This window comes from Paenibacillus marchantiae (assembly GCF_028771845.1).
In the GTDB taxonomy this organism is placed as follows: Bacteria; Bacillota; Bacilli; order Paenibacillales; family Paenibacillaceae; genus Paenibacillus; species Paenibacillus marchantiae.
In genome coordinates this window covers 5881483-5939153 of sequence record NZ_CP118270.1, presented here as the reverse complement: position 1 = coordinate 5939153, position 57671 = coordinate 5881483, and the positions used below count along the sequence as shown (strand labels likewise).

Genomic DNA, 57671 nt, shown 5'->3' with positions numbered 1-57671 from the left:
TTTGTGGCACTTCGTGAGGGGTATGAGCCGACACCGGAGCTGAAGGAAGAGATCTATCGATTTGTAAAAGAGGGCTTGTCTGCTCACGCCGCTCCGCGTGAGATTGAGTTCAAGGATAAACTGCCCAAGACCCGCTCCGGCAAGATTATGCGCCGCGTGTTGAAAGCTTGGGAGTTGGATCTGCCCACAGGCGATCTATCGACCATTGAAGACTAAAGCATAAATCAGCGGATACAACGTGTCTGCCTGTCTCATGATTCCAATACAAAGCCTGATCCGTGTCTCATTGTGGATCAGGCTTTTACTTTTGGATATCAATGAATAACAAAACCCCATCCTCATGATGCGAGAATGGGGTTGAGAGGGGAATTATGATACCTCTGTATTACGGTTGGAAATGCACAGCTCCGGACGGCTCGGATTCGCCTATGCTGTTGCTGGCAGATACCTTGAACCATCCACTGGTGGATGCAGGTACTCCGTAGTCCATGGAGGTCCCTGAAGTTGTGCCAATTTTGGTGTAAGGGGCTGACCCTGTCTCACTAAAATATACAGCATAACTTTGAACACCATCTGATTCCGGATTGGAGGCCCACTGAATGCGCAGTCCTTGGGAGAGCGCCGACACGCTCACTTGGCCCGGTGTAGCCGGAGCCGTAGTTGCGGCGTTCTCATTCTGAGAGTCTTCCGGTGTAACGACTGTTCCCGGAACATTAATCGGTTCATTTATTTCTTCATCTGCAGGAGGCTCCACCGTTCCCGCACTGCTAACTGCTGCGCTAGGAGCAGACTCACGACCAGCTACATCCACTGCTGTCACGTAGAACGCAAAGTTTCCACCTTGTGCATATGCAGTAAATGATCTGGACTCACCTGTCAGGACAACCTGCCCCTGATTCTGGAATCCGGCGCCATTTACTGAGCGATACAGGCGATAGCCAACCACATCACTTTCCGGTGTTGCGTTAAATGTAATCACGGCGTTCCCGTTGGCAACGGAAATTCTCACATTGCCTGGTGCATCTGGTGCTTTGCCGTTATCCGTTCTTGGATCGATCTGTGTCGGCATGTCTGCATCGGCATCTTCCGGCAGGTAATATGCAAGTGATTCGTGACGACTCATGCGTGAGAATGCACTTTGCAGTTCCTTGATGAGATCAGAGATCGGTTTCTTGCGCTTGACGACGGTTTTCTCTTTCGTCATATCTCCAGGTGTTTCATCACGCGGAATGTAGTTGACACCATTGTAAGTGATATATTTGGCTTTTGCGACACCATCATCGCTATCCTTCGGCACAAATTTGCTATTGAAAATATCAGTGACAAATCGGTCAGTCAGAGATGTTGGCAATTTGCCGCTATAAGCCGATACAGTTCGTGTCTCGATCCCGGATGGTTTCTTGAACGAATCGGTTACGAACATCTCTTTGTCTGTAGCGATGACTTGATTCATGATTTGCGTCCACAGCTGCTGTGCACGTTTCTTCTGTGATCTTGTCTCCAGCGTGTTTATCGGCTGTTTGTATCCAACCCATACACCCAATGTGACATCCGGCGTATAGCCTTCAAACCAGACATCCGCATAGTTTTGGGTTGAACCCGTTTTGCCTACAATAGGCACACTCTTGGAGTACTTGTAATTTTCACGAACTTTATCCGCTGTACCTTCCGTAATAACGGTGCGAAGCATATCTGTCATCAGGTATGCCGTCTGTTCTGAGAAAGCTTGAACAGGTTCTGCATCGTGTTTATATACGATATTCCCTTTTGAGTCTACGATTTTGCTAATCATATAGGAATCATTGTACACGCCATTGTTGGCAATGGCTCCATAGGCATTGGTAAGCTCTTCAACGGTAACACCGTACTGAAGTCCTCCAAGAACACCAGTCTGAGCTTGGTAATCTGCCGGCTGGATAGTGGTAATCCCCAGCTTCTTGGCAAAAGCCCATGATTTGTCGATACCAACTTCTTCGTTGAATAGCTTAAGCGCAGGCACGTTTAGCGAGTAGTTGAGTGCTCTACGGGCAGTCACAAGTCCCTGGTAGCGATTGTTGGCATTTTTCGGGATATGGAATCCGGTCTGGCCGTCTTTCAGAATTATCGGTGAATCGTCAATAATGGAAGCCGGTTGAACAAGTCCTTCATCCAGTGCAGGCAGATAAGCGGCAATAGGTTTCATAGTTGAACCTGGCTGACGCACCATCTGAGTTGCATAGTTCATCTGCTCATCCTGGAAATTACGACCTTCAATCATGCCGAGAATGGCTCCTGTTTTGTGATTGATCAACATGGCAGCAGTCTGTTCTTTTCCCTTCACGGGATCGTCAGCAGCGAAATTACTGTCATCTTCGGCAATGGTACGCATTGTTTTGTAGATACTTTTGTTGATCGTCGTGTAGATACGATATCCGCCTGTACGCAATTGCTGCTGAGCTTCTTCCACCAGAGCACTGCTTTCTTTTTGCGGTGTATCGGTATCCGTATCCTTGGCTGTATCCGCATTGGCATCCGTGCCTTCAGCCTTATCCGAATTCAGTTGCTTCATTAAAATCTGTGCAGCTTGTCGCTCTGTTTCCATCATAAGGTATGGATAAGTATTGTAAGCTTTGATGGTTTTGGGTGCGAGTGAACTCTTGATGTCAAAAGCAAGAGCTTCGTCATACTCGGACTGATTAATTTTGCCCAGTTCCAGCATACGGCGCAAGACCAGATGCTGACGATTGATTGCACGCTCAAAATTGTCCTCAACAAAGTCGCCTTTTCCATTAAAGGCAGAGTAAGAGGAGGGGAGCTGAGGCAATCCGGCAAGATAAGCAGCCTGAGCTGTGTTTATTTTGCTCAAATCATTAATATTGAACAGTCCTTTGGCAGCTGCCTTGACTCCATATACATTATATCCACTGGAGCCGTTACCAAAAGGAACCTTGTTCAGATACGCTGTCATAATTTCGTCTTTGGTCAGGAAACGTTCGAGTCGGAGCGAAAGTAATATTTCTTTCACTTTCCGGTCTTCGGTACGATCCAGATTGAGGAATACACGCCGGGCCAATTGTTGAGTCAGTGTGCTACCGCCTGTTTGAACAGATTCTTTCAGCACTTTCTGTTTCACGGCACGGAGCGTTCCGCTCATGTCTACACCTTTATGTTCGTAAAAATGATTGTCTTCAATCGAAATGACTGCATCAATAACGTTCTGTGGGATCTGGTCAAAGGTGACCGGACGCCTGTCTTCTTCTGTTCGTAATTGACCGATCGGGCTGCCGTCGGCAAAGTAAGCAAAGCCTGTGATGGAGTTTTCGCTGACTTTTTGTTCAATCAGCGCCCGTGAACGGACGGGTTCGTCTTTCACAATGGAACTGACGTATCCCATTAGAGCACCGCCTACAAATAGTACCCCCATGAATCCAAGGACAACCATCCATTTGACGAAACTACCCAGTCTGCGGGCAAAACTGCGCTTGCGGGCAGGCTGTTCCTCGGGCTTTTTCTTATTAACATCAACCATTCAGTGTCTTCCTCCTTTTAACAGCACTTATTATAGCATAAAAAGGCTGGTTTGCATGCCTGAGAAATACAAGCAATGGTCGAAAATTGCCATTCTTTCTTGGATTATGATATATATCATGCGGAATTGAATTACATATCATGAGAAGTCATGGAGAATTTCAATAAAACGTGGAAGTATTGAGCGTCCGAGTGTGGATGAAAATAGATGACTATGTATAGGAAAGAGGCCATATCCTTGTATTAGGTGCAGGTACGACCTCTTTTTTTACTTTTTGTTTCTCTCGAAATAAAAAAAACAGCTGCCGAGAAAATCTCGGACAGCTGTTTGGTGTGAAGCTTAATGAAATTCCAACGATTAACGGTTGTAGAACTCGACGATTTGTTTTTCGTCGATGTCTTGGGACAATTCCGAACGCTCAGGCAAACGGATAAATTTACCTTCCAGAGCAGTATCGTTGAATTCTACGTATGCCGGAAGATGCGAACGGTTTTCCAAAGCTTCCTTAATGGAAGAAAGACCGCGGCTTCTTTCACGCAGGCTGATAACGTCGCCAGTGCTTACTTGGTAAGAAGCGATGTCAACTTTTTTGCCGTTTACAGTTACGTGACCGTGGGATACCAACTGACGCGAACCAGCGCGGGAGTTAGCGAATCCAAGGCGGTATACGAGGTTATCAAGGCGGCTCTCAAGCAAGAACATGAAGTTTTCACCTGCGATACCTTGCATTTTTTGCGCTTTAGCAAAGAGAGTGCGGAATTGCTTCTCGCCCAAACCGTACATGTGACGCAATTTTTGTTTTTCTTGCAATTGCATACCGTAGTTGCTGATTTTTCTCCGTTGGTTAGCTCCGTGCTGACCTGGAGGGAAAGGACGTTTCAATTCTTTGCCTGTTCCGCTCAGGGAAATGCCGAGGCGACGGCTCAATTTAAATTTAGGACCAGTGTAACGTGCCATGTTTAAAGTAGCTCCTTTTTAGTTAAAGTTCATATAGGGCTCTGTTTGCGCTCCAATTTGTTGATGCGGGCTAAGCCACGCATAGAACGATCAGGAAAGTTCAGCCGCTGTCCTGAAAGCAACAAAAAGAATGAGGGTGACACAACCGGTAATGCCCAAATTTAAAGACCCATTAGTAGTCTTCATCAACAATTTATTTTACAGTTTACTAGAACCAAAGTCAAGCCTGTGATAAAAGCAAAAAAACGTCTAAATTTGTCGATAGGTCCTTAGGCCCAAAATAATGGGACAATTTTCTGAAATATGGATGCAAAAATGCTTTAAAGAGAGTAAAATAGATTGTATCTTAACTTTAAATGATCTTGTACATTAAGGTTATCGCATAGAATTTGCAGGTTTGCGATAACGTCTGCAGATTAATGCATCCGAGTGGATGCAAAAACGGTGCAAAGGAGCGCCTGACATGTTAGAACATCTAAGAAGTAAACCAGCCAGCTTGAATTCGCGAAGTTCGGGCGATTCCGCATCTTCTGCCGCTCCTCACGAAGCGCATGTATTCTGGATGCAAAAAATGGACATCACACCTTTTGATTTTTCATATTTGGGAAGCCTGCTGCAACAAGCATACACCGACTGGCATATCCAACGGCGGCCGCACTCCGACAGATCATCGATAATATACAACGTATGGAATACAGAAGGGATCTGTATGGGGCAAGGAAATGAAGGGGCTCCATTGCTCGATGTACATTCGACTGTGATGCAATGCCTTGAAACGGGACAGGCCCAGTCGTTACGTGGAACCACTGAAAGTGGAGAGTACCATCTAATGGCTGAACCTCTTTTCTCCAGAACAAATAAGGATATGTTTGCTGTCTTCACTGCTGTAACCTACGAGCAAAATCGAGATGACACGTCTGAAGCCGTTGTTCGATCGGAGGCATTGCATTATCGTACCTGCTTTTACCGAAGATTTGAATACATATTTATGACGGATCTATTACATGCTCATGAACAAACGGCTCGTGAAGAGCACCGAAGGTCAATTCTGTTCCAAATCGTTCAACGGATGCATGACAAAATGGATGTGGATGCCATATTGGATGAAGTCTTTGACAGCATTGACTACTTATATCCAACGACTCGTATGACATTGTATATGTCGCAGGATCAGAGCAGCCTCAACCCACGTATCAAACCGTTGCTTGTTCATGAACGTGGAGAAGACATCTGTGTACAATCGTTTATGGAAGGCAAGCTCATTGTTGTTCGATCGGATGAAGGTGAACATCGCATACTGGAGGTTGGTCTTCCTCTAAAAGGTAAACAAGGGATCTATGGTGTATTTCATATTGAGATGAATGAGGAGTTAATGGAAGATTCCGATCTCCAACTCATTACGATGATGGCGGATACAGCAGGAACTGCCTTTGAAAATGCCAAACTGCACGAGCAATCGAATATGTTGATCCAGGAACTTCGTCTAATCAACGATCTGACACAACGTTTGAACAAAAGCCTGCAGCTCATGGAGATCTATCAATTCTCTGAACAGGAGTTGAAGGATATTTTTCAGGCTGAATCATGTTGTATTCTTCAACTGAATGACAGTACGGATCACTTCGAAGTGATGTCATCCAATGTGAGTGAGTTAGGTCGCAAATCGTTTCCAATGGATTATGGAATCGCTGGTTTGCTGTATCAAACCGAAGAACCGCTCATCCTATCCAATTATGCGAAATACGATAGAGTGTCATCGGTCTTCATGGATCTTACCGGCTCAATGTCATTGATTGCTTCACCCGTTCGGGTGAATGGTGAAGTGAAGGGTGCCATTTTGCTGGGACATCCCAAAAAGCAGTATTTTTCGTACGACAATTACCGCCTGCTGCAGATGTTGTCCATTCATATTGGACTTGCTCTCTCCAATGCAACGCTTCACGCCGAGGTACGACGTTTGGCTAACCTGGATATGCTGACAGGACTGTATGTGAGGCATTACCTGGATAGTGTGATCCATGAACGTCAGGCTCATGAATTCTGTGGTTCACTGGTTGTTGTGGATATTGACCAGTTTAAGCAGGTGAATGACACGTTTGGGCACCAAACAGGTGATCAGGTATTGAAACAGGTAAGCGACATTGTAACAAGTTCCGTCCGGCCTGAGGACATCTGCGCCAGATGGGGCGGGGAAGAGCTGGCCATCTATATGCCTCAGATTGGTGCTCGTCAGGCACTGGAATATGCGGAAATCATTCGCACCAGGGTTGCTGAAGAAACAAGGCCTTCCGTGACCGTATCCAGCGGTATTGCCGAATGGAACTGGATGGATGAGAAGGTTAGTGTGGAATCGTTATTTTACCGAGCTGATATGGCATTGTACGATGCGAAGCATGGTGGTCGAAATCGGATCGTCATGGAAGAACAGGAAGTTACACGTTAAGAGAGGACTATTCCGATTGCGGAGTCGTCCTCTCTTTATTTTTTTGAAGAGGCGATGCCAAAGGAAGGAAGTATAAGCAAATAAGGGAGGGGCAGGCTATGGAGAAAGTTTGATGGAAAGGTGGAATAGAACATGTTGAACCGTCGGTATATACGTGGGCTATTGTTGATTCTGAGCATTGTTGTGTTGTGTGCTCCTGGTTGTGGATTGTTAGAGCGAGATCGAACTCCTGAGGAGTTATTTTCACTTGCTTTATCCGGAATAGCAGGTAAAGAAAAGCTGAGTTTTGATGGGGAAGCAGGATTGCGACGCGAAAGCAACGGGCTGTTCGAAAATCAGTTTAAATTTGAGGGCAAGCTGGAGGATCATGACCGCTTGACCTTGCAAACGAGGCTGCCTGGAGCTGTGACTGCTGCCGGAACAGGAGTAAAAGGAGTAAATGCCGCCGCTGTTAACAATAACGGACAACCGAGTGGATTCAGTGCATCTTTTGAACGCAAACAAGGACAGTGGATGGCTTTAACTGCCCAACATGAGCCCCTGCGCGGATCGCTGTCCCGTTTTAATCCCATCGCTCAAATGGAAAGTATCGATCGGTTGAACAAAACGATAAAGTCCGAGTACGGTTCAGGTCGTCGAACGAAAATACTGCGAATTGAACTCGCACCAAAAGACGCCAAAACGTGGGCACTCGCGCAGCTTAACGACGAGATGAATGCGATTCGGGCAGAGTATATGCACAAGGCAACTGCGGTTAAGGGAGGCAGTCAGGAGAAGCTTGAGAAGGATTTGAACAAAGTGTGGGAACAAGGGGAAACATCGATGCAAGAGATGATGAAGCAGGCCGAGGTACAGACGGTGTATCATCTAACCGTAGATCGGAAAACTAGCTTGCCCTTGCGACTTTCTTCGGAAAGCCAGGTGAGCTATAAGGACATGAACAGCAAAAGGAATAAAGAAGCTCTTGTCACAGATGTAAACTTCAGGGCTTATGAATAGATAAGTTGTGGGGCTGCCTGCTGACGAGATCGTTGTAGCGTGCTACAATAGTATCGTAATTTACCGTTGTTCAATTCAGGGAATGGCGGATGACAGGAGGAGTTTACACGATGAAGGACCCAAGAATTCAGAAGCTCGCAGCCAATCTGGTGGGCTACTCTGTAGATGTACAGCCCGGCGAGAATGTGCTGGTTGAGATGATCGGCACGGAACGTGATCTGATTAATGCAATTATTGAAGAAGTAGGCAAAAAAGGCGGTAACGTCTTTGTACAGCTGACTGACAAAACAGTACAGCGTGCCATGCTCAAAAATGCGACAGAAGAAATGATGAAAACCTGGGCAGAGATCGATCTGAACCGGATGAAACAAATGGATTGTTACATTGGTATCCGTGCAGGGGAGAATGTGAACGATCTGTCCGATGTACCGGAAGAGAAAATGAAAATGTACAATTCACTGTATTCCCATCCGGTACATAGCGAGCAACGGGTAAAACATACAAAATGGGTTGTGCTTCGTTACCCGAATGCAAGTATGGCACAGCTGGCGAATACAAGCACAGAAGCGTTTGAAGATTTCTACTTCGACGTATGTAACCTGGATTACGCTAAAATGGACAAAGCACAGGATTCATTGGCTAATCTGATGAAACGCACGGACAAAGTGCGTATCACTGGACCGGGAACAGACCTGAGCTTCTCCATTAAAGATATCGGTGCAGAGAAATGTTCTGGCCAAAAAAATATTCCGGATGGCGAAGTGTACAGTGCCCCTGTACGTAATTCAGTGAACGGAACGATTAGTTATAACGCGCCAACGCTGTATAACGGCATTACTTTTGAAAATATTAAATTCACCTTCAAAGACGGTAAAATCGTTGAAGCAACAAGCAACGATACAGACCGCATCAATGAAATTCTGAATTCAGATGATGGCGCTCGTCATATCGGAGAATTCGCAATTGGATTTAATCCACATATCCTGCACCCAATGAAGGACATTCTGTTTGATGAAAAAATTGCAGGCAGCTTGCACTTTACGCCAGGCCAGGCATATGAAGAAACAGATAACGGAAACCGTTCCTCCATTCACTGGGATCTGGTGTTGATCCAGCGTCCAGACTACGGTGGTGGCGAAATTTATTTTGATGATGTATTGATCCGTAAAGACGGGATTTTCGTTATTCCTGAGCTGGAATGCCTCAATCCGGATCGTCTGAAATAGGAACAGTATTTTGCTGTTGCTAGGAAAGCGGATTCACGGTATCATGTAGTGGTAATTAATAGATGATACCAAAAGTGAAAAGACGGAGGGATTCCTATGTCGAGTAATAACGCAGCGGTAGTGGAAATTGCTCAAACAGCGAGCAAGTTTACTTCTTCAATCGTGCTTCATTCAGAGAACAAGTATATCGATGTGAAAAGTATTCTCGGACTGTTTACAACGCTGATCAGCACGCACAGCTATGAACTGCACGTTCATGGCCCGGATGCAGCTGAAGCCAAAGCAGCTATGTCAGAAGTATTTGCCAAACATGGACTGAATGTAAGTATCGCATCCGAGTAATGGCACTAAGAAGCATCTCTGCCTATTATGGCAGAGGTGCTTTTTTTTGCATGAGATAATTCAGGTGTACGGCAAGACCTCCGTAAAATAGGGGGATTAGGCAGGAATAAAGCTCTCCATAATCTATGGTTATTTTGGTCAGGTTCTTGTATTAGCTCCTGATTTCGTCTAATATTAGAGGTAGAACGTCTTTACGCGATTTTTGGGACATAGGGGGGAAAAATGCATGACTTCATCTGATCTGCAGGACCAGTTGCACTTGAAAGCGATCAGTCTTCTTCAAGAAGATGCAGATAAAATACAGAAGCTTATTGAAGTACAGATGGAGAATCTGGCTACCCGCTACTGCCCTCTCTATGAGGAAGTATTGGATACACAGATGTATGGGTTCTCCAAGGAAGTCGATTTTGCTGTTCGTGCAGGGCTTCTTCCAGAAGGTGCTGGTAAGCAGCTGGTAAGCGCGCTTGAGCGGAATCTGGCGATTCTATATGAAGCTTTGAACAAGAAGAATGAGCAATAGCCTGCAATAGCGTGGGTCAGAATAGAAGGCATGCAGGTGTTTGCATGCTTTTTTTGTGCGCCTGAATTGAAACAGCTCGTCTGATGTGGTTTAGGCGAGGGAGAAAAGAAAAAACAGCCTGGAAATGCGATTTCCAGGCTGCCTTTTACGCGCTAATTTTTTGTCTATTATTTAGGATGATGGGAGTACTGTTATACCAGGAAGAACGATACACCCAAAATAACATACACAACCATTAGGAGTAGACCTTCGTACCAGTTCGTTGAACCGTCCTGGGTGATGGACTTGGCGATAAATACGGCTACGCCAATGGCGACCAGCTCAATCGTTGTAAACACAATGTCCATCGTTCTGCCTGTGAAGTAGCTGACAAAAACGAGCACAGGAGCTACAAAGAGTGCGATTTGTAAACTGCTGCCGACTGCGATCTCAACTGCGGCACCGATTTTGTTTTTCATGGCAAGCATAATGGCTGCACTATGTTCCGCGGCGTTACCGATAATGGCAACGAGGAACGCACCGACGAACAGTTCGCTGAGTCCAAATTGTTCAGTAAACACCTCAAGGGTGCCAACGAGCCATTCACTGACGAAGGCAACCATGACGGTTGCAAGAACAAGATAGAGAATTGATTTTTTCTTAGACCACTCGGGTGCATGTTCATGCGGCAACTCTTCATCTTCATCCACAGTGACATCTGCGAGATAGTTCTTGTGCGTAACCATGGAGAACACCAACCACGCTATGTAGGCAAGGATCAGCAAACCTGCGACAATGAGACTGAGTGTGTTCGTATCCTTCTGTGTGATGGAATGGGTATTCAGGAAGACGGCTGGAATAAACAGGGCAATGATGGCTACAATCATCAGGGAGCCGTTTAGACCGGCAAGGGATACGTTATAATTCTGAATTTTGAACTTGAGTCCTCCGGCAAAGATACTTAGACCAAGCACCAGCAGCAGGTTACCGATAATGGAGCCTGTCAAACTGGCCTTAACCATGTCGAACAATCCTTCTTTGACGAGGAAAATGGCGATAATCAATTCGGCGGCATTGCCGAATGTAGCATTCAAAAATCCGCCTAACCGCTGTCCGGCATAGTGGGCTACATTTTCGGTGGCTTTGCCTAAAAAACCGGCCACAAAAATAACCGAAATGGCTGAAATGACGAATTGCAGAATCGAATCCCATTTCAAGTAGTGGGCGACGGCGCTGAGTGCAAAGGTGGCAATCAGCAAAATGGATGAAATTCGGTTTCTCACAACAAACACCTCGGTAACATATTATTTTGTTTTAAACGATATGACTAAATACTTATGAGATTATTTTCATATTTCAATATAACCAAATCATGGTAGGTTGTAAACGCATCTTTTTGAGTTTAATTTGCTTTTTGGGGTCGAAAGGATTTAAAATACGAGTAACGAAGTGAAGGAGGATGTGGCATGGCAGAACAACTTCAACTAGAGGGCGGAAACATCCGGATTGCCGATGACGTAGTGGCGAAAATTGCCGGAATGGCTGCGATGGAGACACCCGGAATTGCCGCAATGTCTGGAGGATTGTCAGAGGGCTGGGCCAAGCGCCTGAGCGGTAAAAACGTACAGAAAGGCGTGGGCGTGGAGGTCGGCCAGCTGGAAGCAGCCATTGATCTGCGCATCATCGTCCTGTACGAGACACCGATTCATGAAGTTTCCCGCATGCTCCAGCAGAATGTAAGAGAAGCGGTAGAGACCATGACCGGGTTACGTGTTGTTGAAGTCAATGTAAAGGTAGAAGGCGTATCTTTCAGAGGCGACGATCTGTAAACTTGAGCAATCCGTGATGGAAGAACAACGGTATATTGACCTGGTTCTTCATCTAGATAAACAACACCAAAAAGACTTCGCATCGAATTCGATGCGAAGTCTTTTTCTGTTTTCAATACATTTTGTTCCAAAACCATTCGTATGACGTTTCCTTCCCATTACCGAATTCGGCGAATGGATTCACGTGAACGAAGTGCGGGAGAAGTACGTGATGTCTGAACCGTCACCGACTTCGTTTTCTCTTCCTTGATGACGTCCAAATTATTGGTACGTGAGATGCTGAGCAGGATACCCATAGCCACCATCATCACAAAGAGTGAGGTACCGCCATAACTGATGAACGGAAGGGTAACCCCTGTCACCGGAATGGTCTGGGTCACGCCCCCAATGTTGATAAAGGCCTGGATCGCAATTAATCCCATAATACCAATACCGACCAGTGTCCCAAATGGATCGGGACAGCGAAGGGAGACGATAATGCCTCGCCAGATGAAGTAGAGGTAGACCAACAGAAATAGGGCAGTTCCAACAAAGCCGAGCTCTTCTCCAATTACAGAGAAAATAAAGTCGTTATAAGCATTGGGCAAATAATGCAGCTTCATCGTGCCTTGTCCGATCCCGGAGCCGGTGATGCCTCCATCCCCGATGGCAACAAGGGAGCGATAGAGGTTAAGGCTTCCGCCTGTTTTGTCGGATAAAGGATCAAGGAATGCCTGAATACGGCCGATTTTATAGTTCTGCGTAGCTTCCGTAGTTGTGGTGCTATCTGCAGTATCTGAAGAAGACATGGAAGAAAACAAGGCATTCGCTCCAAGCGCCAATGCTGCTCCCAACACTACCAGCAAAATAGAACCCATAATGTGTTTCATACTTGCTCCACCCGCATAAATGACCAGTCCGCACGTCGTAACCAGAATAAAGCAGGTACCAAAATCCGGTTGCAACATAATCAGTCCTGCAATGAATCCGACAATGACCAGCACGGGAATATATCCTGTCCTAAGATCCCTGAACCGTTCCCCTTTTTTGGTAATCAGTGCAGCGAGGTACAAAACAATAGCAATTTTGGCAAATTCCGCAGGTTGAATACTGAAGCCGATAATTTCAATCCAGCTTCGGGCACCGTTTACCTTTTTACCTGCAACCAATACAATTAGTAGCAATACCGTGGTGAGTAAGAAAAATGGTGCATAAAGTTTTTTGTATTTGTTAAATCGGATATTCATGGCGAAAAACATGCCCACTAAACCGATAACCGCCCACATAAGTTGTTTTTTCGTGAAGAACAGGGCATCATTGTTAAAATTTTTGTTTGCAATTGCAATGCTGGAACTGGAGCTGAACACCATCACCAGTCCGAAGCCCACCAACAATAAAGTGAGGATTAGCAGTTGAAAATCCGGCGTGCCTCTCTTCGTTTTCGTTTGGGCCGTTTGTTGTTTCATGGTTCGGCCCAGCCTAAGCTTCCAGCAGTTCTTTAAGCTGCTGTAATTTTTGGGCCGCCAGCTTCACGACTGGCTGTGGTACGGTAGAGTCATAATCCAGACCATGCGGAAAGGTTGCTTTTCCAAGATAAATAGCTTCAACTGCGAGAAGCGTATCCGGTTTTTCGAGTTTGCCATCTATCGCACGGGTATTAATACGTACAAAGTATTCCGATTTGGTTTGTTCATCTTCAATTTTGTAGTCATATGTAGCACGATAATATTCCCATTGCCACCGGACAAATCCGACTTTCTCGGCGCTCTCATCCAGGTATGCCAAGTCGCTCTTCAAGCCATCCAAGCCTGTATTCTCAAAAATCATAAGCGTCTGATCCTCCTCATAAGCTTCCGAGAGTATAAATCTCGTTCTTTTCTCTAGTTTATGATAGTATGTTTCCCCTTCCCGTGCAAGCTTTCAAGCGGTCATTCGTATCGGTTTTCTTCCAATTCTGCTACAATATACAGCAATAGGTTTCAAGAGGAAGGTTCGGGCTTGATGAAAGTCCCGTATAGAGAGCGAAAGGATGGAGAGACATGACAAATAATATATGGTGGAATGACCTGCAAATCCACATGGTAGAATGGCGTCGTCATCTTCATCGGAATCCTGAGGTTTCCTTTCATGAGGAGAAGACATCCTCTTTTGTAGCGGGTATGCTGGAGAGCTTTGGTGTTGAAGTGAGACGACACGTTGGTGGACACGGAGTTATAGGTACCCTTCGTGGGGACAAGCCAGGGCCTGTCGTAATGCTTCGTGCAGATATGGATGCACTTCCGATTCAGGACGAGAAGGACGTTGAATATGCATCACAACAAGCAGGAGCTATGCATGCCTGTGGTCATGATGGTCACATATCCATTTTGCTAGGCACGGCACTGTATTTCAGTCGCCATAAACATGAGATCAAGGGTGAGATTCGCTTTTTGTTCCAACCTGCAGAAGAGTTGCTACCAGGTGGTGCGCTCAATGTCATAGCAGACGGCGGACTGGAAGGGGTAGATGTCATCTATGGAATTCATCTGTGGACCCCGCTTCCTGTAGGCGTGGCAGCGAGTACTCCGGGGCCGATGATGGCAGCGGCAGATGACTTTTATATTGAGATCAAAGGAAAAGGTGGACATGGCGGCATGCCGCAATCCACGGTGGACAGCCTCGTGGCTGGTTCAGCCCTTGTGATGCAATTGCAGACGGTTGTCAGTCGCTCGGTGGATCCCTTGCGTCCCGCAGTATTGACGATTGGTACAATGCAAGCGGGCTCAGCACAGAATATCATCGCCGAGTTATGTAAAATGACGGGTACAGTGAGAACCTTTGATGAAGAGACGCGCAGTATCATGAAGGAACGTGTGCATACGATCGTGGCTCAGACCGGAGAGATCTACGGTGCCGAGACGAAGTTGAACTATATTATGGGATATCCTCCTGTCGTGAATGATGAGCAGGAAACGGCACGTTTCTTCAAGGAAGCGGTAGATGTATTTGGTGAAGAACATGTACAGAAGTCACCAATGTTGATGCCAGCTGAAGATTTCACTTATTACTTACAGCAGATTCCTGGCTGCTTTATGTTTGTTGGAGCAGGTAACCCGGAGAAGAATGCCATCTATCCGCACCATCATCCCAAGTTCGACTTTGATGAGGATGCCATGCAAAATGCTGTGAAACTATTTATAGCAATGGCTAAAGGATATACAGCCGAATGATTTGAGTATAGTTGGGCATCCTATTCATACCAAGGTATGAGCAGGGTGCTTTTTTTTGTTAGGTCTTTATAAAGCTTAAATTAAGGTCGAACTGTTGTATTATACAGGTTCAATTTCGGAAGAAACCGGAACTGGACTTTTTGTGATGCCTGTAATTCGGAAAAACATATAACTCATTTTCAAATTAGGGAGGAAGCGGAATGGAGAAAACGGACGCCTGCATTGTCCAGCGTGATTTTACAGTATTGCTTGAAGTGGGTCATCCTGGATTTGATCAGGCCAGAGCTCAACTAGGGATGTATGCCGAACTGGTGAAGACACCTGCGGCTTTTCATACATATCGCATCACTGCATTATCACTGTGGAATGCCGCTGCACTCGGCTGGAGTGCTGATCAAGTGATAGAAAGTCTGGAATCAGTGTCTCGTTGGAATGTTCCTGCCGCCCTGATTCAAGATATCCAAAGAATTATCCATCAATATGGGAAGTTACAATTGAAGCCACAGGCAGATCACGGGAGAATGCGTCTCGTGAGTGAAGATGAACGATTGCTGGATGAATTAAGCAGTATGAAGACCATCTCGGCTTTTCGGATGGAACGTGTCGATCCCCATGAGCTCATACTTGGCGGTGAGCAACGCGGATTGCTGAAGCGTGAACTAACTCGTTTGGGTTATCCGGTGCTGGATTATGCGGGATATCGAGAAGGAACAAGTCTTCCGTTTGAATGGCAAGCGAATACGCTGGGCGAAGGTTTGGACGGCTTCCAGTTGCGCCCGTACCAACGAGATGCTGTGGATGCTTTTGAAGGTAGCGAAGGCATGGGAGGCAGTGGCCTGCTTGTTCTTCCCTGCGGTGCAGGCAAAACGGTTATTGGGATGGCCGTGTTGAAACGTTTGCAATGTGAGTGCCTTATCTTAACATCGAACACCACATCCGTGCGGCAATGGATTCAGGAACTACAGGATAAAACAACGATAACGAATGAACAGATTGGTGAGTATTCCGGTCAGAAAAAACAGGTGAAACCTGTGACCGTGGCAACTTATCAGATTCTTACACATAGAAAATCGAAAGAAGCTGATTTTACTCATATCAAATTGCTAAGTGAACGCCAGTGGGGACTCATCATCTATGATGAGGTCCATCTGCTTCCAGCACCTGTATTTCGTGCTACAGCAGATATTCAGGCTACAAGAAGACTGGGATTGACAGCAACATTGGTGCGTGAGGATGGCTGTGAACAGGATGTATTTTCGCTAATTGGTCCGAAACTATATGACATGCCGTGGAAAGAATTAGAACAGCAAGGGTGGATTGCGAATGTACAGTGCCAGGAAATACGCATTCCGTTCACTCCTGAACTACGATCAAACTATTTGGAAGCAGAGGTGAAGCATCAATTTCGCCTTGCAGCCGAAAATCCGGCCAAATTAGCTGTGATCAGACGGATATTGGACCATCATGAGGGAATGCCAGCGCTTGTAATAGGACAGTATCTGGATCAGCTTGAGAGCATTGCCCGGGAAATTGAAGCGCCGCTCATATCGGGTACGATGTCCCAGCAAGAGCGAGTGAAATGGTTTGCAGCGTTCCGGCGTGGTGAGATCAAAACGATTGTCGTATCCAAGGTTGCCAATTTTGCCGTAGACCTGCCGGATGCTGCTGTTGCACTTGAAATATCCGGCAGTTTCGGTTCAAGGCAGGAAGAAGCCCAGCGATTGGGTCGGATTCTAAGGCCTAAGTCCGGAGAAAATAAAGCTTATTTCTATGCCCTTGTATCGGAGGACAGTAAGGAACAGGAGTTTGCATTACGCCGTCAGATGTTTCTGGTCGAACAAGGTTATGAGTACAAAATCGTTCATGAATTGCAATGAAAATGCTGTTTACATCTCTACTTAAAAATAAGAGAAAGGCATGATTAGCAATGCGTACACAGGGTAATCTGGATGTGAATTCATTAAAAGAGCTTTCATACGTTGAAAGAACGGTACTTGGTGTGATTTTTTGCAAATATGCCGGACAACCCTTTTCCAACATGCTGACATCAGCAGAGTGGGCTGTGGATGGTCTTAGCAGAGCTGAAGCAGTGACGACGTTTACAGCTCTTCGGCATAAAGGCTGGATCAAAGCTGTGCGCAAGTCTTGGGGCGAACGCTTGTATTACATACCAGAATCACTACTTCCTTTGTTAACCATTGCCTACGCAGCACGAGTTGGACAGTTCGCTCAGCTGAAGACGAATGTAATACAGGATGAAATGACACAAGATAAGGCCATATCCAGTATTGAAGTCCAGAAAGTGACGATTGTTCGAGAGGGAAAACCGGATATTGCCGCAGAGCTTCTTCATGTACTGGCTTGGATGGTAAGAGAAGGTCAAGCCCAAGGAGGACTCCTATTAACAAGTAAGGGAACGATCCACAAGAAAATGGTGCAGCGATTAAGTCGGATGACGGTTCTGGGCCCTGAAGATTTTTCCGAACTAGGTATTCACTATGATCATGCGGATGTGTATCCAGTCCATGTGGCCCTTATTATTGATTTGCTGCTCAGTCTGGGTTTGATTGAAAAGGCGCATAACCGAATGCATGTGTCACCTGACCGTCTTTATCACTGGTTAACGTTGTCGTGGTCTTCAATGCACCGAGAAATCTATAGCGTATGTATGGACCGATATGGTGCAGCTGAGCCTAAACTTCAGCATTTTCGTTATCAATTAATGATGTTTGCTTCACGGGAAAATGAATGGTTGAGTATTTCAGCAGGGACTTTAGACAACGTTGAGCTGAAAGAAGCAATTGAAATTAGAGAGAGTGAAGGTTCTTCAGGATTATCCTTCTTAACACATATCTGGGGTTGGCTCGATGTTCTGACAGGTTTGGGATATGGTGAGGTTGGTGAGTCAGCTGCGGGAGAGCTTTTATATCGCTGGCAGATTGATCCGAGAATTTTATTGAACTTTGCGAATGACGAGTCAGAAAAACCGGAAAAGAATACGATTTTTGTTCAGCCTGACTTTGAAATTATGGTTCCTCCAGATGTAGCCCCACAGGTCCGCTGGAATCTGGACATTGGTGCAGAGCTTGTGAGTCGTGATCGAATGTCCATATATCGGATAACAAAGGAACGAATCATCGCAGCATCAGAGATCGGTCTTACAGCGGATGTAATGATAAACTTCCTTAGACTATATGCTGTCTCGGGAGTGCCTGAGCATGTGGAGCTAGCGATCCAGCAGTGGGGACAGGATGCAGACAGACTTTACATGGATGCTAGGCAGAACGTTGATCAGGATGAATCGGTGGATAAAGTTAAGAAAAAGGACACCTGGATATATGAATCGAGAAGTGAATTACTTGAAAAGTTGAACAGGCCAGAGGCGGAAGCCATTCTAGATGAGTCCATTGTCGGAGCAGATGAGTTCAAAGTCGGACTTGAGGTGCAGAAGGAACTCTTTTATATTCGTGGAAGAGTGGGGCTCATTCAATGTGACTCCAATCTGCACACGTATGAACACGATCATTCCATCACGGAGCAGTCAGGTCTGTTTCCCGGATACGGAGAGATCCCTGAGATGTGGCATAACGAGTGGCGAGGATATCATGTATCCACAGCTCGTCAGATTGCTGCGAAAGCCATTGAATGGCAGACAAAACTGGGTCTGAAGCTGGACAGCCATATCGTTTATGTTATCCCTGATCAGATTCAAGGTCATGAAGATTGGACACTAACGGGCTGGTCCATATCGGAGGATGGTACAGATCCCACAGAACGCCGTACTTTCTCACCTAACGAATGGAACCAGATACGCCTGATTATTCCGAACCATGCATAAACTTGATCGACTTTGCCAAAGCAGATCGCCTGTTCCCTTTATTTCTATTTGCAGGAAAAACTCTTCTTAACTTTTCGGGGATATGATATGATGAAGTAGTCTACGTTAAGTAGAACTTTATATATAGATAGGATGAATTTCATGAGCGTAGCGGAAATGAACACGGTCGATATGGCCCAAGTGTTAACGGGCGCATATGAACTGGGCGACATGATTAACCAATCAGCCGAAGTATCGGATTATTTATATTGGAAGCAGCAAGTGGAGACGAGCCCTGAAATTCAGGCGGGGATACGCAAGCTGGAAGCCAAAAAGGAACTATTCGAAGAAACCCAGCGTTTTGGGCATTTTCACCCGGACTATCACGCCGCAAAAGATCAGGTTCAGGCTCTAGAGCTTGAATTGGAACATTTCGAGGCGGTAGCCCGCTTCAAACAGGCGGAGAAAGCATTGGACGATATGTTGTTCCAGATGTCGGAGACGATTGCATTCGCCGTGTCAACGACGATCAAGGTACCGAGCAATGATCCGAATCCGAAGGGCGGCTGCGGTAGCGGAGGCAAGTGTGGTTGTAGCTAAGATTTGATAAGAACATAAATTTATGACAGACCGGACCTTTCCGAGGATCCGGTCTCCATTATAGAAAGGCGGGGAAAATGATGTTTGCGGAAAGGACAGGATTCATTATATGGGTCAGTGATTTGAAAGCGGCTCGTAATCTCGAAAAGTATGGTACCGTTCATTACATCTCCCGCCGTATGCATTATGTCGTCATGTATGTTAATGCAGAGCGGGCTGAAGATACGATGAAAAATGTGAACAGACTTTCCTATGTGCGCAAGGTTGAACGTTCCTACCGGAATGAGATTAAAACAGAGTATGCTAGCAAAACGATGGACAAAACGAGTTTTTACGGGATATAACAAAAATGGTTTGGAAATGTACAGTGAACTTATTGCCACTGTACATTTCGAAACGATTAACCAGAGGGGCCCTTCGGGGCCGCTCTTTTATTGAATTAGGCATAAACTGGATTTTGTGAAAAAATCTGAAGTTACGCCTTGAGGTTGCGGGACTTATGTTGTAATATATTGGGTAAATAAATAGATAGAAAGTCCTATCTGGTGGAGAGTGATTCCCATGCGTGATAAGGTGATGCAACGTTGGAGCACGTACGAGCCTTTTTTCGTGGCTCTTGGAGACAAAAAAGTGGCCGACATCGTCATTACCAATCATGCCAAGATGCGGTATGCAGACCGTATTGAGCCGGCACGTAATGATGATGACCATATTGCGGCATGGTTATGGGAGTGTCTGAAGCAGGACCGTATTACACCATACTACCGTAATGAGCAGGATGTTTACCTGATCGACGAAGATTTGGTCGTGGTTGCTGAATTTTCCGAACTTGAAGGGGAATATGACATTGCTGGCAATCCGCTTCATAAGATGATTGTTGTTACGTTTCTGGGGAAAATGTCCGAGACGATTGAACTGCGGGATTTAAAATCGTATTATTCTTGGCTAAGACATTCAAGACGAATGACTCTTGTCAAGAACAGTCGCAAGCATAAGTAAGTTTGGAATAATCCATATTTTCGAATTGATAGATTCAGGTTACATCGCATGCAGACAAGCTGCATGCTTTTTTTGTTGGAATTCACGAAATCGGCTACAATGGGGAAAGCGTACAGAAGAGGGGCGAAGATATGAATTTTCATCAATTGCATATTTTTTATACCGTAGCAGAGAAGGGAAGTTTTTCAGCGGCTGCGCAAGCACTACATATGACACAACCTGCGGTGACGATGCAGATTCAATCGCTTGAGGATTATTTTGGGACCAAGTTGTTGCATCGTTCTACCAAGAAAATAGAATTATCCGAGGCAGGTCGGACATTACTGCCTCACGCCAAACGCAGTGTAGAGTTGGTCAGACAGACAGATGAGGCGATGTCCGCGTTTACACAGATGCTGCAAGGCAGATTGCAGCTTGGGGCAAGTTTGACGATTGGTGAGTATGTGTTGCCACGAATGCTGGGCCCTTTTGCTCGCCAATACCCGGATATCTCGATCGTTATGAAAGTGATGAATACGACGCAAATTATGGACGATATCTTGAAACATCAGCTTAACTTTGGACTGATTGAAGCGCCAGTAAACCACCCGGATATGATTGTAGAGCCGGTCATGCAGGATGAATTGAAGCTGATTGTTCCGGCAGGGCATGCTCTGGCAGATCGTGGGGAAGTAGAGCTTGAAGATGTGCTGAACTACGCGTTTGTGTTGCGGGAAAAAGGCTCGGGTACCCGTCAGGTGATGGAAGATCAGTTGCAGAAGAGAAATATAGATCCACAGGACATGAATGTGGTGATGGAACTTGGCAGTACAGGTGCTGTGAAATCCGCCGTAGAAGCGGGTGTGGGTATCACCATGTTATCCCCGTCGTCCGTTCAGCATGAGCTGGCCCTTGGACTGGTTCATATCGTGGATATTCGTGGGCTTGAGTTCAAACGACAATTCTACGCTATACATCTGAAATCTTCATTGCTTCCCTTGTCAGCAGTAGCGTTCCTGAATTATTTGCGTCAGCATGAGCAGACAACATCAGAAGGACGAGCGGAATAAGAGGGTCATATTAATTTAAAATCCATTCTGTTACTCACTAGATATAAGAAGGAGCTGTTGTTCATGAATCACTTTAACGGACGTTGTGATCTTCATACGCATAGCCAAGCGTCGGACGGAATGCAGCCACCTGCCGAGAATGTGAAGCTCGCCAAACAAAGAGGACTGTCTGCGGTGGCGCTGACAGATCACGATACAGTAGCTGGTGTAGCCGAGGCACAGTGGGCTGGCCGTGAGTATGGAATTGACGTTGTGGCAGGGGTAGAGATCAGTACCCGCGCTGGCGGCAAGGATATTCATGTGCTGGGGTATTATGTGAATACAGAAGATGAGAAATTTCTGGAGCGACTGCGCGGGCTTCGGGAGGCGAGAGAAGAACGCAATCATCTGATCATTGCCAAACTGCAGGAGCTTGGACTCGAAATTAGCTGGCAGGAGGTCATTGATGGCCTTGGCCGACCGCTGGAGCCGGATGAAAGCATCGGTAGACCTCATATGGCCGATGTGTTGGTACGAAAAGGATATGCCGCTGATATGAGGGATGCATTCAATCGTTATTTGGCTGAAGGCCAACCGGGCTATGTATCGGTTCCCCGAGTTGCACCGGAAGATGCATGCCAGTGGATTAAAGATGCGGGTGGTGCTGCTGTTATTGCCCATCCTGGTTTATACAGAGACGACGAATTGGTTCGTCGCATTCTGGTGGACGCCCATCCTGACGGTATTGAAGTGGTTCATTCGGATCATGGACCAGAAGAGGAACGCAGATATGCGGAGTTGGCACGGGAATTTGGGCTCATTCAAACAGGTGGTTCGGATTACCATGGTGTAAGACAAGGGGTGGTTTTCCACGGGGATCTGGGAAGCAAAACCGTAACCATTTATGTGCTCGATAAACTCCGGGCTGCAGCCGGAAAGTCTTGATGGGGAAACTTTCTTCATATGTTGTATGAGACTGGGATATAAGGGATCGGTTGTCATCGTGCTAAAATTGAATATGAAAAAAAAGGACATAGAGATGGGGTGAGCGTTAATCGCTAGCCATGTCTCTATGTCCTTTTTGATTGCCTATAATTAAGCTAGGTGATGGAATAATTCACCCATGTGCCGCGAGCAGCTCCAAGGCGTTCAAATAACTGCTGTGCCCGCTCGTTGGTTGCTGCTGTGATCCAGGACATGTAAGCACATCCGTGTTCACGTGTATACTGCTGACAATGTTCAAACAGTTTGGCCTCGGCTTCGCCTTCTCTGCAAGCTTCCGTCACAAACAAGTCATTCATAATGGCAACGCGGTTTGCCTTCATCGTGCTGTAGGTAAAATAGAGTGTAGCGAATCCGATGAGTTCACCCTCCTGCTCTGCAACGAATTGAACACCTATCTGCTGATCAAGCAGGTTTTTGATTAAAAGCTCGATTGCCTGATCACCAGGCCAGGGGTTGTTATAAAAGCCGACGACATACTCGTGCATTAATGCACTCAGCGGTAGTACATCATTAGAGTGAGTTGGTCTGATATTTAGCGTCATGGGACACATCCTTAGAAATTTATTTATAGATTTAATAATTGAATCATTATACATTGAAATGAATTTATATTCAAAATAAAACAATAAACTGAATCACCAACTTAAGTCCATGGTTATTTGAGAAACAAAAAAATCCCCTGAACAGTCTTTTGTTCCGGGGGATTTTACGTTGCCTAACCGGGTTGAAAAGCAAGCCTCTTATCCATTTTTGATCGTGGATGGCAGACTTTTAACCAGCTCTTCGTTTGGCGTCACAAATAAGGTCTTCTGGTGGTCATAAATGACAAAACCTGGTTTGGAGCCACTCGGCTTGCGTACATGTCGGATAAAGGTGTAATCCACCGGCACGCTGCTGGATTCTTTGGCTTGACTGAAGTAAGCTGCGAGTTGTGCGGCTTCCTCCAAGGTTGCTTCGCCAAAGTCTGTACTGCGAATGACGACATGTGAACCCGGGATGTCTTTGGTGTGCAACCAAGTGTCATTGGAAGAAGCCAAACGGTTGGTGACGTACTCATTTTGCAGGTTGTTTTTGCCTACGAGAAGTTCAATTCCCTCTGAAGAAGTAAACTGATGCACTGTAGGGCGGTCGTTTTTCTTTTTCTTTTTGCCTTTTTTGTTGCGGTCGCGAAGATAACCCTGTTGCACAAGCTCATCGCGAATTTCCTCGATGTCGTTCATGGATGCGATAGACAGTTGCTGGAGCAGATTGTCGAGATAGTCGATCTCGTCTTTCGTTTTTCCAAGCTGCTCATGAATAACAGCCAGACTGTTCTTATATTTGTTATATCGTTTGAAATAACGTTGTGCGTTGTCAGACGGTGTAAGTAATGGGTCAAGCTGAATGGTAATGTTCGCTTGATCTTCATCATAGAAGTTCACAAGCTCCACACTTTTGTCCCCTTTACTAACCTGATGCAGGGAGGCAAACAGCAGCTCACCCCATAATCTGAATTTATCCGCGTCGTCGGCTTCCAGCAGATCCTTGTTCAGGTTGTCCAGCTTTTTGATGTTTTTGCTGCGCTCATTTTGCAGAAAACGTAGCAGATCGCTCACTCTTTGCTTGACCGTATCCCGCTCGGCCTTGTCTCCGTAATAATCTTCCATACACTTGCTCATCGTGTCATAGGTTTTCTCTGCGTCCTGAATGCTCTGAAGCTGAACGGCTGAGAAAATCATTTTGCCTTTAGCATTTAGCCCAGTCACAGGCGTATAACTATTATCTCTTACTGGCCCTATGATGGACTCAAAGGCATTCCACAGCGCATCGGCTTCGATTTGAGCCTCACCTTCACTTGCAGCTTGATCGTTACCTTGATTAGCAGATACCCGAGAGGTAATCTCTCCTGCGATCAGCGGACTAAGACCGCTGAATGAATTCACCAGCCAGCGAGAGGCCTCTTCTTCAGCAGCAGTATAGCTATTTTGGAATTCAGTGCTGCTCACTTCCAGCGGATTGCTTTTATGCTGCTCTGGTGGCTCGGTGTACGAAAATCCAGGCATAATGACCCGGTAACTACTGATGGACGGGGTTACGTGATGAATTCCATCCAGAATCGTTCCCGTGATCGGATCGACCAAAACAATATTACTGTGACGCCCCATCAGTTCAATGATGATCCGTTTGACCGAAACATCACCCAGTTCATCGCGCTGACGCACATCGATATGAATAATCCGCTCCATACCAATCTGACGAATTTCCTCAATGATCGCACCCTCGCAGTGCTTACGCAGCAGCATGCAGAACATGGGAGCTTCAGTAGGGTTAAGAAACGTTTTTTCGGTAAAATGCACACGCGGATATGTCGGGCTTGCCGAAATAAGCAATTTGCTATTTCCACGCTGAGCACGGAGGGTCAGTACAACATCATGGCCGTTAGGTTGATGTATTTTGCTGATGCGTCCGCCCTTGCAGCCTTGCAGTTCATGTACGATAGCTCGTGTTACGATGCCGTCCAATGCCATTTTTTTCAACGTCCTCTCTATCTATAACTGAAATGAACACCGGGATATGTAAAAAAGAACCCGTTGCAGATTCGTATTTGTTTGTATAGCAATAAATCGGATTGCCACTGTGTATATAACCACAGACCTTTATTTTAGCTTATTCTGCCCATCAGGGAAAGGATTCGCCATCGGGTGCTAATTAGGGTCCTGTCCGAATACATATAGAGCAGGTAGTTTGTCCGGCATCGCGTACAACCTGTTGATTAGCATAGCCGGTGTAATATGTGTGACGTTTTACAGAGGAAATACAGACTGGGAGGGAATTTTGAAGCATGGAACATACCAAGTGGCACCAACTTAGCGTTGAAGAGCTTCGTAACACTCTTGGCGTCAGTCTTGAGGAAGGATTAACCGAAGAGACTGCAACCGAAAAGAGGAAGACCGCCGGTTCGAATGAGCTGAGCGAAGGAAAGCGCATATCTCCAATTACATTATTGCTTAATCAATTTAAGGATTTCATGGTTCTGGTGTTGATGGGGGCCACACTGGTGTCCGGATTGCTTGGAGAATACTTGGATGCTGTAACGATTGTTGCCATCATTGTGCTTAATGCCATTCTTGGTTTTGTACAGGAATTCCGGGCGGAGCGTTCCCTTCGTGCATTGAAACAATTGTCGGCCCCACTGGCCAAAGTGCTAAGGTCAGGTCAGGAATTACATCTTGAGGCAAAACTTCTGGTGCCAGGGGATATCGTGCTTGTGGAGAGCGGTGATCGCATACCTGCCGATGTACGCTGGCTGTCCACGAACAGCCTCGATGTGGAGGAATCTGCACTTACTGGGGAATCGGTTCCTGTAAGCAAACATTGCCATCCCATAGCTGCGGAGGATGTGCCGCTAGGAGATCAGAAGAACATTGGATTCATGGGAACGATGGTCACTCGTGGTACCGCCAAGGGCGTTGTGGTCCGGACGGGAATGGATACCGAGATGGGCAAAATCGCCGACCTGATCCAGAATACGGAGGAACAGGAAACACCGCTGCAACACAGGCTGGAACAGTTGGGTAAAATATTGATTTTTGTGGCGCTCGGATTAACCGTCATGGTTGTTGTTGCAGGTATTTTGCATGGACAACCGGCAGTAGGTATGTTTCTGGCAGGCGTCAGCCTCGCAGTGGCCGCCATACCAGAAGGGTTGCCAGCGATTGTAACGATTGCGCTAGCCCTTGGCGTACAGCGTATGATCAAGCGAAAAGCGATTGTGCGCAAGCTTCCCTCCGTCGAAACCCTTGGTTGTGCCTCGGTCATCTGTTCGGATAAAACGGGTACGTTGACCCAGAACAAGATGACGGTTACGGACGTGTGGCTGGAAGGACGCAGCATCAAGGTCACCGGGGATGGTTATGCACCAGAAGGACAGATGCTGGAGAATGGTCGTACCTTGGAACTGAAGAGTGACCAGACATTGCGGAGAATGCTTCAGATCAGCGCATTATGTAATAATGCCAGTATTATCGAGAGTGTTGGAGATGAGATGCGGAATAAAAAGAAAGGTAAAGAGACAAATAAGGATAGTAAGAAAGAAGCGAAGAAAGGTACAAAGAAAGGTACAAAGAAAGGTACAAAGAAAGATCATGTTAATGAAACGGTCAAGGAAAACAGCGTGGTATGGGAGCTGAAAGGCGACCCTACGGAAGGGGCGCTTGTAACACTGGCCTCCAAAATGGGACTTACCCCCGCTGGCCTCAAAGAGTTATATGCACGTGAGCAGGAGTTCCCGTTTGACTCTGACCGGAAGCGGATGTCTGTCTTGGTTCACCATCAGGGTGGGCGGATGGTCTACACCAAGGGTGCACCAGATGTGCTGATTGGGCAATGCAGCTACATTTTGTGGGAAGGCAATGTTGTACCTTTCACAGGAACGCTGCGGCAGAAAGTCATGGCGGCGAACGAGAATATGGCGGGTTCTGCACTGCGGGTTCTGGGGATGGCTTACCGCGATGTACGGCCGAATGAAAAAGTAGAGAATGAACATGCTGCCGAGAGCCAGCTCGTCTTTGTCGGGCTTGCAGGCATGATTGACCCACCGCGGCGTGAGGCACGGGATGCAATTGCGACTTGTCGCAGAGCAGGCATACGTACCGTTATGATTACGGGCGATCATGGGACGACGGCAGAGGCTATCGCCCAACAGTTAGGTATTCTTCCACGGGGTGGGGCTTCACTTAGCGGACAACAATTGGCGGGTATGACGGACGAGCAGCTGGATAAACAGGTAGAGGGCATTTACGTATTTTCACGAGTATCACCTGAGCACAAACTGCGGATTGTAAAATCATTGCAGCGTAAAGGGCATGTCGTAGCGATGACTGGAGATGGCGTGAACGACGCACCAGCCATTAAAGCAGCAGACATCGGTATTGCGATGGGAATTACCGGCACGGATGTGACGAAGGAAGCATCGGCGTTAATCCTGAGTGATGATAATTTCTCTACTATAGTAGCTGCAATTGAAGAAGGGCGTAATATTTATGAGAACATCCGCAAGTTTATCCGGTATTTGCTAGCATCCAATGTTGGCGAGATTTTAACGATGTTTTTCGCGATGATGATGGGACTGCCTTTGCCACTCGTGCCGATCCAGATTCTGTGGGTCAACCTGGTGACGGATGGATTGCCAGCGATGGCACTTGGTGTGGATCAGCCGGAAAAAGATCTGATGGAACACAAGCCGCGTGGCGCCAAGGAAAATATTTTTGCCAGACGATTGGGTTGGAAAATTGTCAGTCGGGGTGTATTGATCGGGCTTTGTACACTCGGGGCGTTCTGGCTTACCCTACAGGCCGCGCCAGATGAACCGGGTCAGCTCATTAAAGCTCAATCTGTTGCCTTTGCTACTCTCGTTTTGGCACAGCTCATTCATGTATTTGACTGCCGTAGTTCACGCTCCATTTTCCACCGCAATCCATTGCAGAACAAGTACCTGGTATTTGCAGTTATTTCATCCATCGTGCTGATGCTGGCGGTCATGTATGTAGAGCCGTTGCAGCCTATCTTCAAAACAGTACCACTGGGTATGCGTGAATGGGCCATTTCCATCGTTGCCGCAGGTATTCCAACCTTCCTGATGGGAGTGGGCAGCGTGTGGGGAGGTCGTCGCAACCGTCGCCGCATGGGCCCAGGCCGCTTCGTACCGAAAAGTACAAAGTTTTCGGCATAAAATCAATAGCAATTGCTTATCGTTTTCGTTATGCTATCCTCAAAATGATTCGAGGCGAGATTCCTCGGCATTTTGCAGGATAGCTTTTTTTATTGGAAATGTTGGATATGAATATCCAGGGTATCCTGTAGAGAAGCAAGAATAACGCTTTGGCAGCAGACTGCCAAAAGGAGTGGGCAAGGTTATGGAATTTACAAAAATGCACGGACTCGGCAACGATTTTATTGTTGTGTTTGGAGAACAACAGCTTCCGGCTGATGCAGCAGAATTGGCTGTAAAATGGTGCAACCGTTTCTTCGGTATCGGTGCGGATGGCCTGGTTTATATACTGCCTTCAGAGAAGGCGGATTTTCAGATGCGCATCATGAACTCGGACGGCTCGGAAGCAGAGCAATGTGGCAATGCCATACGCTGTGTATCCAAATATGTATATGATCATGGTCATGTGACCCAAGAACAGATTACGATTGAAACCATTGGTGCGGGCGTACAACCAGTAAGCTTGAACATTCGTGATGGTGAAGTGCAAACCGTTCGTGTGGATATGGGAGAGCCTATCCTGAATGGACTTCAGGTTCCAACGACCGTGGATGCCAATCCAGTGGTGGATCATTCCATTGAAGCAAATGGACAGGAGTTCAAATTTACGGCCGTCTCCATGGGTAATCCTCATGCTGTCATCTATGTGGATGATGCTGTGAATTTTGATCTATCGACATGGGGGCCACTACTTGAGGTTCATCCCATGTTCCCGAAAAAAATCAATGTAGAGTTCGCAACGGTTCGCGATCGCGGCTATGTGGACATGCGTGTGTGGGAACGCGGTGCTGGACCAACACTTGCCTGTGGAACCGGAGCTTGCGCAACACTGGTATCATCCGTTCTGAACGGACATACGGATCGCACAGCGGTGATCAGTCTCAAGGGTGGCGATCTTCATATTGAGTGGAACGAAGCCGACAACCACGTGTACATGACTGGACCTGCTGAAGTTGTTTTCAAGGGAGTCACTTCGTAAAGAATACGTTTAAATGAGGAGGCCTTAGGGCCTCTTTTTTTGCAGTTATATGAATTCCTACTAGTCCAGAGGGTTATAGAAACTGAATTTCACGAAAAACCTGTGTTTTTCTTCGTTTTCAGATGTTTTTTGTGTTACATTAGTATGAAATGATCAGTCAGGCGGGGGGGAAAAGGGATGAAGGCGGATTTACGCAGTGTAATGCAGGAACGGGTCCTCATAGGGGATGGGGCGATGGGAACTTTCCTGTATCAGATGGGATTCCCAGTAGGGATTTCTTATGAAGAGTTGAACTTGATATCACCTGAAGTGGTGGCAGATGTGCATCGTCGTTACCGCGATGCAGGTACGGAAATTCATGAAACCAATACGTACTCTGCCAATTACGATAAGTTGTCCAAGTTTGGTCTGGAGTCCAAGGTCGAGGATGTCAACCGTGCCGGTGTACGTATCGCCAAAGAAGTAGCTGGCGCAAACGGTTATGTTCTGGGTGCGGTTGGCTCCATTCGTGGAGGAAAGCGGACGAACGTATCAACAAGTGAATTGAAGCGTTTCTATCAGCAACAGATTTTTGCACTGCTCGAAGAAGGAGTGGACGGCATTCTGCTCGAAACCTTCTATGATATCGAGGAAATGGATATCGCCCTCCTGCAGGCTCGCAAGCTGAGTGATCTGCCCGTGATTGGACAGTTCGCTGTTGAGGATGTAGGGCACACACTGGATGGATATACGATGCCAGAAGCTTTCCGAATCATGCGTGAGCAAGGGGCTGACGTCATTGGTTTCAACTGCCGTTCCGGTCCAAACGGAATTATGCGGGCGATGGAGACGGTGTCAGGCCGTATCGGTGTGCCGATGTCTGTTTACCCGAATGCGGGTGCAGCGGATTACGTCGATGGTCAGTTCCGTTATGGAGCGTCCCCGGAATACTTCGGACAGACGGCAGTGCAATTCGCTGATCTGGGCGCACGTATCATCGGTGGCTGCTGTGGTACAACACCTGATCATATCGCCGCAATTGCCCAGGCTCTTGTTGAATACACACCTGTTCCAATACTGGAACCTGATCCATCCGAGTCGAAACCGCGTATTATCCTGCATGAGAATGTAGATGAACGGTCTGGACGGGGTGGGCAGCCTACGATTGTGGATCTGGTCAAACAACGTCATACGGTCATCGTCGAACTTGACCCACCGCGTGATCTCGACATTGCGAAGTTTATGAAAGGTGCCGAGACATTGAAAGCAGCAGGTGCAGATGCGTTAACATTGGCTGATAATTCCCTAGCGGTTACCCGGATGAGTAATATGGCTCTCGGCCATCTTGTTCAGGACCGTACAGGATTGCGCCCATTGGTGCATATTGCATGTCGTGACCGGAATCTGATCGGGACACAATCGCACATGATGGGATTTGATGCTCTAGGCATTAATCATGTACTCGCTGTAACAGGTGACCCTGCACGATTTGGAGACTTGCCCGGATCAAGCTCGGTATACGATCTGACTTCTTTTGAAATTATACGTATGATCAAGCAGTTGAACGACGGCGTATCCTTCTCCGGTAAACCGCTCAAGCAGAAGGCGGGATTTGTTATTGGTGCCGCATTCAACCCGAATGTGAAACATTTGGATAAGGCTGTACAGCGTCTTGAGAAAAAGATTGCTTCCGGAGCCGATTATATTATGACGCAGCCGATATACGATCCTGAACTAATCGTAGCCATGCATGAAGCGACCAAGCATCTGGATGTGCCGATCTTTGTAGGGGTAATGCCGTTAGCCAGCGGCCGAAATGCAGAATATCTGCATAATGAGGTTCCGGGTATTCAGCTGTCGGATGAAGTGCGTTCCCGGATGGCTGGTCTCGAAGGCGAAGAAGGTCGAGCAATGGGTGTAAAGATCGCCAAGGAGCTTCTGGATGTAGCAACAAAACATTTCAAAGGAATCTATTTAATGACTCCATTTATGTTCTATAGTATGACGGCCGAACTGACCCAATATGTGTGGGAGAAGTCGGAGCATCAATGTCCTACTTGTTTCAACCCTAATAATCAATTACAATAGTGTAACGGATGTGATGCCGATGTCATTCAGTATGACCGGATACGGTCAATCCGCCTTTCATTTTGGAGGCTATAAGGTACAATTGGAAATCAAGTCTGTCAACCATCGTTATTGCGAAGTGATGATGCGTCTCCCGAGAGAGTGGACGTGTTATGAAGACGGATTGAGGAAAAAGGTACAGAGCCGCTTAAAACGTGGGCGGATTGATGTTTATGTAATGAAAGAAAAAGATGAAGACCAGGCTCTTCCCGCTGTTCTGAATGAGCAGGCGGTCAGGGCCTATCTTCAGGCCGCAGAGCAATTGGAAAGCCGCTATGGTATGCAGGGCAAACCGAGTATTATGGATATGCTGGCACTTCCAGATGTCATGGTTCATTCGGATGGGACGAGTTCGCTTCCGGAAGAGCAGAAGGACGAATGGGAGCGTGTCCTGCAGCAGGGGTTGGAAGAGGCTTTATCCGGTCTGGAGCAGATGCGCGCCCGCGAGGGTCTTCATCTGGCCAGTGATCTGGAACGACGTGTCAGTCGTCTGGAATCACTGCATACCGAGATGCTTGCTCTTGCGCCGACTGTGGTGAGTGATCATCGCAACAAGTTAAGACAAAGGCTTACGGAAATGCAGGAAGAAGGCTCTTTCCCTTTTGACGAGCATAAATTAGGTATGGAAATTGCTATGTTTGCCGATCGTTCTAACATAGAGGAAGAGCTTACGCGTCTACAGAGTCACTTTGGACAGAGCAGGGAACTGCTGAAAAGTGATGAGCCAGTAGGCCGCAAGTTGGACTTTCTTATTCAGGAGATGAATAGGGAAGTCAATACGATTGGATCAAAAGCCAACCATTTGGCTCTGGTGAACCGTGTTGTCGAGATGAAGGCGGAACTGGAGAAAATTCGTGAGCAAGCGGCGAATATCGAATGAACGGTCATATTTCGGCAAAAGAGTCGCATGTATAGGGGGAAGAACCTGATTATGGCAATCAAACTCATTAACATTGGATTCGGTAACATCGTATCGGCGAACCGGATTATATCCATCGTGAGTCCGGAATCGGCGCCGATCAAGAGAATTATACAAGAGGCAAGAGACCGTCATATGCTGATAGACGCAACATACGGAAGACGTACTCGTGCCGTTATTATTACGGATAGCGATCATGTCATTCTGTCTGCGGTTCAGCCAGAAACGGTCGCCCATCGTCTTTCTTCGAAAGATGATGACAACGACGAATAAAATGGAGTGTAATATGTCTAAGGGATTACTGGTAGTGTTGTCCGGCCCATCAGGGGTCGGGAAGGGTACAGTATGCAGCGCTTTGCGCAAACGGGTGCCGGAATTGATTTATTCTGTATCGGCAACGACTCGTCAGCCACGTCTGGGTGAGGAACATGGCGTCAATTATTTCTTCAGAAGCCATGAAGAATTCCTGAACATGATTGCTGAAGATCAATTGTTGGAACACGCAGAATATGTAGGGAACTACTACGGAACACCGCGTGATTTTGTGGAGAAAACGATTAACGAAGGCCGGGACATCATTCTTGAGATTGAAGTTCAAGGCGCGTTGAAAGTGAAAGAAAAGTTCCCGGAAGGGATCTTTGTATTTCTGTTGCCTCCTTCATTGGACGAGCTTAAAGATCGCATTCAGGGCCGTGGTACGGAAAGTCAGGCGACGATTGATCACCGGATGTCCGTCGCGGTAGATGAGATCAGTCTGCTGGAGCAGTACGATTACGCTGTCGTTAATGATGAAATTGATTTGGCGTGTAAACGAATAGAAAGCATCATTATCGCCGAACATTGTAAGATCAATAAATAATCCATTTGCCGCCGCAAAATGCGATAATCAGTGGAGCTGCTGTCATAGGATATATGAGAGTAGCTCCAGTCTGGTTAACGTATCCAGCGGTGCACCATGATTCCGTCAGGCGGCGAATTGTGATTATACTAATGCAAAGAGGTGTTTTGTAAATATGCTGTATCCTTCTATTGATGAAATGATGAACAAAGTCGACAGCAAGTATTCCCTTGTTGTTGCCGCTTCCCGCCGGGCAAGACAGCTTCGTGAAGGTGAGAAAACGGATTTGAGAAATGCCAGATCCCATAAACAGGTTGGCGTTGCACTTGAAGAAATTTATGGTGATCTGCTCGTTGTCATCAAAGGACAGGACGAAGAGGAAGAAGAGTAAGCCGCCTGCGGCTGCTCTTCAACTGCATACGGCGCAAGCCGGATTTATTTGACAACCGCGAGGTTGTTATTTTTTTCTCTATTCATCCTTATAAAGGTCGTATATATCGGGGGGATAACCATGTTGAACGGTAAAAAAATCGTGCTTGGTGTGACTGGCGGCATAGCCGCATACAAGGCGGCTACATTATGCAGCAGGCTGGTGCAAAAAGGAGCGGACGTTCATGTCATTATGACGAATTCCGCGAAACAGTTTATTACCGAATTAACGCTGCAAACCTTGACCCGAAATGTAGTATATAGTGATACATTTGATGAGCGGGAGCCTTCGGTCGTCTCGCATATTCATCTGGCTGATATGGCCGATCTTGTGTTGGTTGCTCCGGCAACAGCCAATGTGATTGCCAAAATGGCACATGGGATGGCAGATGATATGCTCTCAACAACCTTGCTTGCAACCACTGCTCCGGTGATGATTGCGCCAGCGATGAATGTACATATGTATGATCATCCGGCGGTACAGCATAATATGTGCCTGTTAACCGAGCGCGGAACCATGATGATTGAACCGGGTGAAGGTCAACTGGCATGTGGGTATGTGGGTAAAGGACGGTTGGAAGAACCAGAGACGATTGTCGATGTGGTGGAACGTTTTTTTGAACAGCAGGAATCTGTTAAACGGGAACGTAATGAACAGCTTTCTTTGTTGAGCGGGAAGAAGGTTGTGGTCACTGCAGGAGGTACCATAGAACGCATTGATCCGGTAAGGTACATTACCAATGATTCCTCAGGAAAAATGGGTTTTGCCATTGCAGCGGCAGCGCATGATCTGGGGGCAGATGTGACTTTGGTTATGGGGAATACCCAGGTTCAGCCACCGGCGAATGTACAGGTGATCCCGGTGCAGTCAGCGCAGGATATGTATGATGCGGTAGTAAGCCAATGGGATAATGCAGATATCGTGGTTAAGGCCGCAGCTGTTGCGGATTATCGCCCCAAGGAAGTGTACACAGAGAAAATCAAGAAGAAAGGCGATACATTATCGCTTGAACTTATTAAAAATATAGATATTCTTGAAACGCTGGGTAAGCAGAAGAGCCATCAATTTTTGATTGGCTTTGCTGCGGAGACAAATTCATTAGAAATGTATGCACGTGAGAAACTGGAACGGAAAAACTGTGATCTGATCGTAGCCAATGATGTCACCCAGGCGGGTGCCGGATTTGGAACAGATACCAATGCGGTGCACATCTATGACCGTGAAGGTTTGGTGGAAGAGCTTCAGGTGGTGGCCAAGGAAGAGGTGGCCCGCCGGTTGCTTTCGATTGCGGCGGAGCGCATTGCCGGGAGGAATTAATATGGAGATCGCCAAGGTTATTGTCGATGTTCCTGTGAAGGAAACGGACCGGCCGTTTGATTATTTGGTGCCGGAATCCATGCGTGAATGGATTGAGATTGGCAGCAGGGTAGGTGTACCTTTTGGTCATCGGACGGTGCAGGGTTTCGTGATTGATCTGGTGCCTCGCACGGGTACGGAGAAATTCAAACTCAAACCGATTCAGGAATTGCTGGATATCGTTCCGCCGTTGTCAGAAGATTTGGTTGAATTGGCCGAATGGATGAGTGAACGTTATGCCAGCAACCGTATTTTGTCTTTGCAGGTGATGGTACCGACTGCGCTAAAAGGGAAAGCAGAACGGTATATCTCCCTTGGAGATGCGCTGGATGGACAAATGGCAGGTTCGGCGTCAGGCGAAGAAGTTCTTTTTGTGTGGGGAGAAGAGTCTACTTCAGAAAAGGTGCAGCAAGATATTATTCGTTTTGTGAAGAGTCGTGGGCAGGTTCCCTTACAACAACTGAGTCGTAAATACCCCAATCATGCTGCGCTGATCAAGAAGTTGCTGCTCAGTGGTGTCCTGCTGGAAAGTCAGGCGATTAAGGACAAGCTGAATAAAAAAACGATGAAATCCATTGATCTTGCTGTGGATGTAGCGGCTGCGGAAGAGGCATTGAATTCATTCCCGGCAAAGGCACAACGGCAGAAGGAAGTTTTGGCTTTCTTGCTGGAAATGAAAGAACTGTTGCCGATGGCGATGAAAGAATTACTGTCCACACTTCAGGTATCAGCGGCTACAGTCAAAGGTCTGGAGGAGAAAGGGCTGGTTGTAACGGAGGACGTCGAAGTCTTTCGTGACCCTTATCAAGGCCGTAAGTTCCGTGCGACCGAGCCATTGAATCTGACCGAAGAGCAGCAGCATGTCTATAACAATATTAATGGTCGATTGCAGGAAAGGCGCCATGGCGTCTTTTTGCTTCATGGTGTAACAGGCAGTGGTAAGACGGAAGTATACCTCCAGACCATTCAGCGCTGTATTGAACAGGATCGACAGGCAATTGTGCTTGTACCCGAGATTGCATTGACCCCGCAGATGGTTGAGCGTTTTAAAGGACGTTTTGGTGATCAGGTTGCTGTGATGCACAGTCGTCTGTCTGGTGGAGAGCGTTATGATGAGTGGCGCAAAATTCGGGAAGGTCAGGTGAAAGTTGCCATTGGCGCCCGTTCAGCAGTCTTTGCTCCGTTTAGTCGTCTTGGTCTGATCATTATGGACGAGGAGCACGAGACTTCATATAAACAGGAAGAAACCCCGAAATATCATGCCCGTGATGTAGCGGTAAAAAGAGCACAGCAGCATCAGGCGGTCGTTGTCCTGGGTTCAGCGACACCTTCGCTGGAAAGTTACTATGCTGCCCGTTCACAGAGCAATGATGATTTTGCACCACTTTTGTTGGAGATGCCTACCCGCGCACTTGGTAATAAGCTGCCGGAGGTACGGATTGTTGATATGCGCGAAGAGTTGAAGGACGGAAATCGCTCGATGTTCAGCCGCGCCTTGCACAAAGGATTGGAAGAGCGGTTGGAACGCGGGGAACAGACCGTGCTTCTGCTGAATCGACGTGGCTATTCCACCTTTGTGATGTGTCGCAGTTGTGGATACGTTGCAGGCTGTCCCGAGTGTGATATTTCATTAACCTATCATCAGCGCTCCAATAATCTTCGTTGTCACTATTGTGGATATGCGGAAGCAGCACCAGAAGTGTGCCCGGATTGCGGCAGTGAGCATATTCGATATTTCGGTACAGGTACGCAGCGGGTAGAGGAAGAATTGGCGAAGCTGTTCCCGGGTATTCGCGTCATTCGGATGGACGTGGATACAACGAGCGAAAAAGGTTCGCATGAGAAGTTGTTGAAGCAGTTTCGTGAGAAAAAGGCAGACGTATTGTTGGGTACCCAGATGGTTGCCAAAGGGCTTGATTTTCCTGATGTCACCTTGGTTGGAGTCATCACAGCAGACTCGGCACTTAATTTGCCAGATTTTCGGGCTGCCGAAAAAACATTTCAGCTGCTCACCCAGGTGGCGGGCCGTGCAGGTCGACATCAACTGCCGGGCGAGGTGTTCGTTCAGTCCTATACACCAGAGCACTATTCGATTGGGCATGCGAGCCAGCATGACTATGTTTCGTTTGTCCGGGAGGAATTATTGCATCGGCGCAATTTGCAGTACCCGCCTTACTGTCGCCTGATTTTGGTGACCTTCTCACATGAGCAGCTTCCGGTACTGATCCGGCTGGCTGAGAACTACACACGAATACTGAAAGAAAAGGCAAATGCTGCTGGCTGGTTAGGCAGTTTGGATCGTTTCAGCAATGATGCCTTTGACGTGCTTGGCCCGGTAGCCTCACCAATTCCTCGGATCAAGAATAGATACAGATTCCAATGTATGATAAAATGGCGGGGGGATGTCGACGCCATTGGACTGGCGCTCGCGACGGCCCGGCGCATGGACGACGATGTTCAGGCGCAAAAACTGCAAATTAGTCTGGATGTAGACCCGCAAATGTTAATGTGAGCATTTGTATTAAAATGCGGATGTAAACAAGCGGTATAAACATAGATTAAAAACAACATGAATGATGGCTCGATCTTAAAATCAGTTTTTGATACCTGCTACATAGCAGAAAATCAGTACTATTTTTGAAATGAGCCTGATGTCCTGAAATTATGATGAGGATTAGGAAGGTGCTTACAACATGTCGATTCGTATTATCGTGAAAGAACCGGATGAGGTACTACACAAAAGAGCTAAAGAAGTAACTAAAGTTACACCTAATGTACAGAAACTGCTGGATGATATGGCAGATACAATGTATGACGCTGAAGGCGTAGGTCTGGCTGCACCACAGGTTGGTATTTTGAAACGGCTTATTGTGATCGATTGCGGAGATGAGCAGGGGCTGATCAAGATGATCAATCCGGAGATTATTTCGAGTGAGGGAGAGCAATTTGGACCCGAAGGCTGCTTGAGTATCCCTGGCATTAACGGTGATGTGCGTCGTTTTGAGACGGTTACAGTCAAAGGGCTGGACCGCGAAGGCAAGGAACTGATTATTACGGGCAGCGGGCTGTTGTCACGCGCATTCCAACATGAGATTGACCATTTGGATGGCGTGCTCTTTACGGATATTGCTGAAAAAGTGTACGAAATTGCAGCCGATCAAACTGGGCCGCGTCGTAACTAAGGAGTGATCGATTTGAATATTGTTTTTATGGGAACGCCTGAATTTGCAGTTCCATCTCTCGATATGCTTATTGCCGAGGGATATAACGTGGTTGGGGTAGTGACACAGCCGGATAAACCACAGGGACGTAAAAAGGTGCTTACACCAACACCAGTCAAGGCTGCGGCAGAACGCCACGGCCTGCCTGTATTTCAACCAGTGAAACTGCGTGCTCCAGAAGCTGTAGCCCGATTGGCTGAATGGAAACCGGATCTGATTGTGACGGCGGCTTTTGGGCAGATTCTGCCCAAGGCTGTGCTGGATATGCCTGTTCGTGGTTGTGTGAACGTGCATGGCTCTCTTTTGCCAAAATATCGCGGTGGTGCCCCGATTCAACGCTCCATTATTAATGGAGAGCCAGTGACGGGAGTTACGCTGATGTTTATGGCGGAAGGCTTGGATACGGGAGATATGATCTCACGTGTGGAAGTGGCGATTACGGATGAAGATACATCAGGATCCATGTTTGTAAAGCTCAGCGAAGCGGGTTCCAAATTGCTTCAGGAAGAAATGCCGCGGCTGGTTGCTGGCGAAACAACGGCTGTCCCACAGGATGAAGCCGAGGCTTCGTATGCACGTAATCTGACTCGGGATGACGAGAAGATGGACTGGAATCGCACGTCGCGTGAATTGTTCAATCAGATTCGCGGTCTTGTGCCGTTCTCGGGTGCATTTACGATGTGGGATGATCAGGTCTTCAAGGTCTGGGCAGCAGCAAATCCGAAGCAGGCGGATGTACTCTCGTCGTCGGATGCTGGACAAGCTGAGCCGGGAACGGTGTTACAATTGGGCAAAAACGGGATTGAAGTTCGCACAGGTGACGGTTCTCTCTGGCTTACTGAGGTTCAGCCCGCGGGCAAAAAAGTAATGCAAGCTGCTGACTTTGCCCGTGGTGGTACCCTGAAACCAGGAACGGTGCTGCAATGAGCGGAAATACACCGGGCCGTCCATCAGGAAATGGTCATAAAGTCGCAGGAGATGCATCCGGGCGCGGAGGAAACCAACGTCGTCCGAACACAGGAAAACCGGGTCGTGCAGGAAATTCATCTGCATCCCCATCTTCGGCAAATGGTTCCTCACGTTCCGAACGGCCCAAAACATCTGCTCGTACACTCGCCGTAAAGGTACTGAGCGCCGTTGAGCAAGAAGGAGCTTACAGCAACCTTGAGCTGAACCGGCGTCTGAAAGAGGCCGAGCTAAGTCCGGCAGATGCTGGACTGGCTACAGAATTAGTCTATGGTACGATCGCGAGACGGAATACCCTTGATTATTATCTGGAACGCTATGTAGCCAAAGGTGTATCCAAGCTGCAACCTTGGGTTCGCAGCCTGCTGCGCATCAGCGTGTACCAGATGTTATATCTGGACCGTATTCCAGAACACGCGGTAGTGAGTGAAGCCGTCAATTTGGCTAAGAAATTGGGTCATCAGGGCATCTCCGGTATGGTGAATGGCGTTCTGCGGAACATGATTCGCAATCGTGATGAGCTGCGCATCCCTGAACATCTGCCCGCTGCTGAACGTATCTCACTGGAACATTCTCACCCGCTGTGGATGGTCGAACGCTGGATCAGTCAATATGGTGAAGAGACAGCGGAAGCGATCTGTCGTGCAAATAATGAACCGCCTGCGGTTAGTGTTCGTGTGAACACGACAATGACTACACGTGAGAAACTGATGCAAGAGATGGTGAGCACGGGGGCGATCGTGGAACCTTCCCGACTTAGTCCAGACGGTATTCTCGTTCGCAGTGGTGGCAACATGGCTCTTACGTCCTGGTATCGGGATGGCTTGCTGTCCGTTCAAGATGAAAGTTCCATGCTTGTAGCCGAGGCAGTTGGGCCTGAAGAAGGTCAGACTGTATTGGACTGCTGTGCAGCTCCCGGCGGAAAGACAGCCCATATGGCTGAGAAAATGCAGGACCGTGGACGGATTGTGGCTAATGATGTACATGCTCACAAACGTCAGTTGATCATGGATCAGGCAGATCGTCTGGGACTCAGCTGCATTGATGCTGTGACAGGTGATGCGCTTGATCTGGATGCGCGTTATCCGGAGGCATCATTTGACCGTATTCTGCTGGATGCGCCATGTTCCGGTCTAGGTGTTATTCGCCGCAAGCCGGATGTCAAATGGACCAAAACTGTGGAAGATATCCACGATATCTCCAATCTGCAACGTGAACTGTTGGATCGGGTTGCACCGCTATTAAAGCCAGGTGGTATTCTGGTGTATAGTACGTGTACAATCGAGCCTGCGGAGAACGAGCATAGAGTTGCTGACTTTTTGGACCGGCATCCGGAATACAAGGCGGCTGAAGAGTCTGCCTGGTCTGGTCTGGAAACAGCCGAGTGGAAGGTTGTGAACGGTGGCGTGCAGATCCTGCCACAGTACGCTCACAGTGACGGATTTTTCATTGCCAGGTTGACAAGGATAGCGGATTAACAGTTTAATAGAGCACTGAAGGATAGCCGCCGAGGGGAACTTCGGCGGATTTCTTTGTGATTAGCCTCAAGGTTTAACATCAGTAAAAAGTGATGATAGGGTGCGATGCAGGCACTGAGGTGTTATAATGCATGAAGTACAGGCATCAAGGGTATACATGGATGTAAAGTGGTCTTTGTGATAGAATAGGAAGAATGAAAAGAAAAGAAGGAATAGGTGTTGACAACAAAATGAAACCTTTTATATATGATTATTCCCTGGAGGAGCTGCAACAATGGGCTGTTGAGAACGGGGAGCCGGCTTTTCGCGGTGGTCAGATCTTCGACTGGATTTATGTGAAACGTGTGAATGATTTCAGTGAAATGACGAACCTGTCCAAAGCGCTGCGTGAAAAGCTGACTGAACAATTTGAATTCGTTACACTTACTGAAATTACGAAATTTGAATCCAAGGATGGAACGGTGAAATTCCTGTTCGGTCTGCATGATGATCATGCGATCGAAACAGTTATCATGAAGCACAACTATGGTAACAGCATCTGTGTAACAACACAGGTTGGCTGCCGGATTGGTTGCACGTTCTGTGCATCCACGCTGGGCGGACTGAAACGTAACCTTACGGCTGGGGAAATTGTCGCTCAGGTTGTGCAAGCCCAGAAAATTTTGGACGAACGCGGTGAGCGGGTCAGCAGCATCGTAATCATGGGTTCAGGTGAACCTTTTGAGAACTATGAAGCAACAATGACGTTCCTGCGTATCATGATTCACGAAAAAGGGCTGAATATCGGTCAGCGCCATATCACGGTGTCCACAAGTGGAATCGTACCAAACATTTACAAGTTTGCAGATGAAGATACACAGATTAACCTGGCGATCTCCATCCATGCGCCAAATGATGCATTGCGTTCCAAATTGATGCCAGTAAACCGCCGTTTTCCTTTTGAGGATGTAATGGAGTCGTTGCGTTATTACTTGGCGAAAACGGGTCGCAGAATTACGTTTGAGTACGCACTTATCGGTGGTGTGAATGATCAGCCGGAACATGCGGCAGAACTGGCAAGCGTGCTTAAGAACATGCTGTGCCACGTGAACCTGATTCCAGTCAACCATGTACCTGAGCGCAAGTACGTAAGAACATCCAGAAGCGACATTTTCAATTTTCAGAAGATTCTCTCGGAGCAGGGTGTTAATGTAACCATTCGTCGTGAACAGGGACATGATATTGCTGCCGCTTGCGGTCAGCTTCGTGCAAAGCATATGGAGTTGAGGTGAGAACGTTTTGATCAAAACAGTTCATGTGAGCCATATCGGACGGGTGCGTTCGGTGAATGAAGATTCAGCCTGGATTCGAAATCTCGATACAGGTTATATTCTGGGTATTGTTGCCGATGGTATGGGCGGACATCTTGCAGGAGATACTGCGAGCCGCCTGGCGGTAGAGACGTTGGTGCAGGATCTGGGAACGCTTGAGCCGGGTCTTTCACATGCGTCTTTGTCAGCCGCATTGAGCGATGCTATTTTGCATGCCAACGAAGTGATCTTCCGTACTGCCTCCTCGGATGATAATTACCACAACATGGGGACTACCGTGGTTGCGGCATTATTGAATGATACGGAAGGTGTTATTGGTCACATCGGTGACAGCAGAGCATACAAAATTGCAAACAAGAATGTCATCCAGTTGACCGAGGACCATACACTGGTCAATGAATTGTTCAAAAATGGTCAGATCAGCAAAGAAGATGTCTCTCATCATCCGCGTCGCAATGTGCTGACACGTGCACTTGGGACAGACGCGGAAGTGAAGGTGGATCTGGATACCGTCAAATTGGAAGAAGGCGAAGTTCTTCTCCTGTGCAGTGACGGGCTTAGTAATCTGGTCAGCAATGAGCAGATCATTCAGGTCGCAGGTAATCTGGAACTGGCATTGGAAGATCGTGCGGATCGCTTGCTTCAGCTGGCTTTGCTTGCTGGAGGAGATGACAATATCACGGTGGCATTATTCGAACTGCAAAAGGAAGGTTCCGTGATATCGGAAACGGGGTGTGAGTCATGATTGGGCACCAGCTAGGCGGACGCTATGAAGTGATCGAGCGTGTCGGCGGTGGCGGCATGGCTCTTGTGTATAAGGCCCAGGACCTGTTGCTCAACCGGAACGTTGCCATCAAAGTGTTACGGCAGCAATTTGTTCATGACGAAGAGTTTATCCGCCGTTTCCGCAGAGAAGCACAATCAGCAGCTTCGCTGTCACATCCTAACGTAGTTAGTGTTTATGATGTAGGGCAGGAAGATGACGTTCATTATATTGTCATGGAATATGTTGAAGGCAAAAACCTGAATGAAATTATTAAAGAACGGGCGCCTCTGCAGGTGGACGAGGCCGTTCGAATCGCCTCCCAGATTGCAGATGCTCTCGATCATGCACATCATAATCAGATCATTCATCGGGATATCAAACCCCATAATATATTGATTGGTCGTAATGGCCGTGTGAAAGTAACGGATTTCGGGATTGCCCGTGCGGTTACGTCCACAACGATTACTCAGACCGGCTCAGTGGTCGGTTCCGTACATTACTTCTCACCTGAGCATGCCAAAGGCATCGTGACTGGCGAGAAGTCGGACTTATATTCTCTTGGTATAGTACTCTATCAAATGCTGACTGGGCAGCTTCCGTTCCTGGGAGAGAGTCCAATTAGCGTTGCTTTGAAGCATTTGCAGGAAGAGTTTGATGAACCGCGCAAATTCAATCCGCTTATCCCGCAAAGCGTGGAGAACGTTATTCTGAAATCCATGCGCAAAAATCCGCAGGAGCGTTACCAATCCGCTAAAGAAATGCAGACGGATCTGGAAACCTGCCTGATGCCGGAAAGACGTAATGAAACGAAGATTAATTTTCCGGATGAGGATGATATCGATCAGACCCGTGTTATGCCGGCGATCAAGCCGGAGCCGCGTGGAGTTACATCCACAGGTGCTATACCCGTGATGGAGTCTGACCAAGATAACAACAATGGCAAACCCAAAACAAAGAACTGGAAGAAGCCAGCGCTGCTGATCTCGTTGACCGTGCTTATTCTTATCGCGATGGTTGGAGTTGTGTGGTACGTGAAAGGCATGCTTGTTGTGCCAGATGTGAAGGTGCCCAATGTTGTGAGTCAGACCGAAGAAAAGGCACGTCAAATGTTGCAAGACAACGGGCTTGTTGTCAGTGATAATGTCATACGGGAGTACAAGGAAGGCGTTGATCCGGGTATTGTGTTCGATCAGAGCAGGAATGAAGGCGATATCGTCAAAGAAGGCTCTGAGGTCCAGCTGAGTGTTGGGGCGGAAAAAGCACTGTCCAAGATGATTGATCTCAAAAATCTGTCATACGATGAGGCGGTCAAACAACTTACCGAACTGGATATCAAAGAGGATCAGATTCAGCGTAAGGAAGAATTTTCAAATGATAAATCTGCGGGTATGGTTCTGTCCCAAACTCCTGGAGTGAATGAAGAATACGATCCAGCAGAGGTTCAGATTGTTCTGACTGTGAGCAAAGGATCCGAAACGATAAAAATGCCTGACTTGAAAAATCTCACACGAAGCGAGGCCGAGAAAAAGCTCCAATCCGCCGGTTTAATCCTTGCTCAAGTTCAGGAAGAGTCGAGCTACACTATAGATAAAGGCAAAGTGACACAGCAATGGCCTGTGGAAGCCGGTGCAGACGTGAATCCTGGTGACAAAATCACCATTTTCATTAGTACTGGATATCCGCCAGAGGCATTGAACTACGCCTATAACATTAACGTTTCGCCAAAAGAAATAGGAAAGAGCAGCAAAATTCGAATTACTTTCGAAGATGCTCGTGGCAAAAGTCAAGAATGGGGGACCCGGACAATCAAGTCTGCTCAAACGCTGACAATTCCGCTTATTCTGGCTCCTAACGTCGACGGTGTTGTCTCTGTCTACCGGGATGGCCAATTCTTGGATACGTATCTGGTGTCCTATAGTGATGCCAAAAACGGAACGGTAGTTATGCCTACCATTGAGCCTGAGAAGGGTGCAGACCCCCCTCCAACAACGGAGGAGCCTGAACAAGGCGGTGGTGGTGATGATGAAGGCACCGTGGATACGAATCAGGAAGGTGAACCGGATACACCTGTTGAGGGTGAAGGGGAAAATGGCGAGGCAGATACTTCTGCGATGAAGAACGGAAATGGTCTCGCCAAGGGAAAAGATAAGAAAAAGGAAGTCGTTAACGCATCAAGCCGTCCATAAGGGCGGCTTATTGCCGACGTTCAGGGTAAATGTACTGTAAATTAAAGGAGGGCGACGGAGCTATGCCAGAAGGTATCATCGTTAAAGCGCTAAGCGGTTACTATTATGTCATGCCACTGGAAGACAGCGGGGTGCCTTCGGTTGAAGGCTCCGCCGTTCAATGCCGGGCCAGAGGTATCTTCAGAAAACGGGGTACTTCACCACTTGTGGGTGACCGAGTCAGCTATATGCTGACAGAGAACGGAGAAGGAACAGTAGATGAGATTCGCAAACGTGAAACGGAGTTAATTCGTCCACCTGTTGCCAATGTAAGTCTGGCTGTTCTGTTATTTTCCGTTAAGGAACCGGACATGAATCTCAATCTGTTGGATAAATTCCTGGTACATATCGAACAAGCTGGACTGGATGCACTGATTGTGCTCACGAAGCAGGACCTGGCTGATCCAGAAAACGATGCCCGTGATACAGTAGCAGAAGTAAAAGCTATGTACGAGCAAATTGGATATGAAGTTATCTCTACCAGTTCACGAACCGGTGAAGGCAATGAACTGCTCAAGGAGCGTCTTGCCGGCAAGATTAGCGTATTCTCCGGGCAATCCGGTGTAGGTAAATCTTCGATGCTGAATGCCTTGATGCCAGGTCTAACTCTGGAGACCAGTGCAATCAGCATGCGCCTTGGCCGAGGGAAACACACCACCAGGCACGTGGAGCTCATACCGCTGGATAATGGTGGCTTTGTCGCGGATACGCCGGGATTCAGCCAACTGGACTTCCTGGAGATTGGTGTGGAGGAGTTATCCACTTGCTTCCGGGAGTTCGCTCAATATGCCGATCAGTGTAAGTTTCGAGGCTGTACCCATACGCACGAACCAGGTTGCCGGGTGATTGCAGCCAAGGCGGAGGGAATGATTTCCGAAAGCCGTTATAAGCATTACGAACAATTCCTTACAGAAATGAAAGACAAAAAGCGGAGGTATTAATATGATTAAAATTGCCCCATCTATTTTATCTGCGGATTTTGCCCGTCTCGGCGCGGAAGTGGCGGAAGCCCAAGCTGCTGGCGGAGACTGGATTCATGTTGATGTCATGGACGGTCATTTCGTCCCTAATATTACGCTTGGACCTGCGATTGTAAAAGCGATCGCTCCACATACAAGCTTGCCGCTTGATGTGCATTTGATGATTGAGAACCCAGAGCGTTATGTTGAGGAATTTGCAAAAGCTGGCGCGGCTGTCATTACGGTTCATGCTGAGGCTTGTGTGCATCTGCACCGGGTTATTCATCTGATTAAGGAACAGGGAGTTAAAGCAGGGGTTGCCCTTAATCCGGGAACTCCGGCGAGTGCTATTCAGGAAGTGCTGGACGATGTGGATATGGTGCTTGTCATGACCGTAAATCCCGGTTTTGGTGGACAAGCTTTCATCTCTGGCACGATGAACAAAATCAAGCAAATTCGTAGCTGGTTGAACGAAAAAGGACGTCATGACGTGCATATTGAAGTGGATGGCGGTATTGCTGCCGACACGGCTCCGCTTGTGGTTGAAGCTGGAGCGGATGTGCTCGTTGCGGGAAGTGCTGTATTTGGACGTGAAGATCGCGCTGCCGCGATTGCCGAAATTCGCAGTAGTTACGGAGGCTGAGCATGAACCTCAAGGAGACGCTGTGGACCATGGCTGCGAGTCTCGTTACGGGACTGGTGCTTGCTATGTTTGCGGTTATTCAATCCCCATACAATGCGATTACGTCATTGATCGGGGTTGGTGTTGTCATTATGTACTTCCGCAAATTTGACCGTACAGGACTTCGGGTTACTTTTGTGATTTTCAGCATACTGTATTACTTATTGAGTGTATTCATGATCGCTGCTTATCAATATATCCCTACTCAAACCTAAATGACCTGATAACCAGGCTCGTCATTGTGGAATAGGGACAAAGGGTTCCGCATAAATATGGTTACATGAGCAGGTTTCTCATGTAGCCTTTTTTGTCGTGTTTAAGGCAAAGAAGGCCTGGAGCATAGGATACGGCGGATGCATGAGCATGATGGGGAGGGTGAAGTATGAAATTTTACACATTCAAACTGCCGAAGTTTTTGGGAGGGTTTGTAAAGGCGATTCTTAATACGTTTCAAAAGAACTGACATGATTAAAAGGTTCCATTGGCGAATACCGCCGCTTTGGCTTCAGGATCATTTGGAATTCGGACCTGCGAAGCGCCATGCGGCGGACATTCACATGCTGATGTGTGTATTCATGATTTTATTTCTGAATACCAAAAAAGCACCTGCAAGGAACAAGGTGCTTTTTGCTTACCCGATTTATAGTAGCTTTGCGTGATTATACGCGAGTCACTTTACCGGCTTTCAGTGCACGGGTGCTTACGTATACACGTTTTGGTTTACCGTTCACGAGAATGCGGACCTTCTGAACGTTTACGCCCCAAGAACGACGGTTACGGTTGTTAGCGTGGGATACGTGGTTACCGGTGCCCGGTTTCTTACCTGTCACATAACATTTGCGAGACATAGATTACACCTCCTATCCTAAAATAACCAGTTGCCCTAAGGAGACACGAATGCCATTCCAGACGGGCTAAATTGTTCTTCCTGACCACAATGGTCAGGTTCCAGTAGCTAATGGCGTTGTTCAAGCCGGCATAGCCGGATCATTTCCATTACTAAACCTGCATAAAACAATACTTGAATATAATATCATATTGAAAAAAGCTTCGTCAACTGATCCAAAAACTTTATTTATTTCTCCTGTCTAATATAGTACAATGTTGAATAGTCCATAATACAGCGTTGAACAGGCTGTTGCCGCGGGGGAGCCGGAGAAAAAACCGGCCTTAAAGGGTCGGTGGTCTGCTTTTTTGGCAACGCTGTGAGCTGCGGCATTCCATCATTGGCACCAGTCTCCATGCGGCATTCATGCCGGCTCTTGATACCGGTGCATATCCGTATGCCCCGAATTAGGGGTAACAGAGCAATTGCAGGATATCGGTTGCCCGGCCGCCCAGACCGTTAATCCGGCTGACATGTTGTATTATTATGCCTGTGCCGGACAAGGTATGGACGAAGAATAACGCGATAAGCGTTTGCGCATGAACAGACCAGATAACATCTTGGTGCAAGATGTTCGTGTATCAAGCTAGGAAGGGGAATTCTCACTTGAGTATACGTTCTTTAAATGGAACAGATTTCACCGCAATGGTACTTGCCGGAGCGGAACAACTTGGACAGCATGCAGAGCACGTCAATTCCCTGAATGTTTTCCCTGTGCCGGATGGTGACACGGGAACGAACATGAATTTGACAATGAGTGCAGGAGTCGCAGAGATTAAACGCAAGAGTTCTGCCTCCATCGGAGAAGCTGCCGGTATTTTATCAAAAGGCCTGCTTATGGGCGCACGGGGGAATTCCGGAGTAATATTATCGCAATTGTTCCGCGGATTCAGTCGTTCAGCTGCTCCTTATGAGGAACTGAATACACTCCAGTTCGCCGCAGCCCTGCAGAACGGTGTGGACGCAGCTTATAAAGCCGTAGTGAAACCCGTTGAAGGGACCATTCTTACCGTAGCCAAGGAAGCGGCGAAACATGCCAGCTACTACGCAAGACGGACGAATGATATAACTGAATTAATGAATGAAGTATTGTTAAAAGCAAAAGAAGCACTGGCAATGACTCCGGAATTGCTGCCTGTATTGAAACAGGTTGGTGTTGTGGATTCAGGCGGCCAGGGGCTTGTATATATTTACGAAGGCTTTATGGACGTTCTGTTGCAAACGGACGGGGCAAGTCGTACATCCTTCCAGAGAGACGTACAACCAACCGTAGCGGCATCTGCATTGAAACCGGCTGCACCGTCAGAAGTGGTTTCTGCGAAGCCTGCACAGCAGGTAATCGTGCCAGAGATGCCAATGTCTGCCCAGGCGCGACTGGAAACGGAAGATATTGAGTTCCTGTATGACATGGAGTTCTTTATAAACCGCGAGCTTGGAGAGAACGCAGGTGTTGCATTTGATGACGAAGCATTCCGGAAAGCGTTGTCAGTTAACGGGGATTCCATCATTATTATTGCTGACGATGAAGTGATTAAGGTTCACGTGCATTCCAAGACACCTGGGGATGTATTAAACCTGGCTCTCCGTTATGGCGAAATCACACAAATTCATATTCTCAATATGCGTGAGCAGCATCGTGATCTGCTGACAGCAGGCATGGACATTGCGCCTTCGCCTGAGCTGTTCGCAGAGATTCCGCCTGAAGCGGCGCGTAGCGTGGAAAAAGCCGTGCTCCCAGCAGATGAGATGGCACCATATGGTTTCATCGCGGTATCTTCCGGTGACGGCATTGCAGAGATTTTCCAGAGTCTTGGCGTGGATGTTGTTCTGTCTGGTGGACAGACGATGAATCCGAGCACTGAAGATTTTGTGAAAGCGGTGCGTTCGATCGCGGCAGAACAGGTATTTATTTTGCCGAACAACTCCAATATTGTACTTGCTGCCGAGCAGGCTAGGGAGTTGCTTGAAGATGAGCGTCGAATTATTGTGATTCCGAGCAAGACAATCCCTCAGGGTATGGCAGCGGCTTTTGCTTTCCAGGAGGATGAGTCTGCAGAAACCAACCGTGACCATATGCTTGAGGCGATTAGCCGGGTACAGTCCGGTCAAGTGACTCATGCGGTCAGAGATACACAATATGATGAGCTTGATATCAAAGCGGGACACTACATCGGTATCCATAATTCCAAGATCGTGGCAACGGACGAAAGCATGCTGCACGCATGTGAAGGTCTGCTGCAACAGATGATGGAGAGCGGAGATGAAGTGGTGACCATCCTTGAAGGGGACGAGGCTACCCCTGAGATTACCGCTGCGCTTGTCACATGGCTTGAAGAACAATATCCTGATGCTGAGGTAGAGGTGCATCTTGGAGGACAGCCGGTTTATTATTATTTGTTCTCTGTAGAGTCCTAAAGCACTTAAGCAAAGAGGAGGGGATCTGATGAGCCACAAGGTTGCGATCGTAACCGATAGCACGGCAGATATACCGGAAGAACTGATCCGTAAATACGGGATTCATGTTGTTCCGCTGCGTGTTTTGTTCGGGGAAGAAGCTTATGCAGACGGCGTTGATCTGACTTCGGAACAGTTCTATGCAAAATTGGAGAAGGTATCTGTGCTGCCTACAACCTCACAGCCTTCTCCCACCGATTTTATGAATATCTATAACACGCTGTTGGATGAGAACCCGGAACGGCCCATTGTATCGATTCATTTGTCTTCCGGCATGAGTGGTACCTATCAATCGGCACTGCTCGGCAAATCGTTGCTGGAACGTGAGGGCGATATAACGGTACTGGATTCGAAGTCTGCATCCTATGGATATGGTTTATTGGTCGTACAGGCTGCCGAGCTTGCCGAACAAGGCAAATCCGCTGCGGAGATCACTGCGGCTGTAGCAGCCATGCAGAAGAGCCGCAAGCTGTTCTTTCTCGTAGATACATTGGAGTATCTGCAGAAAGGCGGTCGGATTGGCAAAGCTGCGGCCATCTTGGGAACATTGCTGAATATTAAACCGATCTTGTCCATTGATGAGGAAGGCGTTATTTACGCAGTGGAGAAAGTCAGAGGTCACAAAAAAGCCATGGCACGCATTATTGAGCTGTTTCAGCAGGATCTGGCGGGTCAACGTGTTAATCTGGCGGTAGGTCATACCGCAGACCCCGGATCAGCGATCGCTTGTGCAGAGCAATTACGTGGACATTTTACACTGAATGAAGTGGTGTATACCAATATTGGAGCTGTCGTTGGCAGCCATGTTGGGCCTGGCGTAATTGCCATCTTTATGTGGCCTGTTCCGGAATGAGGGATTAGACATGAAATGGGAAGAAATATCGGTTAAACAAATTAGCGGCGTGAGTGCTCTCAAAGAGGGAGAGCTTCACGCCTTTGGCATCTCTACTGTAAAAGACTTGCTTGAATATTATCCGTTCCGTTATGAGGATTATCGGCTGCGTTCGCTCAGTGAAGTGAAGGACGGGGACAAAATTACGGTACAGGGTAAAGTGATGGGCATCCCAGTGTTGCAGCGTTATGGCAAAAAGTCACGCCTTACCTGTAAGGTGATGACGGAAGAATGGATGATTTCAGCCACCTGGTTCAATCGGCATTTTCTGAAAGAACAGCTTACGCCCAATCGGGAGATTGTTATTACGGGGAAATGGGAACAGAAGCGTATGCAGATGACCGTAACGGACTCGGAATTCCCGGATAAAGGGGAAGGACGATCGGGCACGCTGCAGCCTGTGTATTCGGTAACCGGCAAGCTAACGCAGTCATGGATGCGCAAAACGATTAATCAGGGATTAGTCCAATTCGGGGAAATGATCCCCGAAATTCTGCCTCAATCACTCATGAACAAATATGGATTCATGCCTCGCAAACAGGCGATTGCCGGGATTCACCGTCCGCAGGATAACCGGGAAGGCCAGCAGGCCAGACAGCGGATGGTGTATGAGGAGCTATTTTTGTTTCAACTCAAGATGCAGGCGTATCGTGCATTGAACCGGGATCGTATGGATGGTGTAGTGCACACAACGGATAATACGACGATTCGGGAGTTTGTTCGCAGTTTGCCATTTGAACTGACGGATGCACAGAAGAAGGTAGAGCTTGAAATTCTGCATGATATGCGTTCACCGTATTCGATGAATCGATTGCTGCAGGGAGATGTAGGCTCAGGTAAAACGGTTATTGCGGCGATCGCGCTGTATACGACCGTTCGTTCCGGTTTTCAGGGGGCTCTGATGGTCCCTACGGAGATTCTGGCAGAACAGCATATGCGCTCACTGCAAAAGCTGTTTGAACCTTTTGGCGTAACTGTAGGGCTGTTAACGGGCAGCGTGAATGGACGAAAGCGCAAAGATCTGATTGCATCCTTGCAGATGGGTATGATCGATATCGTTGTGGGTACACACGCTTTGATTCAGGAGGATGTATTTTTCCGTGACTTGGGTCTTGTTGTTACAGATGAACAGCATCGCTTCGGTGTGAACCAGCGCAGCATTTTGCGGCGTAAAGGCTATAACCCGGATGTGTTAACGATGACGGCGACGCCGATACCGCGAACGCTTGCCATTACAGCTTTTGGTGATATTGAAGTATCGACCATCTCGGAACGTCCAAAGGGGCGGATTCCTATCTCGACGTACTGGGTCAAGCATGACATGATGGACCGGGTTCTTGGTTTTATTTCGCGAGAAGTGGACCAGGGACGTCAGGCCTATCTGATCTGCCCGCTCATTGAAGAGTCGGAGAAGCTGGATGTACAGAATGCCATTGACCTGCATATCCAGATGCAACAGAACTTTCCGAAGTACCGTGTAGGTCTGCTGCATGGACGGATGACGACTGGCGAGAAGGAAGAGATGATGCGTGACTTTTACAGCAACGAAATTCAGCTTCTGGTCTCCACAACAGTTGTGGAGGTCGGGGTCGATGTGCCTAACGCAACGCTGATGGTCATTATGGATGCGGACCGCTTCGGTCTATCGCAGCTGCATCAGCTTCGTGGTCGGGTCGGTCGGGGCGCTCATGCATCCTATTGTGTACTCATTGCAGACCCCAAGACAGAGGTGGGGCAGGAGCGCATGAAGGTCATGACGGAAACCGAAGATGGATTCGAGGTATCCCGTCGAGATCTGGATCTGCGGGGACCGGGCGATTTCTTTGGCACCAAGCAAAGTGGATTACCGGAGTTCCGTCTTGCCGACATGGTTGCAGATTTTGAGGTATTGGAGCAGGCGCGAGATGACGTCTCCAGCCTGATTGCGGATGCGAGCTTCTGGACGTCTGTTGACTACGCTCCTTTACGTGACTTTTTACAGCAGCAGCAAGTATTCCAGGGTGATCTGATCGATTGATCGGGCTATGAATGTGTGGTTTTCCACATTTTCCGTGGGAAAATGTCAAGTGTACAGGCCCTCCTGTCATATGAATAAGAAGTGAGTTCATTATTCAGGAGGTGCTGTTCGTTTTGGGTTACCAACAATATGGAATCAGTCCGCAGCTGGTGGAGCGGATCAAAACAAAGATGAAAAATCCCGCTGTCAAAGAGCGTATCAAAAAGTTGATAGATGGGGTCACCAAGTCCGATTTGCAGGATAAGGCCAAGGTAAGAAGGCTGGTCAAGTCGTCAGCGGTCATTTTGAACGAGAATTTTTCTGCGACTCAGGAGGAACAATTTGTTGCTTTTGTTCTTGCGCAGAAGATCGATCCGAACAATACGTTTCATTTGATTAAGTTGTGGGGCATGTTTAGGTAGGGATTCGATGGAATGTTGGGTGGTATAAAATGAACTACAGGGTGTTACACGTGGCCACTCCGAGTGCAGTACCATCTTCCGATCGCTGTTATCCCCGGATTTTTTTGAATTACCCTTTGAAAGGGTAAAATCCGGTGATAAAGGCGAGCGTATGCTTCCGATGCAGCTTTCTTTCAGAAAGCTTTTAGCTTCGCTTCTCCAGATTGGTTCTGCACTCTCCGTTACTGTGTAACTGGAAGTTCATTTTATAAAAACCAAATTACATCGAATGTGTATGAAGTAATTTTAGTGGATGGGGCGGTTCATAAGTCAGGAATATGACTTATGGACCGCCCTTTTGATTGTTTTAGTCAAGAACATGTGTTACTTGATACAAAATACTATTGGATTAAATCTCCTTTAAATTTTCAAGTTGGGATTTAATCTATGTTTTCAATACCCCAGTCACCTTTTTCGTTTTTAGTAAAGAAGTAGGTAATGCCTTGATTCTCAATACTACCGTCTGAGGACTTTCTAACAAAGCGCACACCTACTCTAATTTGTTCTGGATGATCGAGTTTTTCTAAAAGATCCAACTCATAGAACATGAATTGATCGGCTGTGTTTTTGTAATAAAAGCCTTCTCTAATGGATTCCAAAGACTTGTTATTCAGATTCTGCTTAAACTTTTTTTCGTTGTTCTCTACAATCGATTCCAGATTGTTCCTTAACTTAGAGATAATCTTTTCGTCAAAGAAGCTGCTTTTATATTTGTCGAAATCAATGTAGACGCCCTTCTTAAATTCGGCCGCTGTGATGTCCTTAATTTCTTCAATCTCCGCTGGCTCAATCAGACTTTCAAAGTTTTTTGGTGTAATGTTGGTTGAAGGGGCTCCGCTTGTTGTGTTGCTAGGTTTTTCGCTATTGGAAAGGGGGTAATTGTCGTCCGCTTTTCCGCATGCAGAAAGAAGTAAGGCTCCAATTATACATAGAGATAAAATACCACAAGAGAGATTTTTCATTAAGGAAACTCCTCCTTGGAATGCGAGATAAACGAAGCATGTTGATTATAATCCAGTTCTAATAGGAGAGAGGCAGGAAACTGGTGTCATCCCATCATTCTTTATTCTTAACAAAATAAGGGCTAGTGGCTATTAAAGATGCAATAAATACTAAAATTAAAATGGCATTAGAAGGTACTGTTTCGTATATGTAGTTTTCAACTATTAGTACGAGGATCGAAATACTTAAAATCACTCTCAGCACATGAGCAGACGAGCGATTAGGGTTTTTGGTACGTTTCGAGATAAAGTAAATGATGTACCACAAACCACTAAAAAGCAGGAGTGAGCCTATCAGTAGCATTACAAACATTTAAATACACCTTTCTTAAATAAATTTCAGTTTAATTAATTAGCATAATGTTCCAATTAATTATAACACAGTGGATTTCTGGAAGTGGAGTTATATGTGTAGGTAAGTGAAGCTTTGTTGGTAGGGAAGAGAATGGTTTGGAGCAAAATGAATTCCGTATCGTCTGTTCAATAGGTTAGCGACTTTCGGCTACTTCCATTTTCACAGGATCGACTTTGCTTTCCTTCTGGGGGAGCGGTAAACTGTTGCATACGAGCATACATGGATTTCAAGGTGAGGAAAACGCTGCTGCGATAATGGGCGTTTATTTTTGACGGATGTGGAGGAAGTCAGATTGACGGAGATGTTTACGATGCTGCTGGGTTTGTTTGAACGTGCGGCACTGCTGATTATATTTTTATTCTTTCTGTCGAGGATACCGCGGTTTAGACAGATATTGCAAAAGGGAAAATTGAGATGGCAGGAGTACATTGCGGTTACGTTGTTATTCTGTGCATTTGCTATCTTCGGTACCTATACCGGTATTAATGTGGAAGGCTCTCTGGTGAATGTGCGCATTATTGCTGTTATGTCTGGCGGTATTCTGTTCGGGGGGCCTGTAGGCATCATTACCGGGATTGTGTCCGGGGTGCATCGATATTTAATCGATATGGATGGAGTTACGGCGATCCCGTGCCTGATCACGAGTATCCTTGCAGGTTTGGTCTCCGGGTATATACATAAGTATACGCCTAAGTCGAAGCGCTGGATGATCGGTATTGCGGCCGGAATGATCTGTGAGGCGCTTACGATGCTGCTCATCCTGCTGTATTCCTATCCCGATCCACTGGGGGCCGACATTGTCTCGAAGATTGCGCTGCCGATGATATTAGGTGAGGTGAATATTGGGCTAATCGTACTGCTGGTGCAGAGTGTGGAAGGGGAAAAGGAAATGATTGCAGCTCGTCAGGCCAAGCTGGCGCTGGAGATTGCCAATAAGACCTTGCCGTACTTCCGTTCCATTGATGAAGACTCCCTGCGTACGATCTGCCGGATTATTCAGGAGGATATTCAGGCTGATGCGGTTGCGATTACGGATACCCGAAATGTACTGGCTTATGTGGGATTTGGTGAGGAACGATATCACATCGGTAATGAAATTATTAGTGAGATGACGAAGAAGACGATCTCCAGCGGAGAGATTACGATCAGCAATGATGTCATTGACGAAAAAACGCCGGATATCCACTCCCTCCTCATCATTCCACTCAAAGAGCGGGGCGAAGTAACGGGTGCCTTGAAAATCTATTACCGCAAAGCGTACAAGATTACGTATCCGTTGCAAACGATGGCTGTGGGCCTGTCCCAGATTATTTCCACCCAGATGGAAGTATCACGTGTGGAGGAGATCAAGGCTGCGGCCAATAAAGCGGAGCTGCGTGCATTGCAGACTACAATTCATCCTCATTTTCTATTCAATGCGCTGAACGCCATTGCCTCATCCATTCGCACCAAGCCGGATCGGGCACGCGAATTGATTGTGAATCTGTCTGGATATATGCGCTATAACCTGGAGCTATCGGATGAGCTTATCGATATTCACAAGGAGTTGGAGCAGGTCCGCAATTATGTGGAAATCGAGAAGGCGCGCTTCGGCAGCAGGCTTAACGTCATCTATGATATTGATGAGGTGGCTGTGCATATTCCAAGTCTGGTCATCCAGCCACTTGTGGAAAATGCCATTATCCACGGTATTCTCAAGGTGAAAGGACCCGGGACTGTACGGATTCGGGTACAGGATTATCCTGACTTTGTGCGAATTGGGGTCAGTGACACAGGAGCAGGCATTGGAGCCGACATTATTGAGCGTGTTTACCATGACCGGATGCCAGTCAACCAGATCGGGTTGTACAACGTGCATCGTCGGGTGAAGCTCATTTATGGACAAGGGTTAACAATTACACGGCTGGAGCATGGAACCGATATTTTATTTGATGTACCCAAAGGAGATGTAGTAACAAGGTGATGAACTGTCGATGAGAGCCCTTATTGTTGAAGATGAAATTCCGGCAAGTGAGGAACTGAATTACTTGATACAGGAACATAGCCAAATTGAAGTGGTAGATTGTCTGGAAGATGGACTGGATGTGCTGAAGTTTCTGCAGGAGCAGGAAGTCGACGTTATTTTTCTTGATATAAATATCCCTTCGCTGGACGGCATGATGCTGGCACATCATATTGGAAAGTTTGCGAGCAAGCCATATATCGTATTCACAACGGCTTATAAGGAGCATGCGGCTGAAGCGTTTGAGCTGGAGGCGTTTGACTATATTCTGAAGCCCTATGATGAGAAACGAATTGCCGCGATGCTGAATAAACTCGAAACGGCGTTCAAACGGGATCTAGAGCAGGAGAAACGTGAACACAGCAGTGACGATGGGCAGGCTCACAATGCGGCTCAAGCCAACGATGAATGGTCTGCAGCAAATATGCAGGCACGGGAATCCAATATCCAGACGGAACGACGCATTAACCTGCTGCGCAATGACAATATTATTGTGACAGACACCGCCGATATTTATTATGCAGAAGCACAAGAGAAAGTAACGAAGGTGTATACCAAAAACGGTGAGTTTACGATGCCGGTCAGTATTTCGGATTTTCACGGGCGATTGCCGCAGGAAACCTTTTTCCGCTGCCATCGTTCTTACGTCGTGAATTTGTCTCAAATCCGTGAAATTGTGCCTTGGTTTAACAATACGTACCTGCTTCGTTTGCGTGATCTGGAGGCTGAAGTACCGGTTAGCCGGGGCAAAGTCAAAGAATTCAGGCAGCTCATGCGCATCTAGAGGCATTTCATTCCACATCTGATGCAACTCATGCTCAAATCGGTGTAATGAATCCCCTTTCATGTATGATTAGCTTGTGAACGCATTCATATATATGACATCGGCAAAGGGGAGATCACGATGAAAGCAGCTATTTCATCCGCACCTAATTCAGCATCTACAACTATGAAAATGAACCGCTGGCTTATTGTACTGGGAACCATTATTGTACAAATGGGTCTCGGAACCATCTACACCTGGAGTTTATTTAATCAACCGTTGTCTGATCGTTTCGGATGGGACGTCAGCTCGGTCGCGATAACATTTTCGATTACCAGCTTTGCTTTGGCATTTGCCACACTATTTGCCGGCCGACTGCAAGAACGATGGGGGCTTCGTCGCCTGATTCGGGTAGCCGGAGTTGTGCTTGGTCTGGG

Annotated in this window: 51 protein-coding genes (2 of these 51 only partly in view); 42 read left to right on the top strand and 9 right to left on the bottom strand. The window is 47.2% G+C overall.

Annotation, left to right across the window (positions count from 1 at the left end; all coding sequences use genetic code 11):
- Nucleotides 1-216, top strand: partial view of an acetate--CoA ligase gene (gene acsA, locus PTQ21_RS26730; RefSeq protein WP_274567756.1) — the end only. 1509 nt of this gene lie to the left of the window's left edge; 216 of the gene's 1725 nt are visible here — the last part of the coding sequence; the start codon falls outside the window, past its left edge; it ends in the stop codon at nucleotides 214-216.
- 169 nt (nucleotides 217-385) lie between these two features.
- Here acsA and PTQ21_RS26725 read toward each other — a convergent pair whose 3' ends face one another.
- Entirely contained in the window at nucleotides 386-3508 is a 3123-nt protein-coding gene (locus PTQ21_RS26725; RefSeq protein ID WP_274567754.1) for a transglycosylase domain-containing protein, read from the bottom strand.
- Nucleotides 3509-3865: 357 nt separating this feature from the next.
- Nucleotides 3866-4465 carry a 30S ribosomal protein S4 gene (gene rpsD, locus PTQ21_RS26720; protein ID WP_274567752.1) on the bottom strand — a complete coding sequence of 200 codons (600 nt, stop codon included), beginning with the start codon at nucleotides 4463-4465 and terminating at the stop codon, nucleotides 3866-3868.
- 463 nt (nucleotides 4466-4928) lie between these two features.
- On the opposite strand from rpsD, the gene PTQ21_RS26715 reads away from it, so the two are divergent.
- The 5 genes from PTQ21_RS26715 to PTQ21_RS26695 all read left to right on the top strand — a co-directional run bounded on the left by PTQ21_RS26715 (nucleotide 4929) and on the right by PTQ21_RS26695 (nucleotide 9995).
- The gene (locus PTQ21_RS26715) at nucleotides 4929-6908 is read left to right on the top strand and encodes a sensor domain-containing diguanylate cyclase (protein ID WP_274567750.1); all 1980 of its coding nucleotides are present in this window, start codon (nucleotides 4929-4931) and stop codon (nucleotides 6906-6908) included.
- Between the two features lie 132 nt (nucleotides 6909-7040).
- Nucleotides 7041-7907 carry a hypothetical protein gene (locus PTQ21_RS26710; protein WP_079694167.1) on the top strand — a complete coding sequence of 289 codons (867 nt, stop codon included), beginning with the start codon at nucleotides 7041-7043 and terminating at the stop codon, nucleotides 7905-7907.
- 110 nt (nucleotides 7908-8017) lie between these two features.
- Nucleotides 8018-9133 (top strand): aminopeptidase, encoded by a 1116-nt coding sequence (locus PTQ21_RS26705; protein ID WP_063565583.1) that lies wholly within the window; start codon nucleotides 8018-8020, stop codon nucleotides 9131-9133.
- A 96-nt stretch (nucleotides 9134-9229) separates the two neighbouring features.
- Nucleotides 9230-9475 (top strand): HPr family phosphocarrier protein, encoded by a 246-nt coding sequence (locus tag PTQ21_RS26700; RefSeq protein ID WP_024631140.1) that lies wholly within the window; start codon nucleotides 9230-9232, stop codon nucleotides 9473-9475.
- A gap of 226 nt (nucleotides 9476-9701) precedes the next feature.
- On the top strand, nucleotides 9702-9995 hold the full coding sequence (locus tag PTQ21_RS26695; protein WP_024631139.1) for an Fpa/YlaN family protein: 294 nt from the start codon (nucleotides 9702-9704) through the stop codon (nucleotides 9993-9995).
- A 191-nt stretch (nucleotides 9996-10186) separates the two neighbouring features.
- Here the strand turns inward: PTQ21_RS26695 and cax are convergent, their stop codons facing one another.
- Entirely contained in the window at nucleotides 10187-11257 is a 1071-nt protein-coding gene (gene cax, locus PTQ21_RS26690; protein ID WP_063565584.1) for a calcium/proton exchanger, read from the bottom strand.
- Nucleotides 11258-11440: 183 nt separating this feature from the next.
- On the opposite strand from cax, the gene PTQ21_RS26685 reads away from it, so the two are divergent.
- On the top strand, nucleotides 11441-11803 hold the full coding sequence (locus PTQ21_RS26685; RefSeq protein WP_024631137.1) for an Asp23/Gls24 family envelope stress response protein: 363 nt from the start codon (nucleotides 11441-11443) through the stop codon (nucleotides 11801-11803).
- Between the two features lie 158 nt (nucleotides 11804-11961).
- On the opposite strand, the gene ftsW is transcribed toward PTQ21_RS26685, so the two are convergent.
- Together ftsW and PTQ21_RS26675 are read right to left on the bottom strand one after the other, a co-directional pair.
- Nucleotides 11962-13248, bottom strand: coding sequence for a putative lipid II flippase FtsW (gene ftsW / locus PTQ21_RS26680; protein WP_063565585.1), 1287 nt, complete (start codon nucleotides 13246-13248; stop codon nucleotides 11962-11964).
- 13 nt (nucleotides 13249-13261) lie between these two features.
- Complete coding sequence (locus PTQ21_RS26675; protein ID WP_274567743.1) at nucleotides 13262-13609, bottom strand: YugN family protein; 348 nt, start codon at nucleotides 13607-13609, stop codon at nucleotides 13262-13264.
- A gap of 212 nt (nucleotides 13610-13821) precedes the next feature.
- Here PTQ21_RS26675 and PTQ21_RS26670 point away from each other — a divergent pair, with 212 nt between their 5' ends.
- The 8 genes from PTQ21_RS26670 to PTQ21_RS26635 all read left to right on the top strand — a co-directional run bounded on the left by PTQ21_RS26670 (nucleotide 13822) and on the right by PTQ21_RS26635 (nucleotide 22380).
- On the top strand, nucleotides 13822-14991 hold the full coding sequence (locus PTQ21_RS26670; protein WP_274567742.1) for a M20 family metallopeptidase: 1170 nt from the start codon (nucleotides 13822-13824) through the stop codon (nucleotides 14989-14991).
- 200 nt (nucleotides 14992-15191) lie between these two features.
- On the top strand, nucleotides 15192-16868 hold the full coding sequence (locus PTQ21_RS26665; protein ID WP_274567740.1) for a DNA repair helicase XPB: 1677 nt from the start codon (nucleotides 15192-15194) through the stop codon (nucleotides 16866-16868).
- A gap of 50 nt (nucleotides 16869-16918) precedes the next feature.
- Nucleotides 16919-18829 (top strand): helicase-associated domain-containing protein, encoded by a 1911-nt coding sequence (locus PTQ21_RS26660; protein ID WP_274567738.1) that lies wholly within the window; start codon nucleotides 16919-16921, stop codon nucleotides 18827-18829.
- A gap of 141 nt (nucleotides 18830-18970) precedes the next feature.
- Nucleotides 18971-19408 (top strand): YlbF/YmcA family competence regulator, encoded by a 438-nt coding sequence (locus PTQ21_RS26655; protein WP_063565590.1) that lies wholly within the window; start codon nucleotides 18971-18973, stop codon nucleotides 19406-19408.
- Between the two features lie 80 nt (nucleotides 19409-19488).
- A complete protein-coding gene (locus tag PTQ21_RS26650) occupies nucleotides 19489-19752 on the top strand; it encodes a YlbG family protein (protein ID WP_063565591.1) in 264 nt (87 codons plus the stop codon).
- Between the two features lie 217 nt (nucleotides 19753-19969).
- The gene (locus tag PTQ21_RS26645; RefSeq protein WP_063565592.1) at nucleotides 19970-20407 is read left to right on the top strand and encodes a hypothetical protein; all 438 of its coding nucleotides are present in this window, start codon (nucleotides 19970-19972) and stop codon (nucleotides 20405-20407) included.
- Between the two features lie 131 nt (nucleotides 20408-20538).
- A complete protein-coding gene (locus PTQ21_RS26640) occupies nucleotides 20539-21456 on the top strand; it encodes a selenium metabolism-associated LysR family transcriptional regulator (RefSeq protein ID WP_063565593.1) in 918 nt (305 codons plus the stop codon).
- Nucleotides 21457-21519: 63 nt separating this feature from the next.
- A complete protein-coding gene (locus PTQ21_RS26635) occupies nucleotides 21520-22380 on the top strand; it encodes a PHP domain-containing protein (RefSeq protein ID WP_274567733.1) in 861 nt (286 codons plus the stop codon).
- 155 nt (nucleotides 22381-22535) lie between these two features.
- On the opposite strand, the gene PTQ21_RS26630 is transcribed toward PTQ21_RS26635, so the two are convergent.
- Nucleotides 22536-22982: a GNAT family N-acetyltransferase gene (locus PTQ21_RS26630; RefSeq protein ID WP_274567730.1), complete on the bottom strand. Its 447-nt coding sequence runs from the start codon at nucleotides 22980-22982 to the stop codon at nucleotides 22536-22538.
- A gap of 198 nt (nucleotides 22983-23180) precedes the next feature.
- Nucleotides 23181-24947, bottom strand: coding sequence for an Rqc2 family fibronectin-binding protein (locus PTQ21_RS26625; RefSeq protein WP_274567727.1), 1767 nt, complete (start codon nucleotides 24945-24947; stop codon nucleotides 23181-23183).
- 314 nt (nucleotides 24948-25261) lie between these two features.
- Between PTQ21_RS26625 and PTQ21_RS26620 the strand changes: the two genes are divergently transcribed.
- The 20 genes from PTQ21_RS26620 to PTQ21_RS26525 all read left to right on the top strand — a co-directional run bounded on the left by PTQ21_RS26620 (nucleotide 25262) and on the right by PTQ21_RS26525 (nucleotide 47083).
- Nucleotides 25262-28150, top strand: coding sequence for a cation-translocating P-type ATPase (locus PTQ21_RS26620; RefSeq protein WP_274567726.1), 2889 nt, complete (start codon nucleotides 25262-25264; stop codon nucleotides 28148-28150).
- Between the two features lie 184 nt (nucleotides 28151-28334).
- Complete coding sequence (gene dapF / locus PTQ21_RS26615) at nucleotides 28335-29168, top strand: diaminopimelate epimerase (RefSeq protein ID WP_090810756.1); 834 nt, start codon at nucleotides 28335-28337, stop codon at nucleotides 29166-29168.
- A gap of 177 nt (nucleotides 29169-29345) precedes the next feature.
- A complete protein-coding gene (locus PTQ21_RS26610; protein WP_064636607.1) occupies nucleotides 29346-31235 on the top strand; it encodes a bifunctional homocysteine S-methyltransferase/methylenetetrahydrofolate reductase in 1890 nt (629 codons plus the stop codon).
- Between the two features lie 19 nt (nucleotides 31236-31254).
- On the top strand, nucleotides 31255-32154 hold the full coding sequence (locus PTQ21_RS26605; RefSeq protein WP_064636609.1) for a YicC/YloC family endoribonuclease: 900 nt from the start codon (nucleotides 31255-31257) through the stop codon (nucleotides 32152-32154).
- 51 nt (nucleotides 32155-32205) lie between these two features.
- Nucleotides 32206-32466 carry an extracellular matrix/biofilm regulator RemA gene (gene remA / locus PTQ21_RS26600; protein WP_006209218.1) on the top strand — a complete coding sequence of 87 codons (261 nt, stop codon included), beginning with the start codon at nucleotides 32206-32208 and terminating at the stop codon, nucleotides 32464-32466.
- Nucleotides 32467-32479: 13 nt separating this feature from the next.
- A complete protein-coding gene (gene gmk / locus PTQ21_RS26595) occupies nucleotides 32480-33052 on the top strand; it encodes a guanylate kinase (RefSeq protein ID WP_024631121.1) in 573 nt (190 codons plus the stop codon).
- Nucleotides 33053-33206: 154 nt separating this feature from the next.
- Nucleotides 33207-33422, top strand: coding sequence for a DNA-directed RNA polymerase subunit omega (gene rpoZ / locus PTQ21_RS26590; RefSeq protein ID WP_024631120.1), 216 nt, complete (start codon nucleotides 33207-33209; stop codon nucleotides 33420-33422).
- A gap of 120 nt (nucleotides 33423-33542) precedes the next feature.
- Nucleotides 33543-34778: a bifunctional phosphopantothenoylcysteine decarboxylase/phosphopantothenate--cysteine ligase CoaBC gene (gene coaBC / locus PTQ21_RS26585; protein ID WP_090810754.1), complete on the top strand. Its 1236-nt coding sequence runs from the start codon at nucleotides 33543-33545 to the stop codon at nucleotides 34776-34778.
- 1 nt (nucleotide 34779) lies between these two features.
- The gene (gene priA, locus PTQ21_RS26580) at nucleotides 34780-37329 is read left to right on the top strand and encodes a primosomal protein N' (RefSeq protein ID WP_274567723.1); all 2550 of its coding nucleotides are present in this window, start codon (nucleotides 34780-34782) and stop codon (nucleotides 37327-37329) included.
- A gap of 181 nt (nucleotides 37330-37510) precedes the next feature.
- Complete coding sequence (gene def / locus PTQ21_RS26575; RefSeq protein WP_024631117.1) at nucleotides 37511-37999, top strand: peptide deformylase; 489 nt, start codon at nucleotides 37511-37513, stop codon at nucleotides 37997-37999.
- Nucleotides 38000-38011: 12 nt separating this feature from the next.
- The gene (gene fmt, locus PTQ21_RS26570; RefSeq protein WP_063565603.1) at nucleotides 38012-38965 is read left to right on the top strand and encodes a methionyl-tRNA formyltransferase; all 954 of its coding nucleotides are present in this window, start codon (nucleotides 38012-38014) and stop codon (nucleotides 38963-38965) included.
- Nucleotides 38962-40482 carry a 16S rRNA (cytosine(967)-C(5))-methyltransferase RsmB gene (rsmB, locus tag PTQ21_RS26565; RefSeq protein WP_274567719.1) on the top strand — a complete coding sequence of 507 codons (1521 nt, stop codon included), beginning with the start codon at nucleotides 38962-38964 and terminating at the stop codon, nucleotides 40480-40482. The genes fmt and rsmB overlap by 4 nt, the downstream gene beginning before the upstream one ends.
- Before the next feature lie 230 nt (nucleotides 40483-40712).
- Entirely contained in the window at nucleotides 40713-41753 is a 1041-nt protein-coding gene (rlmN, locus tag PTQ21_RS26560; RefSeq protein ID WP_063565754.1) for a dual-specificity RNA methyltransferase RlmN, read from the top strand.
- 7 nt (nucleotides 41754-41760) lie between these two features.
- A complete protein-coding gene (locus tag PTQ21_RS26555; protein ID WP_064636613.1) occupies nucleotides 41761-42537 on the top strand; it encodes a Stp1/IreP family PP2C-type Ser/Thr phosphatase in 777 nt (258 codons plus the stop codon).
- Entirely contained in the window at nucleotides 42534-44744 is a 2211-nt protein-coding gene (pknB, locus tag PTQ21_RS26550) for a Stk1 family PASTA domain-containing Ser/Thr kinase (protein ID WP_274567716.1), read from the top strand. The genes PTQ21_RS26555 and pknB overlap by 4 nt, the downstream gene beginning before the upstream one ends.
- 62 nt (nucleotides 44745-44806) lie before the next feature.
- Nucleotides 44807-45724: a ribosome small subunit-dependent GTPase A gene (rsgA, locus tag PTQ21_RS26545; RefSeq protein ID WP_274567714.1), complete on the top strand. Its 918-nt coding sequence runs from the start codon at nucleotides 44807-44809 to the stop codon at nucleotides 45722-45724.
- Between the two features lies 1 nt (nucleotide 45725).
- A complete protein-coding gene (gene rpe / locus PTQ21_RS26540; RefSeq protein ID WP_053784310.1) occupies nucleotides 45726-46385 on the top strand; it encodes a ribulose-phosphate 3-epimerase in 660 nt (219 codons plus the stop codon).
- Nucleotides 46386-46387: 2 nt separating this feature from the next.
- Nucleotides 46388-46639: a hypothetical protein gene (locus PTQ21_RS26535; RefSeq protein ID WP_063565607.1), complete on the top strand. Its 252-nt coding sequence runs from the start codon at nucleotides 46388-46390 to the stop codon at nucleotides 46637-46639.
- A 167-nt stretch (nucleotides 46640-46806) separates the two neighbouring features.
- The gene (spoVM, locus tag PTQ21_RS26530; RefSeq protein WP_019424875.1) at nucleotides 46807-46887 is read left to right on the top strand and encodes a stage V sporulation protein SpoVM; all 81 of its coding nucleotides are present in this window, start codon (nucleotides 46807-46809) and stop codon (nucleotides 46885-46887) included.
- 1 nt (nucleotide 46888) lies between these two features.
- Complete coding sequence (locus PTQ21_RS26525; RefSeq protein ID WP_063565608.1) at nucleotides 46889-47083, top strand: hypothetical protein; 195 nt, start codon at nucleotides 46889-46891, stop codon at nucleotides 47081-47083.
- Here PTQ21_RS26525 and rpmB read toward each other — a convergent pair whose 3' ends face one another.
- Nucleotides 47084-47272: a 50S ribosomal protein L28 gene (rpmB, locus tag PTQ21_RS26520; RefSeq protein ID WP_024631107.1), complete on the bottom strand. Its 189-nt coding sequence runs from the start codon at nucleotides 47270-47272 to the stop codon at nucleotides 47084-47086.
- Between the two features lie 644 nt (nucleotides 47273-47916).
- Between rpmB and PTQ21_RS26515 the strand changes: the two genes are divergently transcribed.
- From PTQ21_RS26515 to PTQ21_RS26500, 4 genes are all read left to right on the top strand, one after another.
- Nucleotides 47917-49725 (top strand): DAK2 domain-containing protein, encoded by a 1809-nt coding sequence (locus tag PTQ21_RS26515; RefSeq protein ID WP_063565609.1) that lies wholly within the window; start codon nucleotides 47917-47919, stop codon nucleotides 49723-49725.
- Between the two features lie 28 nt (nucleotides 49726-49753).
- Nucleotides 49754-50617, top strand: a complete 864-nt coding sequence (locus tag PTQ21_RS26510) for a DegV family protein (RefSeq protein ID WP_063565610.1) — start codon at nucleotides 49754-49756, stop codon at nucleotides 50615-50617.
- Between the two features lie 10 nt (nucleotides 50618-50627).
- Nucleotides 50628-52673 carry an ATP-dependent DNA helicase RecG gene (gene recG / locus PTQ21_RS26505; protein WP_274567710.1) on the top strand — a complete coding sequence of 682 codons (2046 nt, stop codon included), beginning with the start codon at nucleotides 50628-50630 and terminating at the stop codon, nucleotides 52671-52673.
- A gap of 113 nt (nucleotides 52674-52786) precedes the next feature.
- A complete protein-coding gene (locus PTQ21_RS26500; protein WP_063565612.1) occupies nucleotides 52787-53074 on the top strand; it encodes a stage VI sporulation protein F in 288 nt (95 codons plus the stop codon).
- 419 nt (nucleotides 53075-53493) lie between these two features.
- Here PTQ21_RS26500 and PTQ21_RS26495 read toward each other — a convergent pair whose 3' ends face one another.
- Nucleotides 53494-54075, bottom strand: coding sequence for a hypothetical protein (locus tag PTQ21_RS26495; RefSeq protein WP_063565613.1), 582 nt, complete (start codon nucleotides 54073-54075; stop codon nucleotides 53494-53496).
- Nucleotides 54076-54779: 704 nt separating this feature from the next.
- Here PTQ21_RS26495 and PTQ21_RS26490 point away from each other — a divergent pair.
- The 3 genes from PTQ21_RS26490 to PTQ21_RS26480 all read left to right on the top strand — a co-directional run.
- On the top strand, nucleotides 54780-56432 hold the full coding sequence (locus tag PTQ21_RS26490) for a sensor histidine kinase (protein WP_274570574.1): 1653 nt from the start codon (nucleotides 54780-54782) through the stop codon (nucleotides 56430-56432).
- A 10-nt stretch (nucleotides 56433-56442) separates the two neighbouring features.
- Entirely contained in the window at nucleotides 56443-57255 is an 813-nt protein-coding gene (locus tag PTQ21_RS26485) for a LytR/AlgR family response regulator transcription factor (RefSeq protein WP_274567709.1), read from the top strand.
- Between the two features lie 120 nt (nucleotides 57256-57375).
- Nucleotides 57376-57671, top strand: partial view of an L-lactate MFS transporter gene (locus tag PTQ21_RS26480; protein ID WP_179132088.1) — the beginning only. It continues 994 nt past the right edge of the window; the window shows 296 of its 1290 coding nt (coding positions 1-296); the start codon lies at nucleotides 57376-57378; its stop codon lies off the right edge, out of view.

What these genes read in the sequence shown, in the direction of transcription:
- PTQ21_RS26715 (WP_274567750.1), top strand. Translation starts at nt 4,929, where the DNA reads ATGTTAGAACATCTAAGAAGTAAACCAGCCAGCTTGAATTCGCGAAGT.
- PTQ21_RS26610 (WP_064636607.1), top strand. Translation starts at nt 29,346, where the DNA reads ATGAAGGCGGATTTACGCAGTGTAATGCAGGAACGGGTCCTCATAGGG.
- PTQ21_RS26625 (WP_274567727.1), bottom strand. Translation starts at nt 24,947, where the DNA reads ATGGCATTGGACGGCATCGTAACACGAGCTATCGTACATGAACTGCAA.
- PTQ21_RS26705 (WP_063565583.1), top strand. Translation starts at nt 8,018, where the DNA reads ATGAAGGACCCAAGAATTCAGAAGCTCGCAGCCAATCTGGTGGGCTAC.
- PTQ21_RS26700 (WP_024631140.1), top strand. Translation starts at nt 9,230, where the DNA reads ATGTCGAGTAATAACGCAGCGGTAGTGGAAATTGCTCAAACAGCGAGC.
- def (WP_024631117.1), top strand. Translation starts at nt 37,511, where the DNA reads ATGTCGATTCGTATTATCGTGAAAGAACCGGATGAGGTACTACACAAA.
- remA (WP_006209218.1), top strand. Translation starts at nt 32,206, where the DNA reads ATGGCAATCAAACTCATTAACATTGGATTCGGTAACATCGTATCGGCG.
- PTQ21_RS26525 (WP_063565608.1), top strand. Translation starts at nt 46,889, where the DNA reads ATGATTAAAAGGTTCCATTGGCGAATACCGCCGCTTTGGCTTCAGGAT.
- rpmB (WP_024631107.1), bottom strand. Translation starts at nt 47,272, where the DNA reads ATGTCTCGCAAATGTTATGTGACAGGTAAGAAACCGGGCACCGGTAAC.
- PTQ21_RS26655 (WP_063565590.1), top strand. Translation starts at nt 18,971, where the DNA reads ATGAGCGTAGCGGAAATGAACACGGTCGATATGGCCCAAGTGTTAACG.
- PTQ21_RS26710 (WP_079694167.1), top strand. Translation starts at nt 7,041, where the DNA reads ATGTTGAACCGTCGGTATATACGTGGGCTATTGTTGATTCTGAGCATT.
- PTQ21_RS26605 (WP_064636609.1), top strand. Translation starts at nt 31,255, where the DNA reads ATGTCATTCAGTATGACCGGATACGGTCAATCCGCCTTTCATTTTGGA.
- PTQ21_RS26490 (WP_274570574.1), top strand. Translation starts at nt 54,780, where the DNA reads ATGCTGCTGGGTTTGTTTGAACGTGCGGCACTGCTGATTATATTTTTA.
- PTQ21_RS26675 (WP_274567743.1), bottom strand. Translation starts at nt 13,609, where the DNA reads ATGATTTTTGAGAATACAGGCTTGGATGGCTTGAAGAGCGACTTGGCA.
- PTQ21_RS26510 (WP_063565610.1), top strand. Translation starts at nt 49,754, where the DNA reads ATGAGCCACAAGGTTGCGATCGTAACCGATAGCACGGCAGATATACCG.
- PTQ21_RS26670 (WP_274567742.1), top strand. Translation starts at nt 13,822, where the DNA reads ATGACAAATAATATATGGTGGAATGACCTGCAAATCCACATGGTAGAA.
- priA (WP_274567723.1), top strand. Translation starts at nt 34,780, where the DNA reads ATGGAGATCGCCAAGGTTATTGTCGATGTTCCTGTGAAGGAAACGGAC.
- PTQ21_RS26725 (WP_274567754.1), bottom strand. Translation starts at nt 3,508, where the DNA reads ATGGTTGATGTTAATAAGAAAAAGCCCGAGGAACAGCCTGCCCGCAAG.
- PTQ21_RS26665 (WP_274567740.1), top strand. Translation starts at nt 15,192, where the DNA reads ATGGAGAAAACGGACGCCTGCATTGTCCAGCGTGATTTTACAGTATTG.
- PTQ21_RS26620 (WP_274567726.1), top strand. Translation starts at nt 25,262, where the DNA reads ATGGAACATACCAAGTGGCACCAACTTAGCGTTGAAGAGCTTCGTAAC.
- PTQ21_RS26660 (WP_274567738.1), top strand. Translation starts at nt 16,919, where the DNA reads ATGCGTACACAGGGTAATCTGGATGTGAATTCATTAAAAGAGCTTTCA.
- PTQ21_RS26495 (WP_063565613.1), bottom strand. Translation starts at nt 54,075, where the DNA reads ATGAAAAATCTCTCTTGTGGTATTTTATCTCTATGTATAATTGGAGCC.
- PTQ21_RS26650 (WP_063565591.1), top strand. Translation starts at nt 19,489, where the DNA reads ATGTTTGCGGAAAGGACAGGATTCATTATATGGGTCAGTGATTTGAAA.
- PTQ21_RS26685 (WP_024631137.1), top strand. Translation starts at nt 11,441, where the DNA reads ATGGCAGAACAACTTCAACTAGAGGGCGGAAACATCCGGATTGCCGAT.
- PTQ21_RS26485 (WP_274567709.1), top strand. Translation starts at nt 56,443, where the DNA reads ATGAGAGCCCTTATTGTTGAAGATGAAATTCCGGCAAGTGAGGAACTG.
- PTQ21_RS26645 (WP_063565592.1), top strand. Translation starts at nt 19,970, where the DNA reads ATGCGTGATAAGGTGATGCAACGTTGGAGCACGTACGAGCCTTTTTTC.
- spoVM (WP_019424875.1), top strand. Translation starts at nt 46,807, where the DNA reads ATGAAATTTTACACATTCAAACTGCCGAAGTTTTTGGGAGGGTTTGTA.
- rpoZ (WP_024631120.1), top strand. Translation starts at nt 33,207, where the DNA reads ATGCTGTATCCTTCTATTGATGAAATGATGAACAAAGTCGACAGCAAG.
- rpe (WP_053784310.1), top strand. Translation starts at nt 45,726, where the DNA reads ATGATTAAAATTGCCCCATCTATTTTATCTGCGGATTTTGCCCGTCTC.
- ftsW (WP_063565585.1), bottom strand. Translation starts at nt 13,248, where the DNA reads ATGAAACAACAAACGGCCCAAACGAAAACGAAGAGAGGCACGCCGGAT.
- pknB (WP_274567716.1), top strand. Translation starts at nt 42,534, where the DNA reads ATGATTGGGCACCAGCTAGGCGGACGCTATGAAGTGATCGAGCGTGTC.
- rlmN (WP_063565754.1), top strand. Translation starts at nt 40,713, where the DNA reads ATGAAACCTTTTATATATGATTATTCCCTGGAGGAGCTGCAACAATGG.
- rsgA (WP_274567714.1), top strand. Translation starts at nt 44,807, where the DNA reads ATGCCAGAAGGTATCATCGTTAAAGCGCTAAGCGGTTACTATTATGTC.
- rsmB (WP_274567719.1), top strand. Translation starts at nt 38,962, where the DNA reads ATGAGCGGAAATACACCGGGCCGTCCATCAGGAAATGGTCATAAAGTC.
- PTQ21_RS26640 (WP_063565593.1), top strand. Translation starts at nt 20,539, where the DNA reads ATGAATTTTCATCAATTGCATATTTTTTATACCGTAGCAGAGAAGGGA.
- PTQ21_RS26630 (WP_274567730.1), bottom strand. Translation starts at nt 22,982, where the DNA reads ATGACGCTAAATATCAGACCAACTCACTCTAATGATGTACTACCGCTG.
- gmk (WP_024631121.1), top strand. Translation starts at nt 32,480, where the DNA reads ATGTCTAAGGGATTACTGGTAGTGTTGTCCGGCCCATCAGGGGTCGGG.
- coaBC (WP_090810754.1), top strand. Translation starts at nt 33,543, where the DNA reads ATGTTGAACGGTAAAAAAATCGTGCTTGGTGTGACTGGCGGCATAGCC.
- PTQ21_RS26535 (WP_063565607.1), top strand. Translation starts at nt 46,388, where the DNA reads ATGAACCTCAAGGAGACGCTGTGGACCATGGCTGCGAGTCTCGTTACG.
- dapF (WP_090810756.1), top strand. Translation starts at nt 28,335, where the DNA reads ATGGAATTTACAAAAATGCACGGACTCGGCAACGATTTTATTGTTGTG.
- PTQ21_RS26635 (WP_274567733.1), top strand. Translation starts at nt 21,520, where the DNA reads ATGAATCACTTTAACGGACGTTGTGATCTTCATACGCATAGCCAAGCG.
- recG (WP_274567710.1), top strand. Translation starts at nt 50,628, where the DNA reads ATGAAATGGGAAGAAATATCGGTTAAACAAATTAGCGGCGTGAGTGCT.
- PTQ21_RS26695 (WP_024631139.1), top strand. Translation starts at nt 9,702, where the DNA reads ATGACTTCATCTGATCTGCAGGACCAGTTGCACTTGAAAGCGATCAGT.
- rpsD (WP_274567752.1), bottom strand. Translation starts at nt 4,465, where the DNA reads ATGGCACGTTACACTGGTCCTAAATTTAAATTGAGCCGTCGCCTCGGC.